We start from the raw sequence: 56,354 nt of genomic DNA, 5'->3' as shown, positions 1-56,354 counted from the left end.
GGCAAGATGGTGAAGGGGATGGGCGGCGCCATGGACCTCGTGGCGGGCGTCAAGAAGGTCGTGGTGGTGATGGAGCACGTCGCCAAGGCCAAGGACGGCTCGGAGAGCCCGAAGCTCCTGAAGGCCTGCGACCTGCCGCTGACCGGCACGCAGGTGGTCGACATGGTGATCACCGATCTCGGCGTCTTCACCATCGACAAGAAGGGCGGCGGCGGCATGAGCCTGATCGAGCTCGCCGACGGCGTCACCGAGGAGGAGGTGCGCGCCAAGACCGAGGGCCGCTACCGGGTGGCGCTCCGCAACACCTAAGCATCATCCGCCGAAGTGGTCACCAGTTCGGCGGCAAAAATGATGCGAAAACAAGAGTCTAAGCAGAATTGCATGGCGCAGTTCTGCTTAGAGCATTGTCCGGCGAAGGGGATGCCGGTTCGTCGAAGACAATGCGGCAAAATCAAAGACCGAGAGCAGGGTTCCGTTGCAACTTGATCGAACCCTGCTCTAGGCGGAACGGCAGGCGGCGATCCTGCTTGATCTTTTGCCTTCGCATCGGCTTTCGCTGACGCGGTCCTTCGGTTCGCCGCCGAAAAGGTGACCGCTCCGGCGCATGATGCTCGGGCGCCCGCGGCGGCCGGCCCCCTCGCTCCGGGGCCGTCCGGCGTGCAGGGCGGGGCGCGGGCCACGCAAGGCGCGCTTGGACCGGGTCAGGACCCGGCATGCGCGAAGCCGAACCGGGCGATGGGCCGGGCCCTGCCCGACCCTGCCCGGGGGCAGCCGATGTCCCGGCGGCCCCCGACCCCCGTGGGACGCCGATCCGGGCTGCGCCCGGCTCGCTCCTCCGGAGACGGCTCCCCTGCTAGGAGGGGTCCTCCCGCCCGGACCCGGCGCAGAACCGGGCCGCGCCCCGCCCGAGGACACGCCTCCCGTGAACGCCCCTGTCGCGCCGGCCCCGATCGCGGCCGATCGCCCGGATTCCCCCGCCGCGTGGCGGCGCCTCGCCGTCGCGGTGCTGCTCACCACGATCGGCGGCGTCGGCATGTGGTCCGTCGTGGTGGTGCTCCCCGCCGTGCAGGCGGAATTCGGCATCGACCGGGCCGCGGCCTCGCTGCCCTACACGCTCACGATGCTCGGCTTCGCCCTCGGCGGGGTCGCGATGGGGCGGCTCGCCGACCGCTTCGGCATCGCGGCGCCGCTCCTCCTCGGCAGCCTCACCCTCGCGGCGGGCTACGGCGCCACCGCGCTCGCCGGCAGCCTCTGGCCCTTCGCCCTGGCGCAGGGGCTCCTCATCGGGGTCGGCAGTTCCTGCGCCTTCGCGCCGCTGATGGCCGACACCTCCCTGTGGTTCGCCCGCCGGCGCGGCATCGCGGTCTCGATCTGCGCCGCCGGCAACTACCTCGCCGGCACGGTCTGGCCGCCCCTCGTGCAGCACGCCGTCGCGGAGGTCGGCTGGCGCGCGACGCAGGCGGGGCTCGGCCTCGCCTGCCTCGTCACCATGCTGCCGCTCGCCCTGATGATGCGCCGCAGGCCCCCGTCGCAGGCCGGGACCGGGGCGGCCCGCGGCGGCCCCGGCGCCGGCCACGCGGTCGGGATCCGGCCCGGCCTCCTGCAGGGCCTGCTCGCCCTCTCGGGCCTGTCCTGCTGCGTCGCCATGGCGATGCCCCAGGTCCACATCGTCGCCTATTGCGGCGACCTCGGCTACGGCGTCGCCCGCGGGGCCGAGATGCTCTCGCTCATGCTCGCCTGCGGCATCGTCAGCCGCCTCGCCTCCGGCCTCCTCGCCGACCGGATCGGCGGCGTCGCCACGCTGCTCCTCGGCGCGGTGCTGCAGGGCGCGGCCCTCGCCCTCTACCTCGTCTTCGACGGCCTGACCTCGCTCTACGTGGTCTCGGCCCTGTTCGGCCTGTTCCAGGGCGGCATCGTGCCGGCCTACGCCATCATCGTGCGCGAACTCTTCCCGCCCGCGGAGGCGGGGGCGCGGGTCGGGATCGTGATCATGGCGACGCTCGTCGGCATGGCGCTCGGCGGCTGGCTCTCCGGCGTGATCTTCGACCTCACCGGCACCTACGCAGCGGCCTTCGCGCACGGCCTGCTGTGGAACCTCGTCACGGTCGCGATCGGCCTCTGGCTGGTGCAGCGGCGGGCCGCGCGCGGCCGCCTCGCCCCCGCCTGAGCCGCCCGCCCGCGCGGCCGCCCCGCCCCTGCGCCGCCCCGCCCTTGCGCGGCCCCGCCCTTGCGCGGCCCCGCCCTTGCGCGGCCCCGCCCTTGCGCGGGCGCAAGGACGGTCTTGCGCCGGGGCCCGTTCCCAAAGCCCCGCCGCGCCCCCATCCTGACGGCCATGACGCCTCGCCCCGCCTCCGCCCTCGCCCTCGGCCTCGACACGTTCGGCGACGTGACCGCCGCCCCGGACGGGAGCCTCCTGCCGCATGCCCGGGTCATCCGCGACGTCGTCGAGGAGGCGGCGCTCGCCGACGAGGTGGGCCTCGACTTCTTCGGCATCGGCGAGCACCACCGGGCCGATTTCGCCGTCTCCTCCCCGGAGATCCTGCTCGCCGCGATCGCGGCGCGCACGCGGCGGATCCGCCTCGGCTCGGCCGTGACGGTGCTCAGCTCGGACGATCCCGTGCGGGTGTTCCAGCGCTTCGCGACGCTCCAGGCCGTCTCGGACGGGCGCGCCGAGGTGATCCTGGGGCGGGGCTCCTTCACCGAGTCCTTCCCGCTCTTCGGCTACGCCCTCGACCAGTACGAGACGCTGTTCGAGGAGAAGCTCGACCTCTTCGCGGCCCTGCTCAAGGGCGGGGCGGTGACGTGGCGGGGGACGACCCGGGCGGCGCTGAGCGGGCAGCGCGTCTTCCCGACGCTGGAGGCGCCGCTCACCGCCTGGATCGGCGTCGGGGGCAGCCCCGAATCGGTGGTGCGCGCCGCCCGCCACGACATGCCGCTCATGCTCGCCATCATCGGCGGGGATCCGGCCCGCTTCCGGCCCTACGTGGACCTCTCGCACCGGGCCTACAGCCAGCTCGGCCGGCCCGTGCGGCCGATCGGCGTCCACTCGCCGGGCTACGTGGCCGAGACCGACGCGCAGGCCCGCGAGGAGCTCTTCCCCGATTACAAGCGGATGCGCGACCGCATCGGCGCCGAGCGCGGCTGGCCGCCCCTGACCCGGGACGAGTTCGAGCGCGAGGCCGATCACGGCTCGCTCTACGTCGGCGGTCCCGAGACGGTCGCCCGCAAGATCGCCACCACGGCGCGCGCGCTCGGCCTGTCGCGCTTCCAGCTCAAGTACAGCGCCGGCCCGCTCGCGCATGACCGGCTGATGCGCTGCATCGACCTCTACGGGCGCCGCGTCGCGCCGCTCGTGCGCGCCATGCTGGCCTGATCCGCTGTCCGGACGATCGCGTCCGGAAACCCGCGCGGCGCCTGAGCGACGCCGACATCCGCATGGCGACGCGATCCGTCGGATGTCGTATGCCACGCCCGCGCGGCGCTCGAGCGAGGCCGACATCCGCATTGCCGGAATTGGAGATGGCGACGCAGTCCGTCGGATGTCGGATGATGCGCGGCTTCGCGGGCGCGCCCCGGGCGCGCTCACGCCCTCGGGGTCGAGGTCCGCAGCAGCACCGCGACCGGGGCGAGGCCCACCGCCACGATAAGGAGCGCCGCCACGGCCCCGTCCTCGTAGGTGCCCCGCGCCGCCTCGCCGTACAGGTGGGTGGCGAGGGTCTCGACGTTGAGCGGGCGCAACAGCAGGGTCGCGGGCAGTTCCTTGACGCAATCCACGAAGACCAGGAGGGCGCCGCCGAGCACCGCCGGCCAGGTCAGCGGCAGGTAGACCTGCGCCAGCACCCCGGCCGCGCCCCGCCCGAGCACGCGCCCGGCATCGCCGAGCGAGCGCGGCACCCGGGCGAGCCCCGCCTCGCCGGTGCCGACCGTGATCGCCAGGAAGCGCACCAGGTAGGCGTAGATCAGGGCGACGCCGGTGCCGAGCCCGACGAGCCCGAGCCCCGCGCCGGTGAGCGCCCGGCTCGCCCCGTCGAGGGCGGCGTCGAGGCCGGCGAGGGGCGGCATCAGCCCGATCGCCAGGATCGCCCCCGGCACGGCGTAGCCGAGGGTGGCGCCGCGCACCAGCGCCACCCGCCAGGTCAGCGCCCGCCCGAAGAGCCGCGGCCCCGCCGCGACGAGGAGCCCGAGCCCGGTGGCGACCAGCGTCGCCAGCCCCGCGTAGAGGAGCGTGTGGAGGGTCTCGGCGAGGATCTGCGGGGAGACGCCCGCGCCGTGCAGGCGCCGCGCCGCCTGGACGGCGACGTGGCCGGCCGGCGCCAGGAACCCGACCGTCACCGGCACGAGGCCGAGGCCGAAGGCCGCGAGGGCCGCGGTCCCGGAGAGGCGGCGGCGGCCCATGCGCCGGGGCCGCTGCGCCGCCGCCGCGTAGCCGCGCCGCCGCCGCGCCCAGCGCTCCACCGCGATCACGGCGAGCACGAGGAGGAGCATCACGAGCGCGATCGCGGCCGCGCCGGGCAGGTCCGAGCGGTTCACCCAGGTCGCGTAGATCGAGACCGTGAGGGTGCGGACGCCGAGGAATTCCGCCGCCCCGATGTCGTTGAGGGCCTCCAGCAGGGCGAGGCTGGTCCCCAGGGCGATGGCGGGCCGGGCGAGGGGCAGCGCCACCCGGCGGAAGACCGCCGCCGGGCCGAGCCCGAGGCTGCGCCCGGCCTCGACGAGGCTCGCCGACTGCATCAGGAACAGCGCCCGCGTCGGCAGGTAGACGTAGGGGTAGAGCACGAAGCCGAGGAGCAGGACGCAGCCCGGCAGCGAGCGGATGTCGGGCAGCATCAGGTCGCGCGGGCGCGCGACCCCGAGCATCGCCCGGATCGCGCTCGGCACCGGGCCGATCGGGTGCATCAGGTCGAGATAGGCGTAGGCCACGATGTAGGTGGGCATCGCGAGCGGCAGCAGCAGCGCCCAGTCGAGGATCCGCCGGCCGGGGAAGTCGTGGGCCGCGACGAGCCACGCCGCCCCGGTGCCGATGGCGATCACCAGGAGCCCGACCCCCGCCAGGAGCAGCACCGTGTCGCGCACCGCCTGCGGCAGCACGTAGGCGAGGAGGTGGGGCCAGAGCCCGCCCGAGCCCTGGAGCGCCTCCGCGGCGAGGGCCGCGAGCGGCGCCAGAACCAGGAGCGCCGTCGCGCCCGCGGCGAGCGTCCAGGGCAGGAGCCCGGACGGGGAGGCGGGGGCCGTCCGCCCCGCCCCGCGCCGCAGGGCGGGCAGGCCCTTCGCCAGCCCCCGCGTCAGGCCCCGCGTCAGGCCGCTAGCGGTCGAAGCCGACACGGTCGACGAGGAGGCTGGCGGCCTTGCGGTTGCGGGCGATCTCGGCGAGCGGGATCGTGTCGACCTTGAGGGCGCCGAGCGTCGCGAGCAGCGGGTCGGCGGCGACGCCGGGCTTCACCGGGTACTCGTAATCCGCCTTGGCGTAGAGGGCCTGCGCCTCGTCCGAGACCAGGAATTCGAGCAGCTTGACCGCGTTCCCGGGGTTCGGGGCGCTCTTGGCCACCACCGCGCCCGAGACGTTCACGTGCGTGCCCCCGCCCGCGAAGACCGGCAGCGCCACCTTGATGCCGTCGCCCCAGAGCTTCTGCTCCGGGCCGCCCCGGCCGCTGCGCATCAGGCCGACGTAGTAGGAATTGCCGAGGCCGATCTCGCAGAGATCCGCCACGATGTCGCGCGCCACGTCGCGGTCGCCGCCGCCGGGCTTGCGGGCGAGGTTGGCCTTGAGGCCCTTGAGCCAGGCCTCCGCCTTCTCCTCGCCGTGATGGGCGATGTAGGCGGCGATCAGCGCCGTGTTGTAGGGGTGCTGGCCCGCCCGCAGGCAGACCTGCCCCTTCCACTTCGGATCGGCGAGATCCTCGTAGGTGACGCCGTCGAGCCCCCTGGTGTCCGGGTCGGCGTAGAGGACCCGCGCCCGGGTCGAGAGCGCGAACCAGCGCCCCTCCGGATCGCGCAGGTTGGCCGGGATCGCGGCCTCCAGCACCGGCGAGCGGACCGGCTGGGCGAGGCCGCGGTCGACGACCTCGATCAGGTTGCCGATATCGACCGTCATCACGAGGTCCGCGGCGGAGCGGGCACCCTCGGCGGCGACGCGCTCCGTCAGGCCCTTGTCCACGAACACCGTGTTGACCTTGATGCCGCTCTTGGCCGTGAAGGCGTCGAGGAGGGGGCGGATCAGCCCCGGCTCGCGGGTCGTGTAGAGGTTCACCTCGCCCTCCGCCCGCGCGGCGGCGGGCTGCCCCAGGAGGGCGGCGCCGAGCGACGCCAGGACGACGAGCGGACGGATCGACAGGACCGGCACGGATCAACCTCCCCGAATGATTGCTCCGTAGAGAAACAGAACAGAGGAAAATGCAAGCGCGATAGTTTTGACTTGTTTTAATGTGAAACTTCGCACCGTCGGGCGCAGGTGCAACGTCAGCTGTCGATCATCATCGGACGCGTGCGGGTGGGCCGGGCGCGAAGGCCAGCCCTCATCCCGCCCCGGCCTCCTCGTCCGGCAGGACCAGCACCGCCTCCTCGTGCAGCGCGAGGCCGACCGCGTCGCCCGGGCCGTAGGGCTCCGCCCCGTAGGGCTCGGCCCCGGGCAGCCGCACCCGCAGCGGCTCGGCGAGGCCCGCCACCGCGAGGTGGAGCAGGGCGGAGGCGCCGAGGAAGACCCGGCGCACCACCTGGGCGGGCAGGCCGGTCCCGGGCGGGCCGACCCGCAGGGCCTCGGGCCGCAGGCAGACCCGCGCGGCGGCCCCGTCCGGGAGCCCGGGGGCGGGGAGGCGGCCGAGCGGCGTCTCGGCGGCCCCGGCGCGGATGCGCACCGGGATCTCGGTCGCGTCCGCCAGGAAACGGGCGGCGAACAGGCTCGCCGGGCGCCGGTAGAGCGCCTCGCCGGTGGCGACCTGGACGACGCGCCCGGCCCGCATCAGGGCGATGCGGCTCGCCACCGCCAGCGCCTCCTCGGGATCGTGCGTGACCAGCAGCGCCGTGGTGCCGGTGCGGCGCAGGAGCGCGACCGTGTCCTCCCGCACCCGGTCGCGCATGCGCCGGTCGAGGTTGGAGAAGGGCTCGTCGAGGAGGAGGAGCCGCGGCCCCGGCGCCAGCGCCCGCACCAGCGCCACCCGCTGCTGCTCGCCCCCCGAGAGGGTCTGCGGGTAGCTCTCCGCCCGCGCGCTCAGGCCGACCTGCTCCAGGAGCGAATCGGCCACCGCCCGGGCGGCGGCCGGGCGGCCGGCGAGGCCGAAGCGGATGTTCTCCGCCACCGTGAGGTGGGGGAACAGCGCGTAGTCCTGAAACATCAGCCCGACCCCGCGGGCCTCCGGCGGCACCGCGACGCCCGGCCCCGCCACCAAGCGCCCGTCGAGGAGGATCCGGCCCCGCGAGGGCGCCTCCAGCCCCGCCACGATGCGCAGGAGCGTGCTCTTCCCGCAGCCCGAATCGCCGAGCAGCGCCATCACCTCGCCGGGGCGCACGTCGAGGGAGACGCCGTCCAGGGCCTGCACCCGCCCGAACCGGCAGGCGATGTCCTCCGCCACGAGGGCCGGGGGGGCCGGGCGGATGCGCGGGCCGGTGTCGGGCATCGGGGGAGGGCGCTCCGTTCTGGCACAGGCGCGGCGGCGCGGCCGGCCGCGGGGTCAATCGGGCGTTAAGCGGATCGGTCGAATTCTCCGCATCGCCCGGGCGGCTCTAGCCGGCCGGCCGGGCGTCGAGCAACCGTCAGGGTGAGTGCGTATGCGTAGCGCGTCGAGCGAGACCCGGAACGCCGTGCCGGGCGCGCCGAGCGGGACCGGCAACGTGGTGCCGTTCCGGCGGGCGAAGGGGCCGGCCGGGCGCGCCTGCCATCCCGAGGATCTCGCCGCGCCGAGCCCCGCCCTCGCCCGCGCCCGCCGCGACCAGCGCAGCCTGATGGACACGGTCTACGAGGCCGGCCACCTGCCGGTGGCGGCGAGCGACCGCGAGACCAAGCTCGTCGCCGCGCGCCTCCAGGTCTACGGCTTCCTGGTGATCGAGGAGGTGGAGGAGGACGGCCGCCTGCGCCGCCTGCGCCCCTCCGAGGCCGTGCGCGCCGGCGGCGAGCGGCCCTGGCGCCTCTCGCGCTCCTCCTACGGCGTGAACCTCGCGGTCTCGATCCCGCGGGTGGACGACTTCCTGTTCGAGCCGGTCGGCATGACCGTGTGATCCGGGATCCGGTTGATCGAAGCGGATCACGCGCCCGCGCGGCGCGTGAGCGAAGCCCCGATCCGCCATCCCGAAGGGATCGATCGGATCGGGCATGAGCCCGATGGCCCGGGAGGTCGGGGCGCCGGGCCGTCGGCCGGATCGCATTCCGCATCGCATTCCGCGCGGGGCCGCGCGCTTTGCGGGACCGCGAGGCCGACCCGGGACGGCCCTGGTGGGCTCTCCCGGAGGGCGTGCGCGTCCCGCGCGGGTCGCGAAAATTGACATTGCTTGCCGGATCACCGACACGAGCGCCCGTCGCGGCGGCCGGGGGCGGGGTCCCGTCGCGGGCCCGCCGCCGGTTGGGAGCGACGCGATGACGACCCTTGCGGCCGGGCACGGGCCCGGTGCCGGAGAGCGGCCCGGCCGTGCCGCCCGGGCAGGCAGCCTCGCCGAGCGGGCGCTGTCGCTCGGCGCCCGCAGCCACGCGCGCGCCTGCTTCGTCCTCCTGCTCCTCTGCCTCGCCTGCTTCCTGCCGGGCTTCGCCTCGCTGCAGCCGATGGACCGGGACGAGCCGCGCTTCGCCCAGGCCTCCAAGCAGATGCTGGAGACGGGCGACTTCGTCGACATCCGCTTCCAGGGCGAGGCCCGGCACAAGAAGCCGGTCGGGATCTACTGGGCGCAGAGCGCCGTGGTCGCCGCCGCCGAGGCGCTCGGCGTGCCCGAGGCCCGCACCACCATCGCGCTCTACCGCATCCCCTCGCTGCTCGGGGCCGTGGCGGCCGTGCTCCTGACCTACTGGGCCGCGCTCGCCTTCCTGTCCCGCCGCCACGCCCTCCTGGCCGCCGCCCTGTTCGGCGCCTGCGCGATGCTCTCGGCCGAGGCGCGCCTCGCCAAGACCGACGCGCTCCTCACCGCCGCCGCCATCGCCGCCATGGGGGCGCTCGCCCGGGCCTGGCTCGGGCGCGGGCGGGGCGAGCCCCCGACGCGGGCCACCGTGGCGATCTTCTGGGTCGCGGTCGCCCTGGGCATCCTGATCAAGGGACCGATGGTCCCGCTCTTCGCCGGCCTCGCCGCCCTCGCCCTGTCGCTGGCGGTCCGCTCGGGCGCGTGGCTGCGGGCCCTGCGGCCCGGGCTCGGGCTCGCGATCGTGCTCGCGGTCGCGGCCCCCTGGTTCGTGGCCATCGGGCTCAAGAGCGGCGGCGCCTTCTACGGCGAGGCGGTCGGCCACGACATGCTGGGCAAGGTCGGCACCGCCCAGACCCAGCACTGGGCCCCGCCCGGCACCTACCTGCTCGTCTTCTTCGGGACCTTCTGGCCCGCCGCGGCCTTCGCGGCCATGGCGGTCCCCTTCGCGTGGCGGCACCGGCGCGAGGACGCGATCGCCTTCCTGATCGCCTGGGTGGTGCCGTCCTGGCTCGTCTTCGAGGCGGTGCCGACCAAGCTGCCCCACTACGTCCTGCCGCTCTGCCCGGCGCTGGCGATCCTCGCCGTCGCGGCGGTCGCCCGCGGGGCCGTGCACCGGGACCGGCCGGGCGCGCCGCTGGTGGCGCTCCTCGTGCCCCTCGTGCCGCTCGGGCTCGCGGTCGGCCTCGCGGTCGCGGCCTGGCGCCTCGACGGCGTGCTGCCCCTCGCCGCCCTCCCGCTCCTCGCCGCGGCGGCCCTCGCGGCGGCGGCGGCGTGGCGCCTGTTCGTCGCCGGCTCCCCCGAACCGTCCCTCGCGGTCGCGGTTCTCGCCGGGCTGCTGCTGAGCCCGGCCGTGTTCGGGCTGACCCAGCCGGTCCTCGCCTCCCTGAAGGTCTCGCCGCGCCTCGCCTCCCTGCGCGCCGCCCTGCCCTGCGCGCCGGTGCGGGTCGGGACGGTCGGCTACCGCGAGCCGAGCCTCGTCTTCCTCGCCGGGACCGACCTCGCGATGCTCGATTCGGGCGAGGAGGCGGCGGAGTTCCTGGCGGCCGGCGGCTGCCGCCTCCTCGCCGTCGAGGACCGCGCCCGGGAGCCGGTCCGCGCCGCGCTCGCGGCCCGGGGCCTCGCGCCGCGGCGGGTCGGCCGGATCGCGGGCTTCAACATCAACGGCGGCAAGCCCGTCGGGCTCGACGCGCTGGCGGTGCTGCCGTGACGGATCCGGATCCCCTGCGCCTCAGCGTCGTGGTCCCGGTGCGCAACGAGGCGGGCAACGTCGCGCCCCTGGTCGCCGAGATCGCGGCGGCCTGCGCCTCCCTGGCGCCCTTCGAGATCATCTACGTGGACGACGGCTCGACCGACGGCACGCCGCGGGCGCTCGCGGCGGCGCGGGCGGCGCATCCCGCCCTGCGGGTCCTGCGCCACCGCGAGAGCTGCGGCCAGAGCGCGGCGGTGCGCACCGGGGTGCGGGCCGCCCGCGGCGACCTCGTCGCGACCCTCGACGGGGACGGGCAGAACGACCCCTCCTTCATCCCCCGCCTCGTCGCGGCCCTCGACGCGGCCGGGCCGGCGGCCGGGCTCGCGCAGGGGCAGCGGGTCGGGCGCAAGGACGGGCGCCTCAAGAGCCTCCAGTCGCGGATCGCCAACGGGGTGCGGGCGGCCGTGCTGCGCGACGCCACCCGCGACACCGGCTGCGGCCTCAAGGTCTTCCGCCGCGCGGTCTACCTCGCCCTGCCGTATTTCGACGCGCTGCACCGCTTCATGCCGGCCCTCGTCGCCCGCGAGGGCTTCGCGGTCGTCCACGTCGACGTGGTCGACCGGCCGCGCCTGAGCGGGCGCTCGAATTACGGGCTGTTCGACCGGCTCTGGGTCGGCCTGCTCGACCTCGCCGGGGTGTGGTGGCTGATCCGCCGCCGCCGCCGCGTGCCCGTCCTCGCGGGCGGGGCCGGGCCCGAGGAGGCGTGAGCGGATGGTCGCCGACATCATGCACGGGCTCTCGGCCTACCTCGCCTCGCTCTTCGCCGGGCCGATCGACGCCGTGGTGCTGGTGGGGCTGCTCGGGCAGCTCCTGTTCACCGCCCGCTTCCTGGTGCAGTGGATCGCGAGCGAGCGGGCCGGGCGCAGCGTGATCCCGCTCTCGTTCTGGTTCTTCTCGCTCGGCGGCTCGGCGGTGCTGCTCGGCTACGCCCTCTATCGGCGCGACCCGGTCTTCATCCTCGGCCAGAGCCTCGGCACGGTGATCTACCTGCGCAATCTCGCGCTGATCTTCCGCGAGCGCCGCCGGGGCGGGCCGGCCTGAGCCGGGCGGGTCTGGGCCCCGCATTTTGGATTTCGGCCGAAAGACGCTATGCGGTCCGCCTCACAGCCGCAGCGGGATCGCCCTCCGCATGGCCCGGTCCCTCGCGCCCCTGATCCTCGCCGCCCTCGCCGGACCGGCCCTCGCCGAGGAACCGGCTCTCCCGGCGGGCAGCGCCCTCCCGGCGGGCGCGGCCCTCGCCGGGGCCGGAGGCCGATCCGAGGCGGGAAGCCTCCGCGAGGCCGGAGGCCTATCCGAGGCCGGAGGCCTATCCGAGGCCGGAGGCCTCCGGAGGAGTCGGACGATCTGCCGCGATCCCGGCACCGCGCCGCCCGCCCCCGGGATGGACGAGGGCCTCGTGAGCGTGTCGAGTCCCGTCTCCGTGGGCGAGACGGTGGCGCGCCTGCGCGCCGCGATCCGGGCGCTCGGCGGCAAGGTCTTTGCCGAGATCGATCACGGCGGCGGCAGCCCCCGTCGCCCGGCCTGGCTGATCCTGTTCGCGCAGGCCCGCGCCAGCGCGCCGCTGCTGCGGGCCGCGCCGAGTGCCGGCCTCGACCTGCCGCTGCGCGTCCTGGTCTGGGAGGATGCCGCGGGGCGGGTGCGGGCGACCTCCACCGACCCGGCCTGGCTCGCACGGCGCTACGGGCTCGATCCGGACGGCCCCCCAATGCGGGGCACGCGCGAGGCCATCGCCCGGGTTCTCGCCGCGGCCCGGTAGCCGTTTCGGCCCGGAGCGGCCCAGACCAGCGTGACAGGGGCTTGTGCAGCCTGCCCGATTCCGCTTTGGCTGGACGGGGAGGATGCCCGCCGGATGACCGAACAACCGCCCTTCTACGACGACCTCTCGGCCTGCCTCGCCGAGGCGTGGCGGAGGCTCGCGGAGGGCGCGGCGAACCGGCGCGGGGCCTTCCACACGCCCACCGTCGCGACCGTGGGCCTCGACGGGGCGCCGCGCCTGCGCACGGTGGTGCTGCGGGGGGCCGACCCGGCCGGGCGGCGGCTGCGCTTCCACACCGACCGGCGCGCCGCCAAGGTGGCGGAGATCGCCCGGGAGCCGCGGGTGGCGCTCCACGCCTACGAGCCCACCGCCAAGATCCAGCTGCGCCTCGACGGGCTCGCGGCGGTGCACGCGGAGGGCCCCGTGGTCGAGGGCGCCTGGGAGGCGGCCCTGCCGATGAGCCGGGTCTGCTACGGGATCGCCCCGGGGCCCGGGACGCCGATCCCGCGGGCCGACGCCTACGCGCTGCCGCCCGACGAGGAGGCGGCGCGGGGCGACCGCGCGAATTTCCGGGTCGTCCTCGTCACCGTGGCGCGGATGGAGTTCCTGTACCTCTCCGCCGAGGGCCACCGCCGCGCGCGCTTCTCCTGGGAGGGCGACGCGATGACGGCGACCTGGCTCGCGCCCTGAGGCCGGCGCTTCACCCGGCCGCCCGCAGCCGCGCGAAGCCCGCCTCCAGGTCCCGCTTGAGGTCGTCGAGATCCTCGAAGCCGATGTGGAAGCGCAGGCCCGGGCCGCCGGGCTCCCAGGCGGTGGCGGTGCGGTAGGTCCGGCAGTCGAACGGGATCACGAGGCTCTCGAATCCGCCCCAGGAGAAGCCCATCCCGAAGAGTTCGAGCCCGTCCAGCATCGCCGCCACGGCCGCCTCCGAGCAGGGTTTCAGGATCACCGAGAACAGGCCCGAGGCGCCCTTGAAGTCGCGCGCGAACAGCGCGTGGCCGGGATCCTCCGGCAGGGCCGGGTGCAGCACCCGCAGCACCTCGGGGCGGTCCTTGAGCCACTCCGCCATGGCGAGCGCCTGGCGCCCGTGCTCGGCGAGGCGCAGCGGCAGGCTGCGCAGCCCGCGCAGGGCCAGGAAGACGTCCTCCGGGCCGGCGCACATGGCGAAGAGCGAGAAGGTCTGCTTCAGGGCCGGCCAGTAGCGCGCATTGGCGGAGGTGAGGCCGAGCAGCAGGTCCGAGCCCCCCGACAGGTACTTGGTGCCCGCCTCGATGGCGATGTCGACGCCGCGCGCGTGCGGCGGGAAGAGCAGGGGGGTCGCCCAGGTATTGTCCATCAGCACGCAGGCGCCCCGCGCATGCGCCACCTCGGCGATGGCCGGGATGTCCTGCATCTCGAAGCTCTGCGAGCCTGGCGCCTCGGTGAGCACCGCCGCCGTGTTGTCCCGCATCAGCCCGGCGAGGCCCGCCCCGAGGGTCGGGTCGTAATAGGTCGTCTCGACCCCGAACCGGGCCAGGAACCCGTCGCAGAAGGCGCGGGTCGGCCGGTAGACGGAATCCGTCACCAGGAGGTGGTCCCCGGCCTTCAGGCAGGCCAGCAGCCCGACCGTCACGGCCGCGAGGCCCGAGGGGGTGAGCACCGTGCCGGCCGCGCCCGCGAGCTCCGTCCAGGCCTGCTCCAGCGCCCGCGTGGTCGGGGTACCGGCCGTCCCGTAGGTGTACTCCGCCCGCCGGTGCTGCAGGGCATCGTAGCTCTCGTAGAGCACGGTCGAGCCGCGATAGATCGGCGTGTTCACGAAACCGTGCTGGCGCGAGGGTTCGCGGCCCGCATGGACGAGACGGGTGCGCTCGGCGAGGCGGCTCGGGTCGCGGGGGGGCGTGATGCTCATCGGACCTCGGGGTCGGCAGGAGACCGCGACCCAAACCGGCGCGCCGGCCCGCGTCAAGCCGGCCCGCGCCACCGCCGAGCGGTTGTGCAACCTCTTGACCGGACAGCGAGCTTCGCCTCGAATGCCGGTTGCCGAGGCAGGATCTCGGTTTGGGCAGGATCCTTGCTTGGGCAGGCACGGCGCAGGACCGGCCGCCTCCCGGCGCAACCGGCCGCGCTCACGAGACAGACGGGGATCGGATGAAGAGGATCATTGCGGCGCTCGCCCTGACGGCGAGCGTCTGCCTGACCGCCGGGGCCGCGCAGGCCCAGGCCACGCTCGCCAGCATCAAGCAGAAAGGGTTCATCGCCTGCGGCTCGAATCCGGGCCTGGCGGGTTTCGGCGTGCCGGACGCGCAGGGGCGCTGGACCGGCCTCGACGTTGATTTCTGCCGCGCCCTCGCGGCGGCGGTCTTCAACGACACCACCAAGGTCCGCTTCATCCCGCTCTCCGCCAAGGACCGCTTCACGGCGCTCCAGTCGGGCGAGGTGGACGTGCTGTCGCGCAACACCACCTGGACCATGTCCCGCGACACCGCCCTCGGGCTCGATTTCCCGGCCGTCAACTTCTACGACGGCCAGGGCTTCATGGTGAAGAAGAAGCTCGGCGTCACCTCGGCCAAGCAGCTCGACGGCGCCTCGATCTGCACCCAGCAGGGCACCACGACCGAGCTCAACCTCGCCGACTATTTCCGCGCCAACAAGCTCAAATACGAGGTGGTGGCCTTCGCGACCTCGGACGAAACCTTCAAGGCCTACGATTCCGGGCGCTGCGACGCCTTCACCACCGACGCGTCCGGCCTCTACGCCGAGCGCCTGCGGGCCGCGAACCCGGACGACAACATTGTGCTGCCGGAGGTGATCTCCAAGGAGCCGCTCGGGCCGGCGGTGCGCCACGGCGATTCGCAATGGGCCGACATCGTCCGCTGGACCCACTACGCGATGCTGAACGCCGAGGAGGCCGGCATCACCCAGGCCAACGTCGACCAGATGGTCAAGGCGACGGACAACCCGGACGTCAAGCGCATCCTCGGCACCGAGGGCAAGTTCGGCGAGGGCATCGGCCTCAGCAACGACTGGGCCTACCGGATCATCAAGCTCGTCGGCAATTACGGCGAGGTGTTCGAGCGCAACGTCGGCCAGGGCTCGCCGCTGAAGATCCAGCGCGGGGTGAACGCCCTGTGGTCGAAGGGCGGCCTGCAATACGGCCCGCCGATCCGCTGACCGGACGGCGCGGACTCCCTCGGGGAGCCCGCCCCGCCGACGCCCGCACGCCAGACCTGCCCGCCAGACCTGCCCGCCAGACCTGCCCGCCAGAAGGTCAGCTCCCTTGCCGAACACCTCCCCGGCCTCCGGCCCGCCGCGCGTCTCGCCGCTGAACGACCCGAAGGTCCGCGGCGCGGCCTACCAGATCCTGCTCCTGCTGGGGATCGGCCTCGTCGCCTGGATGGCGATCAGCAACGCGGCCGAGAACCTGCGCAACGCCCGCATCGCCTCGGGCTTCGGCTTCCTCGGCAACACCGCGGGCTTCGACGTCAGCCAGGCGCTGGTCCCCTTCGCGGCGGCGACCTCGACCTACGGCGCCGCCTTCGTGGTCGGGCTGCTCAACACGCTGCTGGTCGCCGTCATCGGCATCGCGGTTGCCACGGTGCTGGGCTTCCTGATCGGCGTCGCCCGGCTCTCGCCGAACTGGATGCTCGCCAAGCTCGCCACGGTCTACGTCGAGGTCGTGCGCAACATCCCGCTCCTGCTCCAGCTCCTGTTCTGGTACGTGGCGGTGCTGGCGGCCCTGCCGGGGGCGCGGGACTCGCTCGCCTTCCCGGGCTCGGTCTTCCTCAACCAGCGCGGGCTCTACGTGCCCAAGCCGATCCTGGCGGCGGATGCCTGGGCGATCCCGGCCGCCTTCGGGATCGGGGTCGCGGCGGCGCTCGCCTACCGGTTCAGGGCGCGGCGGGAGCAGGCCCGCACAGGCCGGCAGGCGCCGGTCGGCCTCGTCGGCCTCGCCCTGGTGCTCGGCCTGCCGCTCCTCGCCTGGGCGGGGCTGGCGCTCGCCGGCCTGAGCCCCGTGACCGTCGAACTGCCCGTCAAGGGCACCTTCAACCTGCGCGGCGGGCTGCAGCTCTTCCCCGAATTCGTCGCCCTCGTCCTGGGGCTCAGCATCTACACGGCGGCCTTCATCGCCGAGGTGGTGCGCTCGGGCATCCAGGCGGTGGCGAAGGGCCAGACCGAGGCCGCGCGGGCGCTCGGCCTGCGCCCCGGCCCGACCCTGCGTCTCGTCGTGATCCCGCAGGCGATGCGGGTCATCGTGCCGCCGCTGACCAGCCAGTACCTCAACCTGACCAAGAATTCGTCGCTCGCCGTCGCCATCGGCTACCCGGACCTCGTCCAGGTCTTCATGGGCACGGTCCTCAACCAGACCGGCCAGGCGGTCGAGGTGGTGGCGATCACCATGGCGGTCTACCTGACGATCAGCCTCGTCACCGCCACGGGCATGAACCTCTACAACCGGCGCGTCGCGCTGATCGAGCGGTGAGGCCAGCATGACCGCCGGACCCCAGACCCTTCCGCTGAGCTATATCCGCCGGGAGCCGATCCCGCCCGCCCCGGCCCCGGCCCTGGTCAGCGGGCCCCTCGCGTGGGCGCGGGCGAACCTGTTCTCGAGCCCCGTCAACACGGCGCTGACGCTGCTCGCCCTCGTCATCGTCGTGCTGGTCGTGCCCCCGCTGCTGCGCTTCCTCGTCCTCGACGCGGTCTTCACCGGCGAGAACCGGGATGCCTGCCGGCCCGAGGTGCTGGGCCGCCCGGTCGGGGCCTGCTGGGCCTTCGTGGCGCAGAAGATCAACTACTTCGTCTACGGCTCCTACCCGATCGAGGCGCGCTGGCGAGTGAACGTCTTCTTCGCCATGGCGGCGCTGGGCGTGGGTTGGCTGCTCTGGCTCGACGCGCCGCGGCGCGACCTCGGCGCCGCCTACTTCTTCGTCGTCTTCCCGCTCGCCGCCTACGCGCTGCTCTCGGGCTTCCCCCTGGTCGGGATCGAGACGGTGCCGACCTCGCTGTGGGGCGGCATGCTGGTGACGATCGTGGTCTCGCTCGTGGGCATCGTCGCCTCGCTGCCGCTCGGCATCCTGCTCGCCCTCGGGCGGCGCTCGCGGCTGCCGATCGTGCGGCTCGCCTGCGTGATCTTCATCGAGTTCTGGCGCGGCGTGCCGCTGATCACCGTGCTGTTCATGGCCAACGTGATGCTGCCGCTCTTCCTGCCCGGCGACATCACGGTGGACCGGCTGCTGCGCCCGCTGATCGGCGTCGCCCTGTTCTCGGCCGCCTACATGGCCGAGGTGGTGCGCGGCGGGCTGCAGGCCATCCCCAAGGGCCAGACCGAGGGGGCGAACTCGCTCGGCCTCAGCTACTGGCAGGGCATGCGCCTCGTGATCCTGCCCCAGGCCCTGCGCATCGTCATCCCGGGCATCGTCAACAGCTTCATCGCCCTGTTCAAGGACACGACGCTGGTCTCGATCGTCGGCATCTTCGACTTCATCCGCACGATCGAATCCGCCCGCATCGATCCGAACTGGGCCGCCCCGACCGTGGTCACGACCGGCTACGCCTTCGCGGCCCTGTTCTACTTCGTCTTCTGCTTCGGCATGTCGCGCTACGCGCTGTTCGTGGAGCGCCGGCTCGCCGCCGGCCAGACACGGTGATCCCCAGAGAACGGTGACCCCATGACCGCATCGCCCTCCGCTCCCGTCCTCCCGGAGATCGATCCGGACCTCGCGCCCGCCAACACCTCCGCGACCCGCCTCGCCTCGGCCCCGGTGGCGGTGACGCTGGAGCGCGTGAACAAGTGGTACGGCGCCTTCCACGTCCTGCGCGACATCGACCTCACCGTGCGCCGGGGCGAGCGCATCGTCGTCTGCGGCCCGTCCGGCTCCGGCAAGTCGACCATGATCCGCTGCATCAACCGCCTGGAGGAGCATCAATCCGGCCGCATCGTGGTGGACGGGGTCGAGCTCACCAACGACCTCAAGCGGATCGACGAGATCCGGCGCGAGGTCGGCATGGTCTTCCAGCACTTCAACCTGTTCCCGCACCTGACGGTGCTGGAGAATTGCACGCTCGCCCCGATCTGGGTGAAGAAGATGGCGAAGGCCGAGGCCGAGGCGGTCGCCATGCGCTACCTCACCCGGGTCAAGATCCCCAACCAGGCCCACAAGTATCCCGGCCAGCTCTCGGGCGGGCAGCAGCAGCGGGTGGCGATCGCCCGCTCGCTCTGCATGAGCCCGAAGATCATGCTGTTCGACGAGCCGACCTCCGCCCTCGACCCCGAGATGGTGAAGGAGGTGCTCGATACCATGGTAGGCCTCGCCGACGAGGGCATGACCATGCTGTGCGTGACCCACGAGATGGGCTTCGCCCGGCAGGTCGCCGACCGGGTGATCTTCATGGACGAGGGCCAGATCGTCGAGGTGAACACCCCCGACGCCTTCTTCCGCGCGCCCCAGCACGAGCGCACGAAGCTGTTCCTGAGCCAGATCCTGCACTGATCCGGGATCCGGTTGATCCAAGCGGATCCCGGATCCCGGATCACGCGCCCGCGCGGCGCGTGAGCGACGCCCCGATCCGCCATCCCGAAGGGATCACGCGGATGCGGGGCGGGATCGCGACGGCGCATCGGTTCGCCGCCGAGCCGGGGGCTCCCTGCGGCGGGAAGGCTCAGCGCCCGGTCGCGACCGGCAGGTCCTCCCGCGAGCCCCACTCGGTCCAGGACCCGTCGTAGAGGGCGCGCGGGGGCTTGCCGAGGCTCTCGAGGGCGAGCGACACCACGGCGGCGGTCACGCCCGAGCCGCAGGTGGTCACGACCGGGCGGTCGAGGTCGATTCCGGCGTCGCGGAAGACCTGCGCCAGGGCTGCCGGATCTTTGAGCATGCCCCGCTCCTGGAGGGCGGCGTAGTGGACGTTGAGGGCGCCCGGCATGTGGCCGGGCCGCACGCCGGGGCGGGGCTCCGGCTCCTCGCCCGCGAAGCGCGCGGCGGAGCGGGCATCCACGACCTGGGCCGAGCCGGCGAGCGCCCGCTGCACGTCGCTCACATCCGCCACCGCCGAGTGGTCGAGGCGGGCCGTGAAGTGGCGCCGGTCGCGGGGCGCTCCCGCCCCCTCCTCGACCGGGTGGCCCCCCGCCACCCAGGCCGGGAAGCCGCCCGCCAGCACCGAGACGTCGCGGGCGCCGAAGACCTTGAACATCCAGCGCACCCGCGGCGCCGAGAACAGGCCCATCCCGTCATAGACCACGATGGTCATGCCGTCGCCGATGCCGAGCGCCCGCATCCGCGAGGCGAAGACCTCCGGGGGCGGCAGCATGTGGGGCAGGGGGCTCGTCTCGTCGCTGAGCGCGTCGATGTCGACGCGCACGGCGCCCGGGATGTGGCCGGCGCGGTACTCGGCCTCGGCGTCGCGGTTCATCGCCGGGAGGTACCAGGAGCCGTCGACCACCACGATGTCGGGCGCGTCGAGCCGCTGGGCCAGCCAATCCGTCGAGACGAAGGGTCCTGTCGCCATCTGATCACCACCTCGCGAGCGCGCCGTCGCGGCCCTGTTGTGGTCATGTTGTAGGGCTCAACCGCGGGCGGGTCGACCGCCGCGAGCCCGCGCGGACCGGCCCGATCCGTCGCGGACCGGCCCGATCCGGCGCGGATCGGCCCGATCCGGCGCGGATCGGCCCGATCCGGCGCGGATCGGCGGGTCGCTGGCGGAACGGCGCGACCCGCACTACACCTGACGCGCGGCCGCGCGCCACGGCCGCGCTCCCGGGGGGGATCCATGACCGGACGCGCGCCGCGGGAGGTTCACGCCGCATCTGGCACGAACCCTGCTTGGCCTTGCGCGCTGCAACCGCCGTGTCCACTCTCCCTTGCACGGCCGGGCGCGGCCGACGGGCCAGGCAGCGCAACTCCGAGGGCTGCCTGGCCCGCCCGACCCGCGCAGCGGCGCGCACCACTCTCCGTCAGCCCCGGCGAGGTCGCGATGCACCCCACCGCCCGATTCGTGCACCCGTTGCGTCCGAGTGCGATCGAGGTCCTGTCGGGGGGCTATCTCGCCGCGGCGGTGTGGTGTGCGGACCTGCGGGCCGCGGAGGAGCGGCGGGTCAGCGAGACCCCGCAGGACGGCGCGGCCCCGCAATCCCCCCGCGCTGCCAGCCTGCACCAGCTCGCGCCGCGGGCGCGGCCGCGGACGCCGCGGCCCCAGCCGGCCGCCATCCTGCCCTTCGGGCGCGCCGCGGCGCGCCGGTAGGGCGCGCTCGCGCGCCGCCGGCACGAAAAAGGGCGGCCTCGGCCGCCCTTTTCCGATCTCACCTGCGGTCGCGGTCAGACCCTCGGCGAGCGGCCCCGCACGAGGCCGAAGATGGCCGAGACGGCGAACAGGACGATCGCGACGAAGAACACGATCTTGGCCGCTTCCATCGCGGTGCCGGCAATGCCGCCGAAGCCGAGCAGCGCCGCGACCAGGGCGATGACCAGGAACGTAATGGCCCATCCGATCATGGTGGTCTCCTGTCTGTTGGAGCTGCCGGCCCGGACTGATCAGCCCGAAGCGTCGCAGCAAGTTGCAGGAAGAACCGCGGTCACGGAGAGGAGTTCCGGGGAATTTTCGCGCCCTGGCGGCGGAACCTCCGGCCGCTCGCGCGCAGCGCGCGGGCCACCGGATGAGCAAGGCGGCGCGAAAACCGGCACGGAACGGGCGGGAATGGCTCCCCGAGCAGGACTCGAACCTGCGACAAGGCGATTAACAGTCGCCTGCTCTACCAGCTGAGCTATCGGGGAACGACGAGGCCCGCTTAGCGCATGCCCGGCGGCGGACGCAAGCGCGATTCCGCGGAGGAGGCGGAAATTCGCCGGCTTGCCCCCGGTTGCGGAGCCGGGCCGGGCTCTGATAAACAGCCTTCGCCGGGCGGCCGCCCGCCCGGCACGCGGCCGGGCCTCGTCCCCGCCGCCGGACGGCCTCGTGGCGGAGTGGTTACGCAGAGGACTGCAAATCCTTGCACCCCGGTTCGATTCCGGGCGAGGCCTCCAGAACGACGATCGACACGACGACGCGAGCCGGATCCGGGCAGCCCCGGGGGCGGCATGGTCCGCGCCTCAAGGCCAGGGTCATCAGCGTGACGTCCTGGCGGCTCCGGCGTCGGGGCCGGGGCAGGGCGCGCGAGGCCCGTTCACGCCGCGCCGCGAGACCGGACCGGACCACCCGCACGGCCGTCGTCCCGCAGCCGGCCCCCGCCCGCGCGCGAACCTTGCCTTTTGGCAGGCGATCCACCACAACCCCCCTCGCCCGACGGCTCGGCCGTCGCCCGAAGCTTGGCCGCACCCGTCCCCAGAGACTCCCATGCTCGATTTCGCGCAGGCGCGCCGCCTCATGGTCGATTGTCAGCTGCGGACCTTCGACGTGACCGACATCGCGCTGCTCGACGCGTTCGACGCCGTCCCGCGCGAGCGCTTCGTGCCGGAGGGACGGGAGGCCTTCGCCTATATCGACCAGCCGATCGTGCTCGGCAGCGAGGAGGGCGAGACCCGCGCGATGCCCTCGCCGATGGTGCTCGCCCGGCTGATCCAGGCGCTCGCCGTCCGGCCCGGGGAGCGCGCCCTCGACGTGGCCGCGGGCCTCGGCTACGGGGCGGCGCTCCTCGACCGGCTCGGCGCCTCCGTGGTCGCCCTCGAATCACTGCCCGGCCTCGCGGCGGCGGCGCGCGAGCGCCTCGCCGCAGCCGGCAAGCCGATCCCCGTCGAGACCGGCCCCCTCGAGGCGGGCGCGCCGAAGGGCGCCCCCTACGACGTGATCCTGGTCGAGGGCCGGGTCGAGCGCCGCCCGCAGGCGCTGCTGGAGCAACTCGCCGATGGCGGGCGCCTCGCCTGCGTCCAGGGCGAGGGCCGCACCGGCAAGGCCACCCTCTGGGTCCGCGCCGGCAACGCCTTCGGCGCCCGCCCGCTCTTCGACGCCGCCGTCCCGGCCCTGCGCGCCTTCGCGGCGGAACCCGGCTTCACGTTCTGAACGCCCGCGCTCCTGGCGCCCGTCCCGAGCGTCCCGTCCCGGCGCCTGCCATCCTGGCGTGCGCGTAACCAAACCTGCGCGCAACTGGGGAAAACCGGGTCCGCCGCCACCGCGAGTGTCGCTTTTATGCGCCACCGGCGGCCAAAGTCGGCACCAGGGGCCGCCGAGGCGGTGCCGTCCAGGTCGCCATTCGCTAAGGTTCGCGTGAGGCGGGCGAATGCGGAATCGGACCGTTCGAGCGCGCATGCGTGCGGAACGGGCCGGCCATTGGCCTCACAGGGTGAGTGCAGCGTGACCGACAGATCCCATCGGGCATATCGCGGGCTTCGGCTCGGCGGCCTTGCCGGCCTCGCGCTCGCGCTGGCCGGTCAACCGGCGGCGGCCGAGACGCTGGAGACCGCGCTGGCCCGCGCCTATGCGGGCAACCCGACGCTCAATTCGCAGCGGGCCGGCCAGCGGGCGACCGACGAGAACGTGGCCCGCGCCCTGTCGGGTTACCGCCCGACGGTGAGCGGCACCGCCGCCATCGGCGTGCAGAATACCAGCGGCGCCCAGGGCGGGGTGCGCATCAGCCAGACCATCGTGCCGGGCAGCGCCGGGCTGACCGTCAACCAGACCCTGTTCAACGGATTTCTCACCGACAACCAGACGCGGCAGGCCGAATCGCAGGTGCTCGGGGGGCGCGAGAGCCTGCGCAACGTCGAGATGACGATCCTGTTCAACGCGGCCCAGGCCTACATGAACGTGCTCGCCGACACGGCGACGCTCGAACTCAACCGCAACAACGTCGAGGTCCTGGAAGAGCAGCTGCGCCAGACCCGCGACCGCTTCAACGTCGGCGAGGTCACCCGCACCGACGTGGCCCAGGCCGAGGCGCGGCTCGCCGGCGCCCGCTCGCAGGTCAGCCTCGCGGAATCGAACCTGCGCACCAGCATCGCCACCTACCGTCAGGTCGTCGGCGTCGAGCCGCGCCAGCTCGCCCCGGGCCGCCCGCTGGACCGCTTCGTCCCGGGCAACCTGACCGCCGCGATCGATATCGGCCTGCGCGAGCACCCGCAGGTTATCTCGGCCCTGCACGCCGTGGATGTCGCCGAGGCCCAGGTCAAGATCGCCGAGGCCGCCCTCTACCCGACGGTGAGCGTCAGCGGCACCGTCCAGAAGCTCTTCGACCAGCAATTCGCCCATACCGAACTGTTCGAGGGCGCCGTCACGGCGCGGCTCAGCGTGCCGCTCTACCAGGGCGGGGTCGAGTACGCCGCGATCCGGCAGGCCAAGGAGCAGGTGGGACAGACGCGCATCCAGGTCGAGACCTTCCGCGATCAGGTCCGCGCGGCGATCGTCACCGCCTGGGGCGGGCTCGAAGCCGCCAAGGCCCGGGTCATCGCCCAGCAGGCCCAGGTCCAGGCCAACGAGGTCGCGCTCAACGGGGTGCGCGAGGAGGCCCGGGTCGGCCAGCGCACCACCCTCGACGTGCTGAACGCGCAGCAGGAACTGCTCTCGGCCCGCGTCAACCTGATCGCCGCCCAGCGCGACCGCGTGGTCAGCTCCTACCAGGTCGTGCAATCGATCGGCCGCCTCACCACGGCCTTCATCAACGTGCCGGTCGCCCAGTACAGTGCCAAGCTGCACTTCGATCAGGTCAAGGATCTCTGGTACGGGGTGCGGACGCCGGACGGCCGCTGACGCGACCGTCCGCCATGGCGCCTGCGCCACACCGGCAAACTGTCATGGTGATGGAGGGCCCGGTCGCTTGTCTGCGCGGCCGGACGTGGAATACTGACCCGCGGGCATGAGGGCCCGGGCCTCCCCTCCTGGTGTTGTAAGTCGATGAGCGCAGCGAGCCCCAAGACGCAGGAACCCTCGATGGAGGAGATCCTGGCCTCCATCCGCCGCATCATCGCCGACGACCAGAAAGAAGCCGAGATGGCGAATCTCGCGGCGGCGAGGCCCGCGCCCGTCCCGGAGCCCGAGCCCGAGGACGAGGAGGACATCCTCGACCTCGCCGGCGTGGCCGAGCCGGTGCGCAAACCTCCCCTGGAGGACGAGCCCGAAATCGCCTTCAAGGACGAGCCGGATTTCGACGCGATCGAGATCGAGCCGCCCGCCCCGCCGCCGCCCGCCCCGCCGAAGGCCGCCGCCCCGCCGCGGCCCGAGCCCGCGCCCATCCCGGCGCCGGCGCCGGAGCCCGCCCCCGAGCGGCTGATCTCGAAGGACACCGACGCGAGCGTGAGCCAAGCCTTCCACCTGCTCGCCCACACGGTCCTGACCAACAACGCCCGCACCCTGGAGGATCTCGTCCAGGACATGCTGCGCCCGATGCTGAAGGCGTGGCTCGACGACAACCTGCCCGCCATGGTGGAGCGGCTGGTCCGGGCCGAGATCGAGCGCGTCGCCCGCGGCCGGTGAGGGGAGCGGCGCCGAGGCGCCGCCCGCCCCGGCGCCGAGGGAGAGTTGACGGGAGGGCCGGGTTCGGCTGAAAGCGCGTCGTGAGGGGGTCGGCCGCCCGCATGGGCCCGGCCCCGTTCCGATTTCGACGCGTTTTCGCCGGCGCGCCGCGGCCCGAAGCCCGGCCCGCGCGCCCCGGCGCGGGTGGCACCGTCATGATGGACAAGACCTTCGATCCCGCCGCCGTCGAGGCGCGCATCGCCGCCGAGTGGGAGGAGGCGCAGGCCTTCCGGGCCGGCCGGCCCGACCGCGCCGACGCCGCCCCCTACAGCATCATGATCCCGCCGCCGAACGTGACGGGCTCGCTGCACATGGGCCACGCCCTCAACAACACCCTGCAGGACGTGCTCGCCCGCTTCGAGCGCCTGCGCGGCAAGGACGTGCTCTGGCAGCCCGGCACCGACCATGCCGGCATCGCCACTCAGATGGTGGTGGAGCGCCGCCTCGCCGAGCACCAGCAGCCCGACCGGCGCGCCCTCGGCCGCGCCGAATTCGTGCGCCGGGTCTGGGCGTGGAAGGCGGAATCCGGCGGCACCATCGTCAACCAGCTCAAGCGGCTCGGCGCCTCCTGCGACTGGTCGCGCGAGCGCTTCACCATGGACGAGGGGCTCTCGAAGGCCGTCGTCAAGGTCTTCGTCGACCTGCACGAGGCGGGGCTGATCTACCGCGACAAGCGCCTCGTGAACTGGGACCCGCGGTTCCAGACCGCGATCTCGGACCTGGAGGTGCAGCAGGTCGAGGTGAAGGGCCATCTCTGGCACTTCGCCTACCCGGTCGTGGACCAGGAGGGACGGGAGACCGGCGAGACCATCACGGTGGCGACGACGCGGCCCGAGACCATGCTGGGCGACGCGGCCGTGGCGGTGCACCCCGAGGACGAGCGCTACCGGGCCCTCATCGGCCGGACGGTGCGCCTGCCCCTCGTCGGCCGCCTGATCCCGATCGTGGCGGACAGCTACTCCGACCCCGAGAAGGGCACCGGCGCGGTCAAGATCACCCCGGCCCACGACTTCAACGACTTCGAGGTCGGGCGCCGGCACGGGCTGCCGCTCATCAATGTCCTGGATCAGGAAGCCCGCATAACCCTCGACGGCAACGAGGCGTTCCTCGAGAACGCGTCCCCCGAGCCGGAGGCGCTCGCCCTGCACGGCCTCGACCGCGCGGAGGCCCGCAAGGCCGTGGTCGCGCTGATGGAGGCGCGCGGGCGGCTCGTCGCGGTCGAGCCCAACACCCACGCGGTGCCGCACGGCGACCGCTCGGGGGTGGTCATCGAGCCCTACCTCACCGACCAATGGTACCTGGACGTGAAGCCGCTGGCCGACCGCGCCATGCAGGCGGTGCGCGACGGCCGCACCCGCTTCGTGCCCGAGGCCTACGAGAAGACCTACTTCCAGTGGCTGGAGCACATCGAGCCCTGGTGCATCTCGCGCCAGCTCTGGTGGGGCCACCAGATCCCGGCCTGGTACGATCCGGACGGCAACGTCTTCGTGGCGGGGAGTGAGGAGGAGGCCCTGGAGAAGGCCGCCGCCCGGCACGGCCGCCCGGTCGCCCTGCGCCGCGACGAGGACGTGCTGGACACGTGGTTCTCCTCGGGCCTGTGGCCCTTCTCGACGCTGGGCTGGCCCGAGGCGACGCCGGAACTCGCCCGCTACTACCCGACCAGCACCCTGGTGACGGGGTTCGACATCATCTTCTTCTGGGTCGCCAGGATGATGATGATGGGCCTTCACGCGCTGGGCGAGGTGCCGTTCCGGACCGTCTACATCCACGCCCTCGTGCGCGACGAGAAGGGCGCCAAGATGTCGAAGTCCAAGGGCAACGTGGTCGATCCCCTCGACCTCGTCGACCGCTATGGCGCCGACGCCCTGCGCTTCACCCTCGCGGCCATGGCGGCGCAGGGGCGCGACATCAAGCTCTCGGTGCAACGCGTTGAGGGATATCGGAACTTCGCCACGAAGCTGTGGAACGCGGCCCGCTTCGCCGAGATGAATGGCTGCCGGATCGCGCCGGATTTCCGCCCCGAGGCGGCGCGCGAGACCCTGAACGCCTGGGCGCTCGGCGAGGCCGCCCGCGCGGTGGCGGAGGTGACGGCGGCGCTCGACGCCTTCCGGTTCAACGACGCCGCGGCCGCCGCCTACCGCTTCGTGTGGAACGTCTTCTGCGACTGGTACCTCGAACTCGCCAAGCCCGTGCTGCAGGGCGAGGCCGGCCCGGCGCAGGACGAGACCCGCGCCACCGTGGCCTTCCTGATCGACCAGATCTGCATCCTGCTCCATCCCTTCATGCCCTTCCTGACGGAGGAGCTCTGGGCGACGAAGGGCCGGGAGGCGGGGCTGGAGCGCGGGCTCCTGGCGCTCGGGCGCTGGCCGGATCTCGGGCGCCTGGGCCGGCCGGAGGCCGAGGCCGAGATCGGCTGGGTGGTCGACCTCGTCTCGGAGATCCGCTCGGCCCGCTCGGAGACGAACGTGCCGGCCGGCGCCCAGATTCCCCTCGTGCTGGTCGACCCGAGCGAGGCGGTGCGGGCGCGCCTGGGCCGCTGGGGCGAGACCATCCGGCGCCTCGGGCGGATCGGCGAGATCGGCGCCGTCGCCGAGAGCCCGGCCAAGGCGGTCCAGCTGCTGGTGCGCGGCGAGGTGGCGGCCCTGCCCCTGGAGGGCGTGGTCGACCTCGCCGCCGAGGTGGCGCGCCTGCGCAAGGAGGAGGGCAAGCTGGAGGGGGAGATCGGCAAGATCGACGCCAAGCTCGCCAATGCCGACTTCCTGGCCCGCGCCCCCGAGGAGGTGGTCGAGGAGCAGCGCGAGCGCCGCGAGGCCGCCGCGGAGCGCCTCGCCAAGGTGCGCGAGGCCCTGGCCCGGCTGGAGGGATAGGCCTTCGCCGGCTCGGCGAGGCTCAGCGGCAGGCGAGCCGATTCACGGCCCCGGAGGCGGGGCGGCGATCCCTCGCCCCTGGCGCGCCGCCCCGGCGGGTGGGACGGTTGTTCGAGACGGAATACGACATCCGACGGATTGCGTCGCCATCTCCCATTTCGGCCATGCGGATGTCGGCGTCGCTCACGCGCCGCCCGGGCGTGTCAGACGCTGTCCGCAAGTGATCGTCCGGACAGCGGATGACGCCCCCCATGGACACTCCCGCGCCCTCCCGGCCGACGCGTCGCCGGCTCGGCCTCACGCCGGCCCTCCTGCTCGCGGCCCTGGCCCTGGGGATCGCCGCCACGGCCCACCCCGGGGATCCGGCCCTCTTCCCGCCGGGCGGCGGGGAGGCGGTGACCATCTCCCTCGTCGCGAGCGGCTGGCATTCGGGGCTCGTCCTGCCGCGGGACGCGCTGGCGCGGGCCGCCGCCCGGGAGGGGGCCGGGGCGCTCCTCGGCGTGACCGAACGCTTCGGCGCCTACGCCGCCCTGGAGGTCGGCTGGGGTGACGCGGGCTTCTACCGGCAGGTGCCGACGCTCGACGCCCTCGACTGGCGGCTCGCGCTCGCGGCCCTGTTCACGCCGGGCGGGCGCTCCTCCGTGCTCCACGTGGTCGGGATCGACGGCGAGCCCGCCGCACGCTTCCCGGCCGCCCGGATCGTGCGGCTGCGCCTGTCGCCGCGGGGCTTCGCGCGGCTCGCCGCCGCCCTGGCGAGGAGCTTCCGCCTGCGCGACGGGCGCCCCGTCGAGGCGGGGCCCGGCCTGTACGGCCCGAGCCTGTTCTACGAGGCGGAGGGGCGCTTCAGCCTGCTCCGGGTCTGCAATCACTGGTCCGGAGAGCTGCTCCACGCGGCGGGCCTGCCGGTCCTCCCGGCGCTGCACCTCCTGCCGGTCGGCCTTCTCCTCGACCTCGCGCGCCAGGGGATCTGGCCCGGCCGGGACGTCGAGGCCGCCCCGGCTGGCGGCCGGCGCGGGTGAGGCATCCGGCCGGTCCCGCCCTCTCGCCGCAACTCCGCCCGGCCGCGACGGAGCCGTCATGGCAGGGATGATACGGGATCCGCTTGATCGAAGCGGGTCCCGGATCACGAGCCCGCGCGGCGCCTGAGCGCGACGCCTGAGCGCGGCGCCTGAGCGCGGCGCCTGAGCGACGCCGAGATCCGCATGGCCGAAATCGGAGATGGCGAAGCCATCAACCGGATGGCGTATGACGCGCCCGAATGTCGGCTTCGCCGGCGCCGCGCCGTGACCCGCGTCGCCCGAACGGATTCCACTTCCCACATTCTGCGCCAGCACACCTATCTACTGGTTTATTATTTTTATACGCTGTTTCTCACCGAGATGCAGAAATACACGCGCATCTCAAGACAGTTTTATCCGCTCTATAAATTTTTTCATTGATGTTTCAGCGCGATGACAATCTGCCATTGCAACCCTCCTGAACGCCGCTATCTCAATCAATACTCTGAGTGCCGGCGTTTACGAGTTGCGAAAACTCTGCCGATCAGGCAATCCTACGGCGCCTCGCGTATCGAGGCGTTCGAAGACCTGCGAGACCAGCATGCTCACTCGGCCCCTCTCGGCGGCCATCGCCGCCGCCTGCCTCCTCGCCGTCGGCGCCCTGCCGACCGGCGCCCTCGCGATGGGGGGTCCCCTCCGCCGCATCCGGCCTCGGCAATACGCTGATCCAGCAGATCCAAAAGAAGAAGCCGGCAGGCGCAAACAGGAACTGCAATCAGAAAGCCGTCGATCAATGTGCGACCAACAAGGGAAAATGCATGAATAGCGGCAAACCCAATTGTCAGAGCGATTACGTCGCCTGCGTCAACTGGAGCGGGTGCAATTACTGAGGGCACGAACGGGCCGCAAGCGCGGTGATGCTCCGGCCGCCTCGCCATCGTGAAGGGCAGGACGACGGCGTCACCCCTTGAGACCGGGACGTCCTGATCGTCGGCCCACGGCGCCGGAGCGAGGCGCGCGGGCTGCGTGAGGCAGGGTCCGGGGTCCGAAGCGGCGGGCGCCGTCCCGTCCTCGTCGGGCTCGATCGAGACCCGCGATGCCGAGATGCTTCGTTCCGGAAAACAGTATTCGGACAGCATTCGCGGCCGCCATGCCTTGACAGCACGGACCGCCTGAAAAACCCTTGGGCGGCGACGACTCGCCCATGACCGCGACGGGAGCGGCGCGCCAGCGGTCGCGCGGACCGCCGTGGCTGCCGGAGGCCCCGCCGCAGGGCGGCGCGCCGGCACCGCGAGGCGCTGCCCGCCACCTCGTCCTCGACCGACCACGCTCGGGGTCCGACCCTGGCGCTTCACCCCGGGGTGCACTTCGATGCGACAGGTTCCGGGCTCCTACGGCCCTCCGCTGCTCAAGACCCTGTTCGATACGGTGGACTTCCTGGTCGTGAGCGGCTGGGAGGAGTTCTTCGCCCGCCGCCGCCGCCGCCACGGCAGCACGGTCTTCCGGGTCAACCTGTTCAAGCCGACCGTGGCGGTGCTCGATCAGACCGGGATCGGGGCGCTGTTCGGCGATGCGGACCTGATCCAGGATTACGGGTTCGGCTGGGCGGTGCCGCCCCTGCCCCTGGTCGGCGGCGTCCCGCCGAGCATCTTCGGCAGCGGCGAGGCCCATGACGGCCCCAAGCGCCTCTACCTGCGGCTGCTCGCGCGGCGCGCGGAGCGCCTGGAAGCGGTCTTCGCCGAGACGTTCGCGGAGGTCGCGGCCCGCTGGCGCGCGGCCCCCGGCTTCTCCTTCGCGGACGGGATCGAGGATCTCGTCGCCACCTTCGTGGGCCGCTGGCTGATCGGCGCGGCGCTCGACCCGGCCGACATCCGCCTCGTCTACAACCACATTTTCACGCAGCGCCTGACCGCGGTCACGCAATGGCTGCCCTGGTCGAATTACGCCCGCTCGCGCCTCGCCTACGGGCGCCTGCTCGCCGCCGTGCGGGGGGCGCCCGACTTCCCCGAGATCGCCGCGATGGCGGCCGAGGAGGGTTTGCCCGACCCCGAGGTGGTGGCCAAGCAGCTCACCTTCCTGATCGGCATGAACAGCTTCCTGGGGCTGCAGAACCTGCTGAAATCCCTGGTCGGCGAGTTCGCGCTCCACCCCGCCTGGCAGGAGGAGGTGCGCCGCGAGGCCGCCGCGCAGGCGGGACGGGGCGCCACGCCGGTCCTCGACCGGGTGATCCGCGAGACCCTGCGCCTGCACCCGCCGGTCTTCTTCGTGTTCGGGCGGGCCACGCGCGACCGCGTCCTCGACACCGAATCCGGCTCCTTCGCGATCCGCCGGGGCGAGCTCGTGATGGGCGTGATCCCCTTCGCGCAGAACGACCCCGCCCACGTGCCGCGGCCCGAGCGCTTCGACCCGGACCGCTTCCTCGACCCGGCGACGGGCGGGCGTCCCCTGATCTGGCCGCGCGGCCTCGAGACCGCGACCGTGGCGGCGCGGGACCGCACCTGCCCGGGCAAGGACGCCGCCTTCGCGACCGCCCGGCTGTTCTGCACGGCGCTGCTGCGCGACCACGCGTGGAGCCTCGCCGCGCCGCCCGCCTGGGACCGGCACCGCTTCTCCCTGAACGTGGCCGCCCCGAAGGGGTCCCTCACGGTTGAACGCTTCGTGAGAAAGGAGCAGACCGGTTAGGATTGCGGTCCCGGCGCCAAGCCGGGACCGGCCGCCGGGCGCGGCCCAACGGGGAGGCGTGCGTTGAGCGTGAGGGCCGCGGTGCGCAGGAGCGCCGGTGCCGCGCGGGGCGGAAGCTGATGTCGGCCCGGCACGCTCGGGAGCGGCGCGCCGAGGCGGCGGGCCTGTCCGGCCCGCCCGAACGGCGGCAGCTCACCGTGATGTTCTGCGACCTCGTCGATTCGACGGCCCTGGCCTCGCGCCTCGACCCGGAGGATCTCCGCGACGTGCTGCGGGCCTACCAGGCCCTCTGCGCCGAGATCGTGCGGCGCCACGGCGGGACGGTGGCGCAGTTCCAGGGCGACGGCGTCGTCAGCTACTTCGGCTTCCCGGTCGCCCAGGAGGACAGCGTCGAGGCGGCCGTGCGGGCGGGGCTGGAGATCCTGCGCCGGATGTCCTCCCTGCGCACCCCGCCCGAGACCGCCGGGGGCCCGCCCGCGGGACCGGCCCAGGTCCGCATCGGCGTCGCGACGGGCCTCGTCGTGGTCGAGGACGCCGGCTCGGGCAGCGCCGGGGTCGTCGGGCAGGTGCCGAACCTCGCCTCGCGCATCCAGGCGGTCGCCTCGCCCGGCACCCTCCTGATCGCGGACGCCACCCGCCGCCTGCTCGGCTCCCTGTTCGACCTGACCGATCTCGGCCCCCACCGGCTCAAGGGCATCGCCGAGGCGGTGGTGCTGTGGCGGGTCGAGGGGGCCCGCGAGGACGCCGCCCGCTCCGATGCCCGCCGCAACGGCAGCGTCCATGTCGGGCGGGACGAGGAACTCGCCCGACTCTCCGCCGCCTGGGAGGAGGCCAAGCGGGGAAGCGGGCAGGTCGTGCTGGTGGGCGGCGAGCCCGGGATCGGCAAGTCGGCCCTGCTGCGGGCCTGGACCGCCCGGCTCGCGGAGGCGGAGGTCATCCGCATCGGGCTCCAATGCTCCCCGCGCCACACCCACAGCCCGCTCTACCCGCTGGTCGCCCATCTGCGCCGCATCGCCCGGATCGCCCCCGCGGATCCGCCCGCGGCGCGCCGGGAGAAGCTGGAGCGGCTCCTCGCGCCGGAGCGCCGGGCCGAGGGGGCGGAGCTCCTCGCGCATCTCCTCTCCGTGGCCCTCGACGGCGCCCCGGCCGGGCCGGAGCCGACCGCCGACCAGCGCAAGGCCGCGACCCTGGCCCTCCTCGCCGAGGAGGTGATCGGGCTCGCCGCCCGCCGCCCCGTGGTGATGGCCGTGGAGGACGCGCAATGGGCCGATCCGACCACCGAGGAGCTGGCCCGGCTGGTCATCGGGCGGCTCGCCGGCCGGCGGCTGCTCCTGCTCGTCACCGCGCGGCCCGAATACCGGCCGGCCTGGGCCGAAGCGGCTGGCCTGCGGCCGCCCTGGGCCGAAGCGGCCGGCGTGCACCGGCTGTCCCTGTCGGGCCTCGCCCCCGGGGAGGCGGAGGATCTCGTGCGCGGCGTGGCGCGCGGCCGGCCCCTCGCGCCCGAGGCGCGGCGCGCCATCGTCGCCAAGGCCGACGGCGTGCCGCTCTTCATCGAGGAGCTGACCAGCGCCGTGCTGGAGGAGCGCGACGCCGCGGACCGGCCGCGGGACGGGGGCGGCGAGGCGCCGCGCGTGCCCGCGACCCTGCAGGACATCATCATGGCGCGCCTCGACCGCCTCGGCCGCGCCAAGCCCGTGGCCCAGGTCGGGGCCGCCCTCGGGCGCTCCTTCTCGCGGCGCATGCTCGAGCGGGTCGCCGAGCGGGACGAGGAGGAGATCGCCGCGGCGCTGGCGGAGATCGTCCAGGCCGGCCTCCTGCTGGAACAGCCCGGCGGCGCCGGCGCGACCTACCAGTTCAAGCACGCGCTGGTGCAGGATGCCGCCTACGAGAGCCTGCTGCGGGCGAGCCGCCGGGCGCTGCACGGCCGCATCGCCGCGGTGATCGAGGAGGATTGCCCGGACCTCGCCGAGACCGAGCCCGAGACCCTCGCGCATCACCTGCGCGGGGCGCGGGCCTTCCTGCGCGCCGCCGCCGCCTCCCTGCGGGCCGGGCAGCGGGCGGCGGCACGCTTCGCCAACCCGGAGGCGATCCAGCATTTCCGCGCCGGGCTGGACGATCTCGCGCGGGCGGACTCGACACCGGCGGACTTGGCACGGGCGGACTTGGCACGGGCGGACTTGGCACGGGCGGACTTGGCACGGGCGGACTTGGCACGGGCGGACTTGGCGGAGCCGGCAGCGGCGGCCCACGGCCCGCTCGCGGCGCGGCTCCATCTCGGGCTCGCCCAATCCTTCTACGTGGTGAAGGGGCCCGCCCACGGCGATACGGTGGCGGCCTATGCCCGGGCGCACGACCTCGCCGCGCATCTCACCGACCCGGAGGAGCGCTTCGCCCTGCTCTGGGGCGTGTTCTCCGGCCACCATTTCGCGGCCCGCTTCGGGCCGGCGGAGGCCTCGGCCCGGGAGGCCCTGGCCCTGGCGCGCGGCGCCGGCGACCCGACCCATCTCTGCCAAGCCCACCGCATGCTGGGCTATGTGGGCTTCTTCCGCGGCGACCTGCCGGGCGCGAGGGCGCATTTCGGCGAGGTCCGCCGCCTCTACCGGCCCGACCCTCACCGGGGCCTGGCACCGATCTTCGGGGCGGATTGCCAGGTCGGGGCGGCGGGGTTCGAGAGCGTGCTCCTCTGCGTCCAGGGGCATCCCGACGAGGCCGTGGCGATGACGGAGGCGAACCTGCGCGACGCGCGGCGCCTCGGCCATCCGGCGAGCATCGGCTGGGCCTACGCCGCGGCGGCCTACGTCCACCATTACCGCGGCGACCGGGCCGCGACCGGGGCGGTGGCGGCGGAGGGCTTCGCCTATTGCCGGGCCCACGCCATCGCGGCCTGGGGCCTGCACTGCAAGGTGTTCCTGGCGTGGTCGGGCGCGACCGGGCCCGAGCGGGCCGACCGCGCCGCCGAGATCCTCCGCGACATCGCCGATGCGGCGACGCGCACCCGCCTGGGCCTGCCGCAGCTGCGCGGGCTCGCCGCCGAGGCGCTCCTCCTGTGCGGGGACCCGGCACCGGCGCGGGAGCAGGTCCGGATCGCCCTCGACGAGATCGCCGAGACGGGCCAGGCCGTGTTCGCGCCGATGCTGCTGCGGCTGCGCGGCCTCTGCGCCCTCGCCTGCGACGAGGGCGGGGCCGCCGACCGGCTCGGCGAGGCGGTCGCGGCGGCGCGGGCCGTGGGGGCGGACCTCCTGCGGGCGCGGGCGGAGGGGGATCTCGCGGCCCTGGCGACGCCCGGGGCCGCGGGACCGGACCGGGTCCGGGCGCTGCTGCGGGGCGCGTGACGCGGGCGGGGCGCCCCGTCCTCGCGCCAGGACGGGGGGCCCGTGCTACGGCTCCCGCATGACGACGCTCCTCGCCTACGCCCTCGCGGCCCTCGCCGAGATCGCCGGCTGCTTCGCAATCTGGGCGTGGCTGCGCCTCGGCCGCTCGCCCCTCTGGCTCGGCCCGGGCCTCGCGTCCCTGATCCTCTTCGCCGTGCTGCTGACGCGGGTCGAGAGCGCGGCCGCGGGCCGGGCCTACGCCGCCTACGGGGGCGTCTACGTGGCGGCCTCGCTCCTCTGGCTCTGGGCCGCGGAGGGACAGCGGCCGGACCGCTGGGATCTCGGCGGCGCGGCGCTCTGCCTCGCGGGCAGCGCCGTCGTCCTGCTCGGGCCGCGGGGATGAGGGCGGAACGCCGACGAGGGCGGGGCGCCGGCCCGGCACCCGCGCCACCTGACGAATCCGTAATCTGCGGGCCACGGGCCGGTCAGGGCGCTCCTCCGAGAATGGCCTCATCAGATCAGGGCCGCGGGGCCGATCGGCCGCCGCGCCCTCCCGCCGATCCGGAGGAATCTTGACCATGTCCGAGCCCGTTCCCGCCTCCCGTCTCCATCGCAAGGCGCTCGCGTCCGTGGCCGCCGTGACGCTCGTGGCGACGGGCGCGCTCGGCTCCGCCTTCCTGCCGCCGAGCACGCCGGTCCTCGCCCAGGCCCTGCCGCAGACCCCGATCACCGCCCCCGAGCACCCGCCGGGCAGCTTCGCGCCGATCGTCAACCGGGTGAAGCCCGGCGTCGTCTCGGTGAAGGTCAAGCTCAAGGACGACGCGGCGGATGACAAGGAGGGCGGCCCCGGCGGCCAGAACGTGCCGCCGCAGCTGCGCGAGTTCTTCCGCCGCTTCGGCGAGAACGGCATGCCCAACCGGCCGCACCGCAACGGCGGCCGCGCCGCGCAGGGCTCGGGCTTCTTCATCTCGGCGGACGGCTACGTCGTCACCAACAACCACGTGGTCGAGAACGCCAAGTCGGTGGAGGTCACCCTCGACGACGGCCGCACCCTCGACGCCAAGGTGGTCGGCACCGACCCGAAGACCGACCTCGCGCTGCTCAAGGTCACGGAGGGCAACGGCTCCTTCCCCTACGTGAGGCTCGCGCACGGCGCGCCGCAGGTCGGCGACTGGGTGGTGGCGATCGGCAACCCCTTCGGCCTCGGCGGCACCGTCACGGCCGGCATCGTCTCGGCCCGCGGCCGCGACATCGGCGCCGGGCCCTACGACGACTTCCTGCAGATCGATGCGCCGATCAACAAGGGCAATTCGGGCGGCCCGACCTTCAACGTGTCGGGCGAGGTCGTCGGCGTGAACACTGCCATCGCCTCGCCGTCGGGCGGCAATGTGGGCCTCGCCTTCGCCATCCCCTCCGAGACGGTGCAGGCGGTCGTCGACCAGCTGCGGACGGACGGCAAGGTCGCCCGCGGCTATCTGGGCCTCCAGATCCAGCCCGTCACCAAGGACATCGCCGAGGGGCTCGGCCTCGACAAGGCGAAGGGCGCGCTCGTCACCAGCGCCCAGGACGGCACGCCGGCCGCCAAGGCGGGCCTGAAGTCCGGCGACGTGGTCCAGGCGGTGAACGGGGATCCGGTCGGCGACGCGCGCGAATTGTCGCGCCGGATCGCCTCGATGAAGCCGGGCACCAAGGTCCAGCTGTCCTACCTGCGCGGCGGCAAGACCGACACCGCGACGGTCGAACTCGCGACCCTGCCGAACGACACCCGGGTCGCGGCCCGGGAGGAGCGCGGGCGGGGCTCGGACGCGCAGCCGCGGCTCGGCCTGAGCCTCGCGCCCGCCGACGCGGTGGGCGCCGGCCAGGAGGGCGTGGCGGTGGTGAACGTCGATCCGGACGGCCCGGCGGCGGCCAAGGGCATCGAGCCCGGCGACGTCATCCTCGACGTCGGCGGCCAGCCGGTCTCCTCGGTCTCCGACGTGCAGGGCCGGATCCGGGCCGCCGAGCGCGACGGCCGCAAGGCCGTGCTGATGCGGGTGAAGAGCGACAAGGGCACGCGCTTCGTCGCCATCGCCCTCCAGAACCGCAACGGCTGATCCGCCGGCCTCACGGCGAGGCCCGTCAGGGACGAGGGCCGGCTCCGCGAGGGGCCGGCCCTTCCCGCGTCAGGGGCTGCACAGGCCCGCATGATCCGGGATCCGCTTGATCGAAGCGGATCCCGGATCACACGCCTGCGCGGCGCCTGAGCGAAGCCCAAATCCGCCATCCCGAAGGGATCAAGCGGATTTGGTATCAGGGGCTGCACAGCACCGCGAGGCGTCGCCCGGAGACGCGCCCGCGCCCGGTCCCGTCCGAGCGGACGCGGTCCCCCTCAAGCCGGACCTGGCCGGCATTCTCGATCAGCGTGTAGCGCAGCCGCTCCAGGGCGAGCCCGTACCGGCCAGACCAGAGCCGCAACGCCCCGCAGAACCGCGCGAGGGTCTGGCGGCCGAAGCGGACCGGGCCGAGGAGCGGCGCGATCTCCCCGGTCCCGAAGGCGGCGCTGCGGAAGCCGGCCAGCAGGTCGGGGCGCCCCTGCGCGAGGTCGAAGGCGGCGAGGGATTCGACGCCGAGCGCGCCCGCCCGCGCGGGCGGCGTCGTCGCCAGCGTGAGCGCCAGGGGCTGGTCGGTCAGCAGCAGGACGGCGCGGTCCGGCGCCTCGGTCAGGTCGACGGACAGGGGGCGGTAGGCCCGCGCCTCGCCGGACCGCGGCTCCGTGAAGCTGAGCCCGATCACGTCCAGCCACGCGGCCGAGCCCGAGACGCGGTCGGGATGGGCCACGAAGCCGAGCAGGCGGCCGCGCTGCGCCCGGCGCTCGGCGGCGATGTCGGGCGTCGCGATCTCGGGCGAGGGAGCGCCGCCCCGCGTCGCCTCGCGCCGCTCCGGCGGATCGGGGGAGGGCGGCGCCGCCGGCCGCTCCGGAAGCCCCGCCGGCCGCTCCGGCGGGCGCGCGTCCCGCTCCGGCGGCTCTGCGGGCGCGTCCGGCGGAACCGAGGGCCGAAGCGCCTCGCCCTGCGCGCAGGGGGCGCAGGCGGCGGGCGGCGCGGGGGCGGCAGGGCCGGGGCTTGCGGGCGCCGCCGCCTGCACCGCCGGCGCGGGAGCCGGGGCGGGGCGGCGGGCGACAAGGCCGACGCGCGGATCGAGGAGCAGGATCAGCACGAGCGGGCTCGCCACCGCGACGAGCGCGGCGAGGCCGATCAGGCCGCTGACGATCCTCTGTCCCACGCCGCCTCCACCTTGGCCGTTCGGCGCGCAGTATGCGTGCCCCGGCCCGGAGAAAGTGTCAGCAGCGGCGACTTAGGCCGGTCCTTGGCTGGGGATTGCGGGCATGACGGGGCGCGGCGGGGCGTCCCGCCTCGCTTGACCCAGCGCGGCCGCCAGCCGCAGGCTCGCGGCGGTGGAGGAGGGACTCATGCGCCGGATCGGACTCGCCGCCCTGCTCTGTCTCGGGGTCGCGTCCCAGGCCCGGGCCGATGCCTGCGCGCGGCTCGCCGGACGGGTCGTGACCGTGACCGGGGCGGCGATCGCGGGCCGCAGCGGCAGCACCGTCGCCTTCGGGGCGGCGGATGCGGACCTGATGCTGCTCGATTGCCGGGCGCCCGGGCGGATGATCCTGCGCGCGCGCTTCGCCGAGCCGAGCCGCGCCACCTTCGTCCTCGTCGGGCTCGCCGCGCAGGCCCTGGCCGGGGCGCGCGCCGAGGAGGCGGAACGCCTCGCCCTCGTGCTGCATCGCGCGGCCCGGGAGGGAGGCGGCCCGGCTTCCGGACGGGCCGGGCCGGTGGCGATCACCTGCACGGCCGTGCCGGTCGGCGAATTCCCGACGAGCTGCCTGCTGCGCCGGGCCGGGCGCACCGGCCGGGATCAGGCTGCCTCCGGGGTCGAGCGGGTCTGGTTGCGGCCGCCGGCCTTGGCCGCGTACAGGGCCTCGTCCGCGAGCCGGTAGAGATCCGCGAGATTCCGGGCGGTCCCGGCGACCGCGACGCCGATGCTCACCGTCAGGAAGCCGGGGCCGAGGCCCGCCTGCGCGACGGCGAGGCCGGCGACCCGGGCGTGGACCGAGGCGGCGATCCGCGCCGCCCCGAGGGCCCGCTGATGGAGAGGCGAGGTCCGAGTCCTGCCGGTGGCGCTGGAAGTAGGGCCGGTCGGCCGTGTTGCCCGGCGGAGCCGGCCCGCCGACGGATTCGGCGACCGCCTCACCGTTCCCGTCGCGGATCGTCATCGCGCCGATGTCGCGGGCGGTCGTCGCCCGGTCGAACAGGAGCTTGCGCCGGGTCTCGGGGTCGAGGACCTGCAGCAGGTTCCGGGAGGCCTGCTCGGCCCGCGCCCACGCGTCGTCGCGCATGGCGGAGGGCATCAGGCCGCAGATCAGCAGGGTCCCGGCCGTCACCGCGGGACCCAAGGCGACCGGCAGTCGCGCGGGGCAGCGCAGGCGCAAGCCCCCGACCAGGTCCGCGCGGCGTGGCCGGGCGGTCCGGACGCGGTCGCCCGGGAGGGCGCTGCTCCGAGGCTGGCAGAGGGTCTTGCGGCTCGGCATGGCGGGGTCACGAATGGCACGCGAGCGTGGAGGCTTGGTTGCCCCACAAGGCGTGGTTGCCCACCGGGCAGGGTCGCGGGGGGCCGCCCCCGTCGGCGATGTTCCCGCGCCGGAAAATGCTCTAACCCTCGCTCCGTGCTCGCTCCCTCCCCATCCCCCCGCTCCGGGCTGCCTCCCCCCATGCCCCCTCGCTCCCCGCTCCGGCATCCCGCTCCCCGCGCCCGGGGATCCGCCGCGTGACCGACGGCGCCTCCCGGCTGATCCTGATCCTCGCCGCGGGCGGCTTCGCCAGCACCTTCGCGGGCCGCGTGGTCGAGCCCCTGGTCGGCGTGCTGGCGCGGGATTTCGCCAGCCCACCCGCCACGGTCGCGCTCCTCTCGACCGCCTTCGCGCTGCCCTACGCGCTGATCCAGCCGGTGCTCGGCCCGGTCGGCGATGCGCTCGGCAAGGAGCGGGTGGTCGTCACCTGCCTGGGCATCCTGACCCTGGCGCTGGCGGCGAGCATCGTGGCCGGGGACATCCGGCTGCTGTTCGGCCTGCGCATGCTGGCGGGCGCCGCGGCGGGCGGGGTCATTCCCCTGGCCCTCGCCATGATGGGCGACCGCATCCCGATGGAGCGGCGGCAGGTCGCCATCGGGCGCTTCCTCGTGGCGGTCATCCTCGGGCAGCTGATGGGCTCCACCGTCTCGGGGCTCATCGAGGGGCTGATCGGCTGGCGGGGCGTGTTCGCCCTCTCGGCCCTGGTGGCGCTCTCGGGCTGCGGCGCCGTCCTCCTCGGCTTCGCCCGCGCGCTGCGCGCGCCGGGCGGGCGCTTCGCCCTCGGCCCGGCCGCGCGGCGCTACCGGGCGATCCTCGCCAATCCGCGCGCCCGGGTGCTGTTCGGGGCGGTCTTCGTCGAGGCGATCGCGGTGTTCGGGATCTTCCCGCACCTCGCCCACCTGATCGAGGCCCGGGGCGAGGGTGGCCCGCGCGAGGCGGGCTTGGTGCTGGCGGGCTTCGCGGCCGGCGGCCTCGCCTACTCGCTCCTCGTCGGCCTGCTCCTGCGGCTCCTCGGCCAGACCCGGATGCTGATGGCCGGGGGCGCGATCGCCGGGGGGGCCCTGCTGACGGTCGGACTCGCCGGCGCGTGGCAGGTCGATGCGGTGGCGCTGGTGGCGCTCGGCCTCGGCTTCTACATGCTGCACAACACCTACCAGGTGCAGGTGACCGAGGTGGCGCCCGAGGCCCGCGCCTCGGCGGTGGCGCTCCACGCCTTCTCGTTCTTCTGCGGCCAAGCCCTCGGCGTCGCGGTGCTCGGGGCCGGGCTCACGGCCCTCGGCCAGTTCGGGGCGCTCGCATCCTGCGCGGCGCTCATCCTGGGGCTCGGTCTCGTCACCGCGTGGCGCCTGTCGCGGCCCATTAGGCCCCGGTCTTCCCAAACAGAAGATACGATGAACGGTCGATGAACAAAGATGTCTCCCGGCGTTGGATGGCTCTGCTCTAGAGCTGAGGGCCGGAACCAGCCGTCGGTTCGGCCGTTGTCCTGCCTGAACAGATCCACACGCGAGGAGATCACATGCGCAAAGTCGCGCTCCTGTCCGCCGCCGCCCTGTCGCTGGGCGCGATGGCCACCGTCTCGGCTCCGGCCGAGGCCCGGCCCGGCTATCGCGGCGGATACGCCCACGGCTATTACGGCCGCCCCTACGCGCACGCCTATCGCGGCCGGCGCGGCATCTCCACCGGCGCGGCGGTCGGCCTGGGCATCGCGGGCCTCGCGGCGGGCGCCATCGCGGCCGACGCGGCGCGGCGCAACGGCTACTCTTACGGCGCGCCGGCCTACCGGGCCCCGGCCTACGGCTACTACGACTACGATTACTGAGCCGGATCGCCGATCCGGACGGAGGGCGGCCGGGACCATCCCGGCCGCCCTCGTCGCGCGTGGGCAGCGCGCGAGGCTCTTCGCGAGGCTCTTGCGGTGCGAGAGGCCCTCAGCCCCGGGCCCGGTAGGGCGGCACGCCCTGATCCGGCAGCCAGAGCGAGGCGGGCGGCGCCCCGGTCTGCCAGAACACGTCGATCGGGATGCCGCCGCGCGGGTACCAGTAGCCGCCGATGCGCAGGAAGCGCGGCTCCAGCAGCCCGGCGAGGCGCTTGCCGATCGTCACGGTGCAATCCTCGTGGAAGGCGCCGTGGTCGCGGAAGCTGTGCAGGTAGAGCTTGAGCGACTTCGATTCGACGAGCCAGTTCCCGGGCACGTAGTCGATCACCAGGATCGCGAAGTCGGGCTGGCCGGTCACCGGGCAGAGCGAGGTGAATTCCGGCGCCGTGAAGCGGGCGAGGTAGTCCGTGTCCGGGTGCGGGTTCGGCACCCGGTCGAGCACCGCCTCCTCGGGCGAGCGGGGCCGGGCGGAGGACCGCCCGAGTTGCAGGGTTTCGTGCGTCATGCGCCCGATATAGGGGCAGGCGGAGCCGGCCGGTACCGGCGCCGCGCCTCGATCGGACGCAGCTCGCCTTCGGGGTCCTCCCCCGGGGTCCTCCCCCGGAGTCCCCCCCGGGTCCCCGCCTTCGGGGTCCTTGCCGGGCGCGGCGACTTGGCCGATAAGCCCGGCCTGTCGGCCGCCGCCGGAGAGCCTTTTCATGACCGCGATCACCAACATCGCCGCCCGCCAGATCCTCGACAGCCGGGGCAATCCCACCGTGGAGGTGGACGTCCTCCTGGAAGACGGCTCCTTCGGCCGCGCCGCCGTGCCCTCGGGCGCCTCGACGGGCGCCCACGAGGCGGTCGAGCTGCGCGACGGCGACAAGGGCCGGTTCGGCGGCAAGGGCGTGCTCAAGGCGGTGGCCGCGGTCAACGGCGAGATCCTGGACGCGATCGGCGGCATGGATGCCGAGGACCAGGTCGCGGTCGACGAGGCGATGATCGAGCTCGACGGCACGCCCAACAAGGCCCGGCTCGGCGCCAACGCCATCCTGGGCGTCTCGCTCGCCGTCGCCAAGGCCGCCGCCGAGGCCTCCGGGCTCCCGCTCTACCGCTACGTCGGCGGCACCCAGGCCCGCGTCCTGCCGGTCCCGATGATGAACATCATCAATGGCGGCGTGCACGCGGACAACCCGATCGACTTCCAGGAATTCATGATCATGCCGGTCGGCGCCGCCTCGATCGCCGAGGCGGTGCGGATGGGCGCGGAGGTGTTCCAGACCCTCAAGGGCGCGCTCAAGAAGGCCGGCCACAACACCAACGTGGGCGACGAGGGCGGCTTCGCCCCGAACCTGCCCTCGGCCGAGGCCGCCCTCGACTTCGTGATGGAGTCGATCCGGGCCGCCGGCTACGCGCCGGGCGAGGACATCGTGCTGGCCCTCGACTGCGCGGCGACCGAGTTCTTCAAGAACGGCGCCTACGCGTACGAGGGCGAGGGCCAGACCCGCGACCCCGAGGCCCAGGCCGCCTACCTCGCCAAGCTCGTCGACGCCTACCCGATCCGCTCGATCGAGGACGGCATGGCGGAGGACGACTGGCTGGGCTGGAAGGCGCTCACCGACCGGATCGGCGACCGCTGCCAGCTCGTCGGCGACGACCTCTTCGTGACCAACGTGGCGCGGCTCTCGGAGGGCATCGCCAAGGGCACGGCGAACTCGATCCTCGTCAAGGTCAACCAGATCGGCTCGCTCACCGAGACGCTGGCGGCGGTCGATATGGCCCACCGGGCCGGCTACACCGCGGTGATGTCCCACCGCTCGGGCGAGACCGAGGATTCCACCATCGCGGACCTCGCCGTCGCGACGAATTGCGGGCAGATCAAGACCGGCTCGCTCGCCCGCTCGGACCGGCTCGCCAAGTACAACCAGCTCATCCGCATCGAGGAGGGCCTGGGGGCCCAGGCGCGCTACGCCGGCCGCGGCGCCCTCAAGGCCTGACCGCGGGCCGCCTCGCCGTCCCGGCCCCGGGAGGGCGAGGCGGCGCCCCGGCGGGCGCGGGCCGCCCGTCGATCCGGACCGGGCGCGCCGCCGCGGCGGCCGTGAGGCTTCCTTAACCATCGCGGCCCAAGCTGCCGGCATGGTCGTCCGTCGCCGCGCCCGCGCCCTCCTGCTCCCGCTCGCCCTCTACGCCGCCTCGGTGCTGGCCGTGGGCTACTTTCTGCGCGAGGCCGAGAGCGGCAGCCGCGGCCTCCAGGCCAAGCGGGCCCTCAAGATCCAGGCCTACAATCTCCAGAAGGAGCTCGACGCCGCCAAGGCGGACCGGGCCGAGTGGGAGCGGCGGGTCGCGCTGCTGCGCAGCGACCAGATCGACCGCGACCTCCTGGAGGAGCGCGCCCGCCTGATGCTCGGGCGCGTGCACCCGAACGACGTCGTCATCATCAATCCCTGATTCGCGCCGGCGGGCGCGCGGCCCGGTGCGCCGGGCGCGGGGCCCGGTGCGCGGACCGCCCCATGGGGCACGGGCCGCGCCCTCCTCCGCGCGGCCCGCCGGCGGCACTCCGGCCCGTTCCGGGCGTTTTCCGCTGCCGCCGCGGCATGGCGGGCCTCGCTTTCCGGCCTCGCCTGCCCTAGAAGGCGTTGGACTAAGGTCGCAGGCCGGGAGGCGCCGATGGAAGCCGGGAGCAAGGCACGCCGCGAGGACAAGACCGCGAGCCCGCCCCCTGCGAACGCGCCGCATTTCACGCGCGACGAGGACGTGCACGCCTACAGGGAGATGCTGCTGATCCGCCGCTTCGAGGAGAAGGCCGGCCAGCTCTACGGGATGGGCCTGATCGGCGGCTTCTGCCACCTCTATATCGGCCAGGAGGCCGTGGTGATCGGGGTCCAGATGGCCTCGAAGGAGGGCGACCAGGTCATCACCGGCTACCGCGACCACGGCCACATGCTGGCCTGCGGCATGGACCCCAAGGGCGTGATGGCGGAACTGACCGGGCGGCGGGGCGGCTATTCCCGCGGCAAGGGCGGCTCCATGCACATGTTCTCCCGCGAGAAGAACTTCTACGGCGGCCACGGCATCGTCGGGGCCCAGGTCTCCCTCGGCACCGGTCTCGGCTTCGCCAACAAGTACCGCGGCGACGGGGCGGTCAGCCTGACCTACATGGGCGACGGCGCCGCCAACCAGGGCCAGGTCTACGAGAGCTTCAACATGGCGGAGCTGTGGAAGCTGCCCGTCGTCTACGTGATCGAGAACAACCGCTACGCCATGGGCACCTCGGTGACCCGGGCCTCGGCGCAGACGGACTTCTCGAAGCGCGGCGTCTCCTTCGGCATCCCGGGCGAGCAGGTCGACGGCATGGACGTGCGCGCCGTGCGCGACGCCGCCGCCCGGGCCATCGCGCATGCCCGGTCGGGGGAGGGGCCCTACATCCTGGAGATGCAGACCTACCGCTACCGCGGCCACTCGATGTCCGACCCGGCCAAGTACCGGACCAAGGACGAGGTCGCGCGGATGCGCGAGGAATCCGACCCGATCGAGCAGGTCCGCAAGCGGCTGCTCGGCCCGCACAAGGTCCCGGAGAACGAGATCAAGGCGATCGACGCCCAGGTGCGGGAGATCGTCAACGAGGCGGCGGACTTCGCCACCAACGACCCCGAGCCCGATCCCGCCGAGCTGTGGACCGACGTCCTGCTCGAGCCCGCCCGCGCCTGACCCTCTCATCGGATCGACAGAGCACCCATGCCGACCGACATCCTGATGCCCGCCCTCTCGCCGACCATGGAGCAGGGCAAGCTGGCGAAATGGCTCAAGAAGGAGGGGGATCCGGTCAAGCCCGGCGACGTGCTGGCCGAGATCGAGACCGACAAGGCGACCATGGAGGTCGAGGCGGTCGACGAGGGGATCCTCGCCAAGATCCTGATCGCGGACGGCACCGACAACGTCGCGGTCAACACGCCGATCGCCGTGCTGGCGGGCGAGGGCGAGGACGTCTCCGCCGCCAAGCCGAACGGCAAGGGCAGGGGCGGCGCCAAGGGCGAGGCGAAGGCTGAGGCCAAGACCGACGCGAAGACCGACGCGAAGACCGAAGCGAAGACCGAAGCGAAGGGCGCGCCCACGCCCGACATGCAGGACGAGGGCCGGGCCCGGGCGCCCGCGCCGGCGGCCAAGGGCAGCGACGACGCGCCGGTCGCCCCGGCCGCCCCCGCCACCATCACGAGCCGCAGCGCGGATCGGGCGATGGAGGAGATCCCGGAGGGCACCGAGATGGTGACCCAGACGGTGCGCGAGGCCCTGCGCGACGCCATGGCGGAGGAGATGCGCCGGGACGAGGCGGTCTTCGTGATGGGCGAGGAGGTCGCCGAGTACCAGGGCGCCTACAAGATCACCCAGGGGCTGCTGCAGGAATTCGGCGCCCGCCGCGTCGTCGACACGCCGATCACCGAGCACGGCTTCGCCGGGGTCGGGGTCGGGGCGGCCTTCACGGGGCTGCGCCCGATCGTCGAGTTCATGACCTTCAACTTCGCCATGCAGGCGATCGACCAGATCATCAACTCGGCCGCCAAGACCCTCTACATGTCGGGCGGGCAGCTCGGCTGCCCGATCGTGTTCCGCGGCCCGAATGGCGCCGCCGCCCGCGTCGCCGCCCAGCACAGCCACGACTACGCCGCCTGGTACTCGAACGTGCCGGGCCTGAAGGTGGTGATGCCCTACACCGCCTCGGACGCGAAGGGCCTGCTCAAGAGCGCCATCCGCGACCCGAATCCGGTGATCTTCCTGGAGAACGAGATCCTGTACGGCCAGTCCTTCCCGGTGCCCAAGCGCGACGATTTCCTGGTGCCGATCGGCAAGGCGAAGGTGCACCGGGAGGGCCAGGACGTCACCATCGTGTCCTTCGGCATCGGCATGACCTACGCGCTCAAGGCCGCGCACGAACTCGCCGAGCAGGGGATCGGCGCCGAGGTGATCGACCTGCGCACGATCCGGCCGATGGATTCCGCGACGGTGGTCGAATCGGTGAAGAAGACCGGCCGCTGCATCACCGTCGAGGAGGGTTTCCCGCAATCGGGGGTCGGCGCCGAGATCGCCGCGCGGGTCATGGTCGACGCCTTCGACTATCTCGACGCGCCGGTGCTGCGCATCACCGGCAAGGACGTGCCAATGCCCTACGCGGCCAACCTGGAGAAGCTGGCGCTGCCGACCGTGGCCGAGGTGATCGAGGCGGCCAAGGCCGTCTGCTACCGGTAGCCCAATGGCCGAGAATCCCCGCTTCGAGGCGCTCTCGGTCCCGCCGGACGCCCTGGACCTGGGCGGCGTCGAGGTGCTGCGCGCCGCGGTGGTGGACGGGGCGGTGAGCGTCGCCCTGCGCCGCTCCTTCGACGATCCCGCCACCTGGGGCCGCCTGCTGATCGACCTCGCCCGGCAGGCCGCCCGCGTCTACGGGCGCGAGACCGAGATCTCGGAGGAGGAGGCCTTCGCGCGCATCCGCGCCGGGATGGAGGCGGAGAGCCTCGATCCCGACAGCCTCAACTGAGGGCCGCCGGCATGGCCGAGCCCGCCCCGCGCGGCATCACCTCCGCGGACCTCGAAGCGGTCCCGGCGCCCCTCGTCGCCGAGATCCTCGACGGGGTGCTGGAGACGCATCCGCGACCGCGGCACGCGATGGCGGCCGGCGAACTCGCAGGCGAACTCATCCCTCCCTTCGCGCCTCCCTTCGCGCGCGGGCGCGGCGGCCCCGGCGGCTGGGTCTTCATGATCGAGCCGGAGCTTCACTTCGGGCCGCAGGTGGTCGTGCCCGATCTCGCCGGCTGGCGGCGGGGCCGGCTGCCTGCCGAGCCGGCGACACCCTTCGTCGAGACGCCGCCGGACTGGGCCTGCGCGATCCTCTCGCCCTCCAAGGCGCGGCTCGACCGCGGCCCGAAGCGCCGCATCTACGCGGAGGCGGGCGTCGCCCATCTCTGGCTGCTCGATCCCGCGGACGGCGAGCTCGAAGCCTTCGCGCTGACGGAGGGCCGCTGGCTGCTCGTCGGCACCGTCAGGCGCGGCGAGATGGTGGCGCTCGCGCCCTACGACGCCGTGCCGTTCCCCCTCGACGCCCTCTTCCCCCTGGACGCCCCGGCCGCTCCGACCGAGACCTGACGCCATGCCGATCAACGTGCTGATGCCCGCCCTCTCGCCCACCATGGAGAAGGGCAACCTCGCCAAGTGGCTGAAGAAGGAGGGCGACCCGGTCAAGTCCGGCGACGTGCTGGCCGAGATCGAGACCGACAAGGCGACCATGGAGGTCGAGGCGGTCGACGAGGGCGTGCTCGCCAGGATCGTGGTGCCCGAGGGCACCGCGGACGTGCCGGTGAACGATCTCATCGCCGTGATCGCGGCGGAGGGCGAGGACCCGGCGCGCGTCGGGGCCGGGGAGGGGGCGGCGCAAGGGGCGGCGCAAGGGGCGGCGAAGGGGGCGGCGCCCCCGCCGCGGGATGAGGACCGCACGGAGGGCGGGGCGAGCCTCGCCTACGCGCGCGTGAACGAGGCGCCGGACGCCGCCAAGGCCGCGGCGAACGGGGCCGCGGCGAAGCCGAACGGCGCGGCGCCCGGCGGCGCCCCGCAGGGCGCCGCGCCGGCGGGGGGGCGGATCCTCGCCTCGCCGCTCGCGCGCCGCATCGCCAAGCAGGAGGGGATCGACCTCTCGCGCGTCCGCGGCTCCGGCCCGCACGGCAGGGTGATCGAGCGCGACGTGCGCGCGGCCCTCAAGGAGGGCCCGGCGCCGGCCGCCCCGGCGGGCGCCCCGGCGGCCGCGCCCGGCGGGGCGACCCCGCCCGCCGCCAAACCCGCGGCCGGCGCCCCGGCGGCCTCCGGCCTGACCGGCGACCAGGTCAAGGCGATGTTCGAGAGGGGGAGCTACGAGGAGGTCCCCCTCGACGGGATGCGCAGGACCATCGCCAAGCGCCTCGTCGAGTCGAAGCAGACCGTCCCGCACTTCTACCTCTCGCTCGATTGCGAACTCGACGCGCTGCTGGCGCTGCGCGAACAGGTCAATGCGGGCGCCGGCAAGGGCCGGGACGGCAAGCCGCTGTTCAAGCTCTCGGTGAACGACTTCGTCATCAAGGCGCTGGCGCTGGCCCTGCAGCGGGTGCCGAACGCCAACGCGGTCTGGGCCGAGGACCGGATCCTGAAGTTCCGCCACTCCGACGTCGGCGTCGCGGTGGCGGTGGACGGGGGCCTGTTCACGCCGGTGATCCGCAGGGCCGAGCAGAAGACGCTCTCGACCCTCTCGGCCGAGATGAAGGACCTCGCCGGCCGCGCCCGCAGCCGCAAGCTGAAGCCCGAGGAGTACCAGGGCGGCGCGACGGCGGTGTCGAATCTCGGCATGTACGGCATCAAGGAATTCGGCGCGGTCATCAACCCGCCCCACGGCACGATCCTGGCGGTGGGGGCGGGCGAAGCCCGGGTCGTGGCCAGGAACGGCGCGCCGGCGGTGGTGCAGGCCATGACCGTGACGCTCTCCTGCGACCACCGGGTGGTGGACGGGGCGCTCGGCGCCGAATTGCTCGCCGCCTTCAAGAGCCTGATCGAGAACCCGATGGGGATGCTGGTGTGAGGGGCCGCGCCCCGCCGCGCCCGGAGCCGCCCGCCGGGCGCTCCCGGCCCTGAGCCTCGGCGCCGCCCCGGTCCGGCGGCCGGCGCCGCCGTCATGCCCCTTCGCCACGCGAGCCGAACCCCCATGTCCGACAGCTACGACGTCCTCATCATCGGCGCCGGCCCCGGCGGCTACGTGACCGCGATCCGCGCGGCCCAGCTCGGCTTCAGGACGGCGGTGGTCGACCGCGAGCATCTCGGCGGGATCTGCCTGAACTGGGGCTGCATCCCCACCAAAGCGCTGCTGCGCTCGGCCGAGATCTTCCACTACATGCAGCACGCCAAGGATTACGGCCTCTCGGCGGAGAAAATCGGGTTCGACGCCGCGGCGATCGTCAAGCGCTCGCGGGGCGTCTCGGCGCGGCTCAACGGCGGCGTCGGCATGCTGCTCAAGAAGAACAAGGTCGACGTGATCTGGGGCGAGGCGCGGATCGAGGCGGCGCCGAAGGGCGACGCGCCGGGCCGGGTCGCGGTCGCCGCGTCGCAGCGGGCCGAGGCGCCGAAGGGGGCCAAGGGGCCGGGCGCCTACGCGGCGCGGCACATCATCGTGGCGACCGGTGCGCGGCCCCGCGTGCTGCCGGGGATCGAGCCCGACAAGCGCCAGATCTGGACCTACTACGAGGCGATGGTGCCGGAGTCGATGCCCAGGAGCCTGCTCGTCATGGGCTCGGGCGCGATCGGGATCGAGTTCGCCTCCTTCTACCGGACCATGGGCGCCGAGGTGACGGTGGTGGAGCTGCTGCCGCAGATCCTGCCGGTGGAGGATGCGGAGATCGCCGGGATCGCCCGCAAGCGCTTCGAGAAGCAGGGCATCCGAATCCTGACCGGCGCCAAGGTCACGAAGGTGGAGAAGGGCCGGGACGCGGTCACCGCCACGGTCGAGGCCGACGGCAAGAGCCAGGCGATCACGGCCGAGACGCTGATCTCGGCGGTCGGCGTCGTCGGCAACATCGAGAATCTCGGGCTCGAAGGACTCGGCGTGCGGACCGACCGCGGCATCGTGGTGACGGACGGGCTCGGGCGCACCAACGTGGCGGGGATCTACGCCATCGGCGACGTGGCCGGCCCGCCGATGCTGGCCCACAAGGCCGAGCACGAGGGCGTGCTCTGCGTCGAGACCATCAAGGGCCTGCCGACCCACCCGATGGACAAGGGCAAGATCCCGGGCTGCACCTATTGCCAGCCGCAGATCGCCTCGGTCGGCCTCACCGAGGCCAAGGCGCGGGAGCAGGGATTCGACATCCGGGTCGGCCGCTTCCCCTTCCTGGGCAACGGCAAGGCGATCGCCCTCGGCGAGCCGGACGGCCTCGTGAAGACGATCTTCGACAAGAAGACCGGCCAGCTCCTCGGCGCCCACATGGTCGGGGCCGAGGTGACCGAGCTGATCCAGGGCTACGTCGTGGCGATGCAGCTCGAGACCACCGAGGAGGACCTGATGCACACGGTCTTCCCGCACCCGACCCTGTCCGAGATGATGCACGAGAGCGTGCTCGACGCCTACGGGCGGGTGATCCACGTGTAGCCTGATAAGACGAAGAAAGCCTCGCTCATCCAAAGACTTAGCTCGAAAACACTACCGAGGCTCATTCACGGCTGCCAACCCCTGAGGTGCCTCCAAACGGCATCTCAGGCATGCTCGGTGTGACAGAATTGTGCCAAGGAGTCGGCGGCCAGATCGGCCCTAACCTCCTCGTCTCGAACGCTGAAATGGCGCCACTGAAGGGGAGGGGACTCGGATCAGCGACGCCCCCAACGCCCCATCGGCAACTTACCTGAAGCCCCTCATCACCTTGGCTATCGAGACAGGGATGCGTCGTGGCGAGCTCCTCTCCATCACCTGGGTCGACGTGAACCTCAAATCTCGAACTGTGAAGGTGCAGAGGACCAAGAACGGTCACCCACGAACCGTCCCGCTATCCCCAACCGCCATTCAGACCCTCTCGGGGATGGAACGAACCTCTGATCGAGTTTTCCCTGTGTTCCCCGGAGCGGTTGAGTTGGCGTGGAGGCGGATGCGGAGGAGGGCTGCGATACCTGACCTCCGCTTTCACGATCCGAGGCACGAGGCGGTTTCACGGTTGTTCGAGGCCGGGTTGAGCGTGCCCGAGGTCGCCATGGTCAGTGGGCGTCGAACGCCTGCCATGCTGTTCCGCTACACTCACCCGAAAGCCGAGGATGTGGCCACGAAGTTGGCAGGGAGCCAAGGGATGACTGCCCGAGGCAGGAGATCCTCTACTCGCTCAGGGAAGCCCAGACCGTGATCGCGCTTTGGCAAACCACCGACAACCGCGTCCGGCCGCATTCGTCCATCGGCTAGAGCATTTTCCGACGAAGTGGGTGCCGGTTCGTCGCAGAAAATGCGGCAAGATCAAAGATCTAGAGCGGCACTCGATCACGTTGCAATCGGGTGCCGCTCTCGCGGCCACCCGCGCCCATCACCTTGCCAGATTTGTTCTTCCGGCTATCCATGGCCACACCATGCAGTAAGCTCTAACTCAGCCCGGTTCAAAATACCGGTCAGGCCAATCTTTTCACATTCTTTACAGAGATCTGCCGCACCGTAGCGCTTTGGCTTGAACCGCATCAACCACTTCAGCATCCTGAGATGCGATGGATTAATTATTTCTCAGACGCCTTTTCTAGGGTCACCTGCGGCAGCTCAGATCAGATGAAGGGCAGCAACTCGTCTGAACAAATGCACGGCCGCACAGCATCAAGTCGGACTGAGGAGAATTTATCAGTGTGCTAATCCAGCATGGGCCTTCAGTGTCGGCGGATTAATGGAAGAGCTTGGAAACGCATTGAAGGCGAATATGCCCGAACCACCGGTCAGGATCTGGGCCGCAATAGCATAACCGTACTTTGAAGTGCCGGTATATGTTGAGTTGCCACCAAAGCTGAGGATCGCAGAAGGAGCATACAGCGTGCCGTTTAGCGCCATATCCCCCGTTCCACCCAAAGATACAGAAACGTTCGCAGGCGTGCTGCGGGATTGGAAAATCAGAATGCCGGCTTGATCTCCAGAATTTTGAGCAGTTAGCGTGATCGTCCCACTTCCACTGAGATTTAAGGTACTGTCCTTATCGAGAAATATAGTAAGACCTGAGCCGGTGATGCTGGTGCTGCCTGTAACACTAATATTTGCAGATTTGAAGTAATATAAACCCGACTGTAAAGTCACGTTCCCACTCAGGCTAACAGTGCCGGAATAGGTGCAGTTCGCCGGAAAGACACCAGACGAGATCGACGGATTGTTCACTGTGCATACGGGCTGTGCCGGCTCTGGGACATTCGCCAAAGGATCAACGAGCGAGGGACAGTTGATCTTAGGCCAAGGGCTGAACCCGGTACCAGAGTAGTTGCCGACGACGCAGATCTGCGAAGCGGTGATCGAGGATGACCCTCCCGTCCTAGCAGCCGTCGCCGATGACGAGTTGACCTGAATGGGGCAGTTGGTCTGGAGGGCGCTGCTGCCCTTCGTTTGCAGCGAACCGGCGCTGGCCGGCTCGAGCACCATGACGCAGGCACCACCATACTTCACGGCGACGCTGCTCGCAGCCATGTCCACGCTCGATACGCCGAGGATGCCGGCCACGTACGTTAGGACGGCATTGCCGTAGGCGGACGACCGGCGCGTCGTCACCTGCACCGCGTTCTGGCCGATCGCGCTGGGCGTAAACGTTTTCGAGGATGGATCGTAAACTCCAATCTGTATATCTGCACTTGTTGACACTGTTCCAAAACCGACTGGAGTGTTTTTACTGACAAGGTCAAGGGCGGCTGCCATAACAGAGGATGAAGTTGGAAGCGCCATCACTGCACCAAGCGCGGCGGCGTCGGCTATCTTCTGAAGCTTCAGCTTACTGTAGTATAAATTTCCGGAGTCTATCGCCACAGCCGCAAATCCGACGGCGATCAGCATTCCGAACAGGCCGATGATCGATGCGCCGCCTTGCTTGTGCGCGGCGAATGCGACGAACCGCTGCCTCACGACATTGGCTCTTGCTGCATCACTGCAGTGCAGTTAAAAGATTTTGTTCCATAGATGAGGCTAAAGAACTGCGTCGGCGTTGCCGAACTGAGAGGAACATTTGTTGTGACGGTATACTGGTTCTTGTTAGGATCAGTGCTCGACTGCGAAATTGTAACCGCGGCAGACGCTTGCGCCCACGAAGGCAGACGGAGGGCGATGATGCCGGCAACCTGCGAGGCCGTGATCCGGTTGGTCGCCAGTTGCCGGGCAGCGTCGTTCGTGGCGAACTCTGTGGTGCCAAGGGTGTACATGATCGAGCCGAACTCGATCGACCCCATGACGAGCGCGATCAGGATCGGAGCGACGACCGCGAACTCCGCCGCGGTTGCCCCTCTCTCATTAGATCCAAAACGTCTCATCAAAGGCTCACGCAGCAGTTGTGGATTTCCGCTTTGTACTGTGAAGCCTAAGAACTTAAAACATGTTTAAAGCATTGCAGACTCTCGTATGCGCTCTGATGCCGCCATGAGATCGCCGATATGTCCCTTGGCCCATTCGCTAAACCCCGGCCAGGAACACGGGATCCCTCGCGAGTACGTCGGCGACGGAGCGGAGGGCGTCCAGCCTCCCGGCCAGGGCGCCGCGGAGCGCCGCGATGTGCGGCCCACGGCAGGAGGTCAGGTTCGCTGTCCGCGATCGCTGCCTCGAGAGCTTTGACGAGATCCCGGAGGCGCACGCCTTCACGGCTCGCCTCAACCTCCGGCGCCTGCGCGGCACCAAAACCCATGAGGTCGCCTTCGAGGAGCACGATCACGCGCACGACCACATAAACCTGGGCGACGAGCACGACGCCCACGCCCGCGCCCATGCCGACGCTATTCGGCAGCACTTCGCAGGGCACAGGGTGACGAGCGGGCAAATCGTGCTGTTCGGCCTCACGGGGGTCTGATCTCCACCTGCATCTCGAGCCCGGCCTCTCAGCGCACGACGAGCACACGTGCGGCCGCGGCGAGGACGCAGATCAGCACGAAGGCTACGACGACGCCCGCGGCGACAGGTGGCCGACGGCGCCGTCTGATAGTCTTGGGGCTCTCGCGGACCCACCAGTCGCAGGGTCTTTCAGGACGCCAGACCTTCATCAACCCGACGCGGTTGAGTTGGCATGGGGAGAAATGCGGATAAGGGCTGCGATACCTGATCTCCGCTCTCACGATCTGAGGCACGAGGCGGTTTCACGGCTGTTCGAGGCTGGGTTGAGCGTGCCCTAGGTTGCGATGGTCAGCGGTTAGCGGACGCCGGCGATGCTGTTTCGTTATACCCAAAGGCGGAGTTTGTCGCCAAAAAATCTGAAGAAGTTCACGATATATGGACACAGCGGAATCCGGAACCCGATTTTTCGACAGATGCAACGTTCGTTACGGGATTGCAGAGCCTGAACCGCTACTTTCTTCTCGAATACGTCTCGTCTCAGCATCGTTGATCCCGGAAGTCAGCGTTCTCACAAGGCGGTCAACGATTTCGTCCTCGATGTCCGCCCACGAACCTTCACGACTTTTAAAGCGATCGGCCCAGATTTGTGCTCCAGTCGAGGCATCAACAAGCTGAGCGTTGATACGAAACCGGCCATCTGCGTGATGCATGGTTCCAGAGAACACGTATCTCACGTCCAATTCCTTTCCGATTTCCTGAGGATCGACTGGTCTGTTTTGATATCTTAGAGCGATGCTGCTCGATACTATAAAAATTCCGTCGATGCGGGTCAGATCGGATGTGATGTCCGCTGCAATTGCCTCTGCCAAAGAGTCTTCCTTCGAGCCCCCGTCAGGATTCTTAAACGGCAAGATTACGACCGACATCCGCGAGGTAATCTCTCTGCGCATTCTACCGGTTTTATCTCCAATGGAGGCAACGCTGATTGCATCTTGCTCATCGCTGCGCATAATACCCGAAGAAGGTGTCGGCTGATCCGACGACAAAAAAGTCACGCCCGTCACCAATAATAATGCTACACGCGAAAATGCGAGCTTGAGAGAACCGCGGCGCCCACTCACCGTAAGATTTAATATTTTGGTTTCTGCCTGTCGCGCAATAAATTCCGGAGTTATAACGAAAACCTGCACAGCGCGATCCACATTTTTCAGACGAACGAGACCCCAATCGACAGGATCGCATATTATTTTATCGTGAACTTGGTCGAGAGCCGCTCGAGAAAGACAAATTCCCCCACTCGGGGCGATGCCCTCCAGACGGGAAGCAAGATTAACAGCATTTCCGTAAATGTCTCCATCCTGCTCAACAGTGATATCGCCTACACATATGCCCATCCGAAAAAACACACGCCGAGGCTCTTCAGTATTCTCGTTCAGGCTGTGCACGGCACGTTGCAATTCGATCGCGCAACATACAGCGTGGTATGTGCTTGGAAACTCGACTAACACGCCGTCTCCGCTCGATTTTATAACACGACCGCCATGCTGCTTTGTGCTCGGGTAAAGAAGATCGCGGCGGAGAGACCTGAGCAGTGCGAGGGTTCCGGCTTCGTCCCTACACATATGCTGGGTATACCCAACCATGTCGGCCGCCAGAACGGCAGCGACGTGGGGCTCTACACTATATACCAAGTGTAAGCTAGGCTTCGCCATAGCTTGGCCTTTAACGCCCGCTCCATTGACGGAACGGGTAACATAATCTCGCTCTCGCGATTATCAAGTTGGGTCAAATCTTACTGCCCGCGATCAGTCTAGTGAACCTAAGCGATACCGTGACGATCCACTTGTGAGCAAGCGTGACCTCAAGGTATTGCTCTGTGTCAACTCGGCAACGGAAGTCGTGTCTTTGTTCAAATGGACCGTGGATAGCTTGAGTGCGTTGGCGTGCTATAATGCTCGAATGTCGGAAACGTCCTTCAGACCCTACGCGGTCGTCCAGTGTGAGAGAACGGTTCCAAGCCAGATCACGTTCGCCTGCATGATCGGGATAGATAGGCTGCTGAAGCTGGAACTGGATACGACGCGACCTCGGCACACGTTCGTACGACAGGCGTTGAGCGGCTTGAACCAGCGTCTCCTCTCCTTCAAGTCCGACCAGATACCCTTCTTCGGTCGACCACGAGGGTTCGTCGTCAACTACGCGCCCAACCGTGCCGTGCGATACGACCTTAACGGTAAGGCGATGGAGATCATGCCGAGAGAGGTGGTCGTCGGGCGTGGGAAGTTAACGTTCGGTAGGCTAACCTCCGATTAGGCACAGGCCAGGGTGAACAGAGAACGATCTCCATAACTCCACCCTAGCTTTGTTATCCGTGTCAGGCCGGCGATCTCGTCATCTACCCATCCTTGCTGACGCAGGGTGACCTGGAACTTTGAAGCGTTTACCTGTATCGGTTATATTAGAGCCGTCCACCCGGTAGATAGAGAAATCCTGGTCTAAGAAATTTCCGACCAAGAGATATCTTCCATCCGGCGTAAATACTGCAGCTTCTGGCAAGCCACCAGTTTCGAGTCCTTCTTTGACCTTCGTCACGGTTTTACCATTTATTTTCATTACAGTCAAGGTTCCGTTCTTATGGTAGAAGAAGTCTTTCTTTCCGGAATTTGACCCGTTAATGATGACTGCCACCGCCACATCGCCTTTCGGGCTTATCGCAAGTCCTTCAGGTCCATCTCCCACGACGACCTTATCGATAACCCGTGGAGGTGTCGCCTCAAGATCAACAACGCTAACGGTGTCCACGTTTCCGTCCGAAGCCCCGGCAAAGCCATTATCAGCTGTCAGGGCGATCTTACCGTCTGGGCTCACGCTAACGTTATATGGCCACATGCGTATTCCGACGAAGCCGGCCGGGGGTTCCAAGTTGAAGCCGGCCGTCATTCCGAGGCGAAGCCGGCCACCGTTCCGATCTGAAGCCGACCGGCGACGGGGCGC

49 protein-coding genes, 2 tRNA genes and 2 pseudogenes (1 of these 53 only partly in view) are annotated in these 56,354 nt (G+C 71.7%); 39 read left to right on the top strand and 14 right to left on the bottom strand.

The window, feature by feature from the left end:
- The 3 genes from MET2598_RS0133350 to MET2598_RS0133340 form a co-directional block, all read left to right on the top strand.
- Positions 1-309, top strand: partial view of a 3-oxoacid CoA-transferase subunit B gene (locus MET2598_RS0133350; RefSeq protein ID WP_018263780.1) — the final stretch only. The gene continues 357 nt to the left of window position 1, outside the view; only the last 309 of its 666 coding nucleotides appear in the window; its start codon lies beyond the left edge, outside the window; its stop codon occupies positions 307-309.
- 613 nt (positions 310-922) lie between these two features.
- Positions 923-2,167, top strand: a complete 1,245-nt coding sequence (locus MET2598_RS0133345) for an MFS transporter (RefSeq protein ID WP_018263779.1) — start codon at positions 923-925, stop codon at positions 2,165-2,167.
- Positions 2,168-2,332: 165 nt separating this feature from the next.
- Positions 2,333-3,373, top strand: a complete 1,041-nt coding sequence (locus MET2598_RS0133340; protein WP_018263778.1) for an LLM class flavin-dependent oxidoreductase — start codon at positions 2,333-2,335, stop codon at positions 3,371-3,373.
- A gap of 209 nt (positions 3,374-3,582) precedes the next feature.
- On the opposite strand, the gene MET2598_RS0133335 is transcribed toward MET2598_RS0133340, so the two are convergent.
- The 3 genes from MET2598_RS0133335 to MET2598_RS0133325 all read right to left on the bottom strand — a co-directional run bounded on the left by MET2598_RS0133335 (position 3,583) and on the right by MET2598_RS0133325 (position 7,610).
- Entirely contained in the window at positions 3,583-5,322 is a 1,740-nt protein-coding gene (locus MET2598_RS0133335) for an ABC transporter permease (RefSeq protein WP_012335525.1), read from the bottom strand.
- Positions 5,303-6,340: a Fe(3+) ABC transporter substrate-binding protein gene (locus MET2598_RS0133330; RefSeq protein WP_012335526.1), complete on the bottom strand. Its 1,038-nt coding sequence runs from the start codon at positions 6,338-6,340 to the stop codon at positions 5,303-5,305. The genes MET2598_RS0133335 and MET2598_RS0133330 overlap by 20 nt, the downstream gene beginning before the upstream one ends.
- Positions 6,341-6,512: 172 nt before the next feature.
- On the bottom strand, positions 6,513-7,610 hold the full coding sequence (locus tag MET2598_RS0133325) for an ABC transporter ATP-binding protein (protein ID WP_018263777.1): 1,098 nt from the start codon (positions 7,608-7,610) through the stop codon (positions 6,513-6,515).
- A 151-nt stretch (positions 7,611-7,761) separates the two neighbouring features.
- Between MET2598_RS0133325 and MET2598_RS43220 the strand changes: the two genes are divergently transcribed.
- From MET2598_RS43220 to MET2598_RS0133295, 6 genes are all read left to right on the top strand, one after another.
- The gene (locus MET2598_RS43220) at positions 7,762-8,208 is read left to right on the top strand and encodes a hypothetical protein (protein ID WP_012335528.1); all 447 of its coding nucleotides are present in this window, start codon (positions 7,762-7,764) and stop codon (positions 8,206-8,208) included.
- A gap of 355 nt (positions 8,209-8,563) precedes the next feature.
- Positions 8,564-10,303, top strand: coding sequence for an ArnT family glycosyltransferase (locus MET2598_RS0133315; protein ID WP_018263775.1), 1,740 nt, complete (start codon positions 8,564-8,566; stop codon positions 10,301-10,303).
- Positions 10,300-11,052, top strand: a complete 753-nt coding sequence (locus tag MET2598_RS0133310; protein WP_012335530.1) for a glycosyltransferase family 2 protein — start codon at positions 10,300-10,302, stop codon at positions 11,050-11,052. The genes MET2598_RS0133315 and MET2598_RS0133310 overlap by 4 nt, the downstream gene beginning before the upstream one ends.
- A 4-nt stretch (positions 11,053-11,056) precedes the next feature.
- Positions 11,057-11,386 carry a lipid-A-disaccharide synthase N-terminal domain-containing protein gene (locus tag MET2598_RS0133305; RefSeq protein WP_012335531.1) on the top strand — a complete coding sequence of 110 codons (330 nt, stop codon included), beginning with the start codon at positions 11,057-11,059 and terminating at the stop codon, positions 11,384-11,386.
- A gap of 88 nt (positions 11,387-11,474) precedes the next feature.
- On the top strand, positions 11,475-12,101 hold the full coding sequence (locus MET2598_RS0133300) for a DUF302 domain-containing protein (protein WP_018263774.1): 627 nt from the start codon (positions 11,475-11,477) through the stop codon (positions 12,099-12,101).
- A 93-nt stretch (positions 12,102-12,194) separates the two neighbouring features.
- On the top strand, positions 12,195-12,791 hold the full coding sequence (locus MET2598_RS0133295) for a pyridoxamine 5'-phosphate oxidase family protein (protein WP_012335533.1): 597 nt from the start codon (positions 12,195-12,197) through the stop codon (positions 12,789-12,791).
- Between the two features lie 10 nt (positions 12,792-12,801).
- Here MET2598_RS0133295 and metC read toward each other — a convergent pair whose 3' ends face one another.
- Complete coding sequence (metC, locus tag MET2598_RS0133290) at positions 12,802-13,989, bottom strand: cystathionine beta-lyase (protein ID WP_018263773.1); 1,188 nt, start codon at positions 13,987-13,989, stop codon at positions 12,802-12,804.
- Positions 13,990-14,228: 239 nt separating this feature from the next.
- On the opposite strand from metC, the gene MET2598_RS0133285 reads away from it, so the two are divergent.
- The 4 genes from MET2598_RS0133285 (at position 14,229) to MET2598_RS0133270 (ending at position 18,568) form a co-directional block, all read left to right on the top strand.
- The gene (locus MET2598_RS0133285) at positions 14,229-15,251 is read left to right on the top strand and encodes an amino acid ABC transporter substrate-binding protein (protein WP_012335535.1); all 1,023 of its coding nucleotides are present in this window, start codon (positions 14,229-14,231) and stop codon (positions 15,249-15,251) included.
- Between the two features lie 106 nt (positions 15,252-15,357).
- The gene (locus tag MET2598_RS0133280) at positions 15,358-16,560 is read left to right on the top strand and encodes an amino acid ABC transporter permease (RefSeq protein ID WP_012335536.1); all 1,203 of its coding nucleotides are present in this window, start codon (positions 15,358-15,360) and stop codon (positions 16,558-16,560) included.
- A gap of 7 nt (positions 16,561-16,567) precedes the next feature.
- A complete protein-coding gene (locus tag MET2598_RS0133275) occupies positions 16,568-17,725 on the top strand; it encodes an amino acid ABC transporter permease (protein ID WP_012335537.1) in 1,158 nt (385 codons plus the stop codon).
- Positions 17,726-17,746: 21 nt separating this feature from the next.
- Positions 17,747-18,568, top strand: coding sequence for an amino acid ABC transporter ATP-binding protein (locus MET2598_RS0133270; protein WP_012335538.1), 822 nt, complete (start codon positions 17,747-17,749; stop codon positions 18,566-18,568).
- A 169-nt stretch (positions 18,569-18,737) separates the two neighbouring features.
- On the opposite strand, the gene sseA is transcribed toward MET2598_RS0133270, so the two are convergent.
- The gene (gene sseA / locus MET2598_RS0133265) at positions 18,738-19,580 is read right to left on the bottom strand and encodes a 3-mercaptopyruvate sulfurtransferase (protein ID WP_018263772.1); all 843 of its coding nucleotides are present in this window, start codon (positions 19,578-19,580) and stop codon (positions 18,738-18,740) included.
- Between the two features lie 465 nt (positions 19,581-20,045).
- On the opposite strand from sseA, the gene MET2598_RS0133260 reads away from it, so the two are divergent.
- Entirely contained in the window at positions 20,046-20,312 is a 267-nt protein-coding gene (locus MET2598_RS0133260; protein ID WP_018263771.1) for a hypothetical protein, read from the top strand.
- A gap of 74 nt (positions 20,313-20,386) precedes the next feature.
- Here MET2598_RS0133260 and MET2598_RS40205 read toward each other — a convergent pair whose 3' ends face one another.
- Together MET2598_RS40205 and MET2598_RS0133250 are read right to left on the bottom strand one after the other, a co-directional pair.
- Positions 20,387-20,563 carry a DUF1328 domain-containing protein gene (locus MET2598_RS40205; RefSeq protein ID WP_012335541.1) on the bottom strand — a complete coding sequence of 59 codons (177 nt, stop codon included), beginning with the start codon at positions 20,561-20,563 and terminating at the stop codon, positions 20,387-20,389.
- Positions 20,564-20,766: 203 nt separating this feature from the next.
- Positions 20,767-20,842 (bottom strand) — tRNA-Asn (locus tag MET2598_RS0133250).
- A 175-nt stretch (positions 20,843-21,017) separates the two neighbouring features.
- On the opposite strand from MET2598_RS0133250, the gene MET2598_RS0133245 reads away from it, so the two are divergent.
- The 11 genes from MET2598_RS0133245 to MET2598_RS0133200 all read left to right on the top strand — a co-directional run bounded on the left by MET2598_RS0133245 (position 21,018) and on the right by MET2598_RS0133200 (position 36,460).
- Positions 21,018-21,091 (top strand) — tRNA-Cys (locus tag MET2598_RS0133245).
- Positions 21,092-21,401: 310 nt separating this feature from the next.
- Positions 21,402-22,064 carry a protein-L-isoaspartate O-methyltransferase family protein gene (locus MET2598_RS0133240; protein WP_012335542.1) on the top strand — a complete coding sequence of 221 codons (663 nt, stop codon included), beginning with the start codon at positions 21,402-21,404 and terminating at the stop codon, positions 22,062-22,064.
- Between the two features lie 291 nt (positions 22,065-22,355).
- Positions 22,356-23,747, top strand: a complete 1,392-nt coding sequence (locus MET2598_RS0133235; protein ID WP_012335543.1) for a TolC family outer membrane protein — start codon at positions 22,356-22,358, stop codon at positions 23,745-23,747.
- A gap of 144 nt (positions 23,748-23,891) precedes the next feature.
- The gene (locus tag MET2598_RS0133230) at positions 23,892-24,470 is read left to right on the top strand and encodes a PopZ family protein (RefSeq protein ID WP_198293042.1); all 579 of its coding nucleotides are present in this window, start codon (positions 23,892-23,894) and stop codon (positions 24,468-24,470) included.
- 194 nt (positions 24,471-24,664) lie between these two features.
- Positions 24,665-27,376 carry a valine--tRNA ligase gene (locus MET2598_RS0133225; protein ID WP_018263769.1) on the top strand — a complete coding sequence of 904 codons (2,712 nt, stop codon included), beginning with the start codon at positions 24,665-24,667 and terminating at the stop codon, positions 27,374-27,376.
- Between the two features lie 251 nt (positions 27,377-27,627).
- A complete protein-coding gene (locus MET2598_RS0133220; protein WP_018263768.1) occupies positions 27,628-28,395 on the top strand; it encodes a DUF2459 domain-containing protein in 768 nt (255 codons plus the stop codon).
- A gap of 183 nt (positions 28,396-28,578) precedes the next feature.
- Positions 28,579-28,815, top strand: coding sequence for a hypothetical protein (locus tag MET2598_RS41800; RefSeq protein ID WP_157182313.1), 237 nt, complete (start codon positions 28,579-28,581; stop codon positions 28,813-28,815).
- Positions 28,816-29,745: 930 nt separating this feature from the next.
- On the top strand, positions 29,746-31,056 hold the full coding sequence (locus tag MET2598_RS0133215; protein ID WP_018263767.1) for a cytochrome P450: 1,311 nt from the start codon (positions 29,746-29,748) through the stop codon (positions 31,054-31,056).
- 119 nt (positions 31,057-31,175) lie between these two features.
- A complete protein-coding gene (locus MET2598_RS0133210) occupies positions 31,176-34,388 on the top strand; it encodes an AAA family ATPase (protein ID WP_018263766.1) in 3,213 nt (1,070 codons plus the stop codon).
- A 58-nt stretch (positions 34,389-34,446) separates the two neighbouring features.
- Entirely contained in the window at positions 34,447-34,770 is a 324-nt protein-coding gene (locus MET2598_RS0133205; protein WP_012335551.1) for a YnfA family protein, read from the top strand.
- A gap of 175 nt (positions 34,771-34,945) precedes the next feature.
- Complete coding sequence (locus tag MET2598_RS0133200; RefSeq protein WP_018263765.1) at positions 34,946-36,460, top strand: Do family serine endopeptidase; 1,515 nt, start codon at positions 34,946-34,948, stop codon at positions 36,458-36,460.
- A 196-nt stretch (positions 36,461-36,656) separates the two neighbouring features.
- Here the strand turns inward: MET2598_RS0133200 and MET2598_RS0133195 are convergent, their stop codons facing one another.
- The gene (locus MET2598_RS0133195) at positions 36,657-37,628 is read right to left on the bottom strand and encodes a hypothetical protein (protein WP_026191065.1); all 972 of its coding nucleotides are present in this window, start codon (positions 37,626-37,628) and stop codon (positions 36,657-36,659) included.
- Between the two features lie 187 nt (positions 37,629-37,815).
- Here MET2598_RS0133195 and MET2598_RS37840 point away from each other — a divergent pair, with 187 nt between their 5' ends.
- Complete coding sequence (locus MET2598_RS37840; protein WP_018263764.1) at positions 37,816-38,346, top strand: hypothetical protein; 531 nt, start codon at positions 37,816-37,818, stop codon at positions 38,344-38,346.
- Here MET2598_RS37840 and MET2598_RS0133185 read toward each other — a convergent pair.
- Positions 38,265-38,600 carry a diguanylate cyclase domain-containing protein gene (locus tag MET2598_RS0133185; RefSeq protein WP_026191064.1) on the bottom strand — a complete coding sequence of 112 codons (336 nt, stop codon included), beginning with the start codon at positions 38,598-38,600 and terminating at the stop codon, positions 38,265-38,267. The genes MET2598_RS37840 and MET2598_RS0133185 overlap by 82 nt on opposite strands.
- Before the next feature lie 573 nt (positions 38,601-39,173).
- On the opposite strand from MET2598_RS0133185, the gene MET2598_RS0133180 reads away from it, so the two are divergent.
- Entirely contained in the window at positions 39,174-40,382 is a 1,209-nt protein-coding gene (locus MET2598_RS0133180; RefSeq protein WP_018263763.1) for an MFS transporter, read from the top strand.
- A gap of 110 nt (positions 40,383-40,492) precedes the next feature.
- A complete protein-coding gene (locus MET2598_RS0133175; protein ID WP_012335555.1) occupies positions 40,493-40,795 on the top strand; it encodes a hypothetical protein in 303 nt (100 codons plus the stop codon).
- A 109-nt stretch (positions 40,796-40,904) separates the two neighbouring features.
- Here MET2598_RS0133175 and queF read toward each other — a convergent pair whose 3' ends face one another.
- Positions 40,905-41,357: a preQ(1) synthase gene (queF, locus tag MET2598_RS0133170; protein WP_018263762.1), complete on the bottom strand. Its 453-nt coding sequence runs from the start codon at positions 41,355-41,357 to the stop codon at positions 40,905-40,907.
- Between the two features lie 193 nt (positions 41,358-41,550).
- On the opposite strand from queF, the gene eno reads away from it, so the two are divergent.
- The 10 genes and pseudogenes from eno to MET2598_RS43210 all read left to right on the top strand — a co-directional run.
- Positions 41,551-42,828, top strand: a complete 1,278-nt coding sequence (gene eno / locus MET2598_RS0133165; protein WP_018263761.1) for a phosphopyruvate hydratase — start codon at positions 41,551-41,553, stop codon at positions 42,826-42,828.
- 139 nt (positions 42,829-42,967) lie between these two features.
- The gene (locus MET2598_RS0133160; RefSeq protein WP_012335558.1) at positions 42,968-43,279 is read left to right on the top strand and encodes an FtsB family cell division protein; all 312 of its coding nucleotides are present in this window, start codon (positions 42,968-42,970) and stop codon (positions 43,277-43,279) included.
- A gap of 219 nt (positions 43,280-43,498) precedes the next feature.
- On the top strand, positions 43,499-44,539 hold the full coding sequence (gene pdhA, locus MET2598_RS0133155) for a pyruvate dehydrogenase (acetyl-transferring) E1 component subunit alpha (protein WP_018263760.1): 1,041 nt from the start codon (positions 43,499-43,501) through the stop codon (positions 44,537-44,539).
- Positions 44,540-44,566: 27 nt separating this feature from the next.
- On the top strand, positions 44,567-46,072 hold the full coding sequence (locus MET2598_RS0133150; protein WP_018263759.1) for a pyruvate dehydrogenase complex E1 component subunit beta: 1,506 nt from the start codon (positions 44,567-44,569) through the stop codon (positions 46,070-46,072).
- Between the two features lie 4 nt (positions 46,073-46,076).
- Positions 46,077-46,358, top strand: coding sequence for a DUF5076 domain-containing protein (locus tag MET2598_RS0133145; protein ID WP_012335561.1), 282 nt, complete (start codon positions 46,077-46,079; stop codon positions 46,356-46,358).
- 11 nt (positions 46,359-46,369) lie between these two features.
- Entirely contained in the window at positions 46,370-46,963 is a 594-nt protein-coding gene (locus tag MET2598_RS0133140) for a Uma2 family endonuclease (RefSeq protein WP_018263758.1), read from the top strand.
- A gap of 4 nt (positions 46,964-46,967) precedes the next feature.
- A complete protein-coding gene (locus tag MET2598_RS0133135) occupies positions 46,968-48,419 on the top strand; it encodes a pyruvate dehydrogenase complex dihydrolipoamide acetyltransferase (protein ID WP_018263757.1) in 1,452 nt (483 codons plus the stop codon).
- Positions 48,420-48,542: 123 nt separating this feature from the next.
- Positions 48,543-49,979 carry a dihydrolipoyl dehydrogenase gene (gene lpdA, locus MET2598_RS0133130; protein WP_018263756.1) on the top strand — a complete coding sequence of 479 codons (1,437 nt, stop codon included), beginning with the start codon at positions 48,543-48,545 and terminating at the stop codon, positions 49,977-49,979.
- Positions 49,980-50,193: 214 nt separating this feature from the next.
- Positions 50,194-50,616 (top strand): annotated as a pseudogene (locus tag MET2598_RS43215) (site-specific integrase); the annotation flags it as partial.
- 44 nt (positions 50,617-50,660) lie between these two features.
- A pseudogene (locus MET2598_RS43210) lies at positions 50,661-50,771 on the top strand (integrase core domain-containing protein); the annotation flags it as partial.
- A gap of 423 nt (positions 50,772-51,194) precedes the next feature.
- Here the strand turns inward: MET2598_RS43210 and MET2598_RS40190 are convergent.
- Both MET2598_RS40190 and MET2598_RS0133120 read right to left on the bottom strand, forming a co-directional pair.
- On the bottom strand, positions 51,195-52,448 hold the full coding sequence (locus MET2598_RS40190; protein ID WP_084673976.1) for a TadG family pilus assembly protein: 1,254 nt from the start codon (positions 52,446-52,448) through the stop codon (positions 51,195-51,197).
- Positions 52,445-52,849 carry a TadE/TadG family type IV pilus assembly protein gene (locus MET2598_RS0133120; RefSeq protein ID WP_051086551.1) on the bottom strand — a complete coding sequence of 135 codons (405 nt, stop codon included), beginning with the start codon at positions 52,847-52,849 and terminating at the stop codon, positions 52,445-52,447. Before MET2598_RS0133120 ends, MET2598_RS40190 begins: the two co-directional genes overlap by 4 nt.
- A 236-nt stretch (positions 52,850-53,085) precedes the next feature.
- Here MET2598_RS0133120 and MET2598_RS0133115 point away from each other — a divergent pair, with 236 nt between their 5' ends.
- Positions 53,086-53,379 (top strand): hypothetical protein, encoded by a 294-nt coding sequence (locus MET2598_RS0133115; protein ID WP_018263754.1) that lies wholly within the window; start codon positions 53,086-53,088, stop codon positions 53,377-53,379.
- A gap of 466 nt (positions 53,380-53,845) precedes the next feature.
- Here MET2598_RS0133115 and MET2598_RS40185 read toward each other — a convergent pair whose 3' ends face one another.
- Both MET2598_RS40185 and MET2598_RS40180 read right to left on the bottom strand, forming a co-directional pair.
- Positions 53,846-55,072 (bottom strand): adenylate/guanylate cyclase domain-containing protein, encoded by a 1,227-nt coding sequence (locus tag MET2598_RS40185; RefSeq protein ID WP_084673975.1) that lies wholly within the window; start codon positions 55,070-55,072, stop codon positions 53,846-53,848.
- A 679-nt stretch (positions 55,073-55,751) separates the two neighbouring features.
- The coding region (locus tag MET2598_RS40180; RefSeq protein WP_442919000.1) for a YncE family protein at positions 55,752-56,354 on the bottom strand (603 nt) is incomplete at its 5' end.

It is taken from the genome of Methylobacterium sp. WSM2598 (assembly GCF_000379105.1).
Taxonomy (GTDB): domain Bacteria; phylum Pseudomonadota; class Alphaproteobacteria; order Rhizobiales; family Beijerinckiaceae; genus Methylobacterium.
This window is presented reverse-complemented; position numbering and strand designations above follow the sequence as displayed.

What these genes read in the sequence shown, in the direction of transcription:
- MET2598_RS0133340 (WP_018263778.1), top strand. Translation starts at nt 2,333, where the DNA reads ATGACGCCTCGCCCCGCCTCCGCCCTCGCCCTCGGCCTCGACACGTTC.
- MET2598_RS0133325 (WP_018263777.1), bottom strand. Translation starts at nt 7,610, where the DNA reads ATGCCCGACACCGGCCCGCGCATCCGCCCGGCCCCCCCGGCCCTCGTG.
- MET2598_RS43220 (WP_012335528.1), top strand. Translation starts at nt 7,762, where the DNA reads ATGCGTAGCGCGTCGAGCGAGACCCGGAACGCCGTGCCGGGCGCGCCG.
- MET2598_RS0133315 (WP_018263775.1), top strand. Translation starts at nt 8,564, where the DNA reads ATGACGACCCTTGCGGCCGGGCACGGGCCCGGTGCCGGAGAGCGGCCC.
- MET2598_RS0133305 (WP_012335531.1), top strand. Translation starts at nt 11,057, where the DNA reads ATGGTCGCCGACATCATGCACGGGCTCTCGGCCTACCTCGCCTCGCTC.
- MET2598_RS0133300 (WP_018263774.1), top strand. Translation starts at nt 11,475, where the DNA reads ATGGCCCGGTCCCTCGCGCCCCTGATCCTCGCCGCCCTCGCCGGACCG.
- MET2598_RS0133295 (WP_012335533.1), top strand. Translation starts at nt 12,195, where the DNA reads ATGACCGAACAACCGCCCTTCTACGACGACCTCTCGGCCTGCCTCGCC.
- metC (WP_018263773.1), bottom strand. Translation starts at nt 13,989, where the DNA reads ATGAGCATCACGCCCCCCCGCGACCCGAGCCGCCTCGCCGAGCGCACC.
- MET2598_RS0133285 (WP_012335535.1), top strand. Translation starts at nt 14,229, where the DNA reads ATGAAGAGGATCATTGCGGCGCTCGCCCTGACGGCGAGCGTCTGCCTG.
- MET2598_RS0133275 (WP_012335537.1), top strand. Translation starts at nt 16,568, where the DNA reads ATGACCGCCGGACCCCAGACCCTTCCGCTGAGCTATATCCGCCGGGAG.
- MET2598_RS0133270 (WP_012335538.1), top strand. Translation starts at nt 17,747, where the DNA reads ATGACCGCATCGCCCTCCGCTCCCGTCCTCCCGGAGATCGATCCGGAC.
- sseA (WP_018263772.1), bottom strand. Translation starts at nt 19,580, where the DNA reads ATGGCGACAGGACCCTTCGTCTCGACGGATTGGCTGGCCCAGCGGCTC.
- MET2598_RS0133260 (WP_018263771.1), top strand. Translation starts at nt 20,046, where the DNA reads ATGCACCCCACCGCCCGATTCGTGCACCCGTTGCGTCCGAGTGCGATC.
- MET2598_RS40205 (WP_012335541.1), bottom strand. Translation starts at nt 20,563, where the DNA reads ATGATCGGATGGGCCATTACGTTCCTGGTCATCGCCCTGGTCGCGGCG.
- MET2598_RS0133240 (WP_012335542.1), top strand. Translation starts at nt 21,402, where the DNA reads ATGCTCGATTTCGCGCAGGCGCGCCGCCTCATGGTCGATTGTCAGCTG.
- MET2598_RS0133230 (WP_198293042.1), top strand. Translation starts at nt 23,892, where the DNA reads ATGAGCGCAGCGAGCCCCAAGACGCAGGAACCCTCGATGGAGGAGATC.
- MET2598_RS0133225 (WP_018263769.1), top strand. Translation starts at nt 24,665, where the DNA reads ATGATGGACAAGACCTTCGATCCCGCCGCCGTCGAGGCGCGCATCGCC.
- MET2598_RS0133220 (WP_018263768.1), top strand. Translation starts at nt 27,628, where the DNA reads ATGGACACTCCCGCGCCCTCCCGGCCGACGCGTCGCCGGCTCGGCCTC.
- MET2598_RS41800 (WP_157182313.1), top strand. Translation starts at nt 28,579, where the DNA reads ATGGCCGAAATCGGAGATGGCGAAGCCATCAACCGGATGGCGTATGAC.
- MET2598_RS0133215 (WP_018263767.1), top strand. Translation starts at nt 29,746, where the DNA reads ATGCGACAGGTTCCGGGCTCCTACGGCCCTCCGCTGCTCAAGACCCTG.
- MET2598_RS0133210 (WP_018263766.1), top strand. Translation starts at nt 31,176, where the DNA reads ATGTCGGCCCGGCACGCTCGGGAGCGGCGCGCCGAGGCGGCGGGCCTG.
- MET2598_RS0133205 (WP_012335551.1), top strand. Translation starts at nt 34,447, where the DNA reads ATGACGACGCTCCTCGCCTACGCCCTCGCGGCCCTCGCCGAGATCGCC.
- MET2598_RS0133200 (WP_018263765.1), top strand. Translation starts at nt 34,946, where the DNA reads ATGTCCGAGCCCGTTCCCGCCTCCCGTCTCCATCGCAAGGCGCTCGCG.
- MET2598_RS37840 (WP_018263764.1), top strand. Translation starts at nt 37,816, where the DNA reads ATGCGCCGGATCGGACTCGCCGCCCTGCTCTGTCTCGGGGTCGCGTCC.
- MET2598_RS0133175 (WP_012335555.1), top strand. Translation starts at nt 40,493, where the DNA reads ATGCGCAAAGTCGCGCTCCTGTCCGCCGCCGCCCTGTCGCTGGGCGCG.
- queF (WP_018263762.1), bottom strand. Translation starts at nt 41,357, where the DNA reads ATGACGCACGAAACCCTGCAACTCGGGCGGTCCTCCGCCCGGCCCCGC.
- eno (WP_018263761.1), top strand. Translation starts at nt 41,551, where the DNA reads ATGACCGCGATCACCAACATCGCCGCCCGCCAGATCCTCGACAGCCGG.
- MET2598_RS0133160 (WP_012335558.1), top strand. Translation starts at nt 42,968, where the DNA reads ATGGTCGTCCGTCGCCGCGCCCGCGCCCTCCTGCTCCCGCTCGCCCTC.
- pdhA (WP_018263760.1), top strand. Translation starts at nt 43,499, where the DNA reads ATGGAAGCCGGGAGCAAGGCACGCCGCGAGGACAAGACCGCGAGCCCG.
- MET2598_RS0133150 (WP_018263759.1), top strand. Translation starts at nt 44,567, where the DNA reads ATGCCGACCGACATCCTGATGCCCGCCCTCTCGCCGACCATGGAGCAG.
- MET2598_RS0133145 (WP_012335561.1), top strand. Translation starts at nt 46,077, where the DNA reads ATGGCCGAGAATCCCCGCTTCGAGGCGCTCTCGGTCCCGCCGGACGCC.
- MET2598_RS0133140 (WP_018263758.1), top strand. Translation starts at nt 46,370, where the DNA reads ATGGCCGAGCCCGCCCCGCGCGGCATCACCTCCGCGGACCTCGAAGCG.
- MET2598_RS0133135 (WP_018263757.1), top strand. Translation starts at nt 46,968, where the DNA reads ATGCCGATCAACGTGCTGATGCCCGCCCTCTCGCCCACCATGGAGAAG.
- lpdA (WP_018263756.1), top strand. Translation starts at nt 48,543, where the DNA reads ATGTCCGACAGCTACGACGTCCTCATCATCGGCGCCGGCCCCGGCGGC.
- MET2598_RS0133120 (WP_051086551.1), bottom strand. Translation starts at nt 52,849, where the DNA reads ATGAGACGTTTTGGATCTAATGAGAGAGGGGCAACCGCGGCGGAGTTC.
- MET2598_RS0133115 (WP_018263754.1), top strand. Translation starts at nt 53,086, where the DNA reads ATGTGCGGCCCACGGCAGGAGGTCAGGTTCGCTGTCCGCGATCGCTGC.
- MET2598_RS40185 (WP_084673975.1), bottom strand. Translation starts at nt 55,072, where the DNA reads ATGGCGAAGCCTAGCTTACACTTGGTATATAGTGTAGAGCCCCACGTC.